The organism is Nocardioides montaniterrae (assembly GCF_054782655.1).
On the sequence record NZ_BAAGSB010000007.1, the window covers coordinates 53,861 to 110,664 of the forward strand.

General features: G+C 70.7%; 52 protein-coding genes and 2 pseudogenes (2 of these 54 running past the window's edge). 5 read left to right on the plus strand and 49 right to left on the minus strand.

From position 1 onward, the window contains the following. From rlmN to rpsB, 10 genes are all read right to left on the minus strand, one after another. A protein-coding gene (gene rlmN, locus ACYVJ3_RS11750) for a dual-specificity RNA methyltransferase RlmN (protein WP_460853183.1) crosses the window boundary here: on the minus strand, positions 1-312 show its beginning. Its footprint begins 831 nt before the window's first position; the window shows 312 of its 1,143 coding nt (coding positions 1-312); the start codon lies at positions 310-312; its stop codon lies beyond the left edge, outside the window. Between the two features lie 33 nt (positions 313-345). Continuing rightward, entirely contained in the window at positions 346-699 is a 354-nt protein-coding gene (locus ACYVJ3_RS11755) for a hypothetical protein (protein WP_460853184.1), read from the minus strand. Further along, positions 699-1,580 (minus strand): phosphatidate cytidylyltransferase, encoded by an 882-nt coding sequence (locus tag ACYVJ3_RS11760; RefSeq protein ID WP_460853185.1) that lies wholly within the window; start codon positions 1,578-1,580, stop codon positions 699-701. Before ACYVJ3_RS11760 ends, ACYVJ3_RS11755 begins: the two co-directional genes overlap by 1 nt. Positions 1,581-1,608: 28 nt before the next feature. Further along, complete coding sequence (frr, locus tag ACYVJ3_RS11765) at positions 1,609-2,163, minus strand: ribosome recycling factor (RefSeq protein WP_460853254.1); 555 nt, start codon at positions 2,161-2,163, stop codon at positions 1,609-1,611. Positions 2,164-2,223: 60 nt separating this feature from the next. Beyond that, positions 2,224-2,937 carry a UMP kinase gene (gene pyrH, locus ACYVJ3_RS11770; RefSeq protein WP_460853186.1) on the minus strand — a complete coding sequence of 238 codons (714 nt, stop codon included), beginning with the start codon at positions 2,935-2,937 and terminating at the stop codon, positions 2,224-2,226. Positions 2,938-2,971: 34 nt separating this feature from the next. Further along, complete coding sequence (locus ACYVJ3_RS11775) at positions 2,972-3,250, minus strand: hypothetical protein (RefSeq protein ID WP_460853187.1); 279 nt, start codon at positions 3,248-3,250, stop codon at positions 2,972-2,974. Next, entirely contained in the window at positions 3,247-4,527 is a 1,281-nt protein-coding gene (locus ACYVJ3_RS11780) for a TFIIB-type zinc ribbon-containing protein (protein WP_460853189.1), read from the minus strand. The genes ACYVJ3_RS11775 and ACYVJ3_RS11780 overlap by 4 nt, the downstream gene beginning before the upstream one ends. Before the next feature lies 1 nt (position 4,528). After that, positions 4,529-5,728: an SHOCT domain-containing protein gene (locus ACYVJ3_RS11785; RefSeq protein ID WP_460853190.1), complete on the minus strand. Its 1,200-nt coding sequence runs from the start codon at positions 5,726-5,728 to the stop codon at positions 4,529-4,531. Positions 5,729-5,923: 195 nt separating this feature from the next. After that, positions 5,924-6,733: a translation elongation factor Ts gene (tsf, locus tag ACYVJ3_RS11790; protein WP_460853191.1), complete on the minus strand. Its 810-nt coding sequence runs from the start codon at positions 6,731-6,733 to the stop codon at positions 5,924-5,926. A 97-nt stretch (positions 6,734-6,830) separates the two neighbouring features. Next, entirely contained in the window at positions 6,831-7,742 is a 912-nt protein-coding gene (gene rpsB, locus ACYVJ3_RS11795) for a 30S ribosomal protein S2 (RefSeq protein WP_460853192.1), read from the minus strand. Positions 7,743-8,048: 306 nt separating this feature from the next. On the opposite strand from rpsB, the gene ACYVJ3_RS11800 reads away from it, so the two are divergent. Then, positions 8,049-8,591 (plus strand): peptidoglycan DD-metalloendopeptidase family protein, encoded by a 543-nt coding sequence (locus tag ACYVJ3_RS11800; RefSeq protein WP_460853193.1) that lies wholly within the window; start codon positions 8,049-8,051, stop codon positions 8,589-8,591. Positions 8,592-8,595: 4 nt separating this feature from the next. On the opposite strand, the gene ACYVJ3_RS11805 is transcribed toward ACYVJ3_RS11800, so the two are convergent. The 18 genes and pseudogenes from ACYVJ3_RS11805 to rpsP form a co-directional block, all read right to left on the minus strand. Then, the gene (locus ACYVJ3_RS11805) at positions 8,596-9,540 is read right to left on the minus strand and encodes a tyrosine recombinase XerC (protein ID WP_460853194.1); all 945 of its coding nucleotides are present in this window, start codon (positions 9,538-9,540) and stop codon (positions 8,596-8,598) included. Between the two features lie 15 nt (positions 9,541-9,555). Next, a complete protein-coding gene (dprA, locus tag ACYVJ3_RS11810; protein WP_460853195.1) occupies positions 9,556-10,692 on the minus strand; it encodes a DNA-processing protein DprA in 1,137 nt (378 codons plus the stop codon). Next, positions 10,689-10,892 carry a magnesium chelatase subunit ChlI family protein gene (locus ACYVJ3_RS11815; protein WP_460853196.1) on the minus strand — a complete coding sequence of 68 codons (204 nt, stop codon included), beginning with the start codon at positions 10,890-10,892 and terminating at the stop codon, positions 10,689-10,691. The genes dprA and ACYVJ3_RS11815 overlap by 4 nt, the downstream gene beginning before the upstream one ends. Positions 10,893-10,996: 104 nt before the next feature. After that, a pseudogene (locus ACYVJ3_RS11820) lies at positions 10,997-12,298 on the minus strand (YifB family Mg chelatase-like AAA ATPase); the annotation flags it as partial. Further along, positions 12,298-12,693 (minus strand): YraN family protein, encoded by a 396-nt coding sequence (locus ACYVJ3_RS11825; RefSeq protein ID WP_460853197.1) that lies wholly within the window; start codon positions 12,691-12,693, stop codon positions 12,298-12,300. The gene ACYVJ3_RS11825 and the pseudogene ACYVJ3_RS11820, both read right to left, overlap by 1 nt. 138 nt (positions 12,694-12,831) lie before the next feature. Further along, positions 12,832-14,685, minus strand: coding sequence for a hypothetical protein (locus ACYVJ3_RS11830; protein WP_460853198.1), 1,854 nt, complete (start codon positions 14,683-14,685; stop codon positions 12,832-12,834). Continuing rightward, positions 14,682-15,152, minus strand: coding sequence for a TadE/TadG family type IV pilus assembly protein (locus ACYVJ3_RS11835; protein WP_460853199.1), 471 nt, complete (start codon positions 15,150-15,152; stop codon positions 14,682-14,684). The genes ACYVJ3_RS11830 and ACYVJ3_RS11835 overlap by 4 nt, the downstream gene beginning before the upstream one ends. 104 nt (positions 15,153-15,256) lie before the next feature. Further along, entirely contained in the window at positions 15,257-16,960 is a 1,704-nt protein-coding gene (locus ACYVJ3_RS11840; RefSeq protein ID WP_460853200.1) for a pilus assembly protein TadG-related protein, read from the minus strand. A gap of 146 nt (positions 16,961-17,106) precedes the next feature. Next, entirely contained in the window at positions 17,107-17,415 is a 309-nt protein-coding gene (locus tag ACYVJ3_RS11845; RefSeq protein ID WP_460853201.1) for a DUF2469 domain-containing protein, read from the minus strand. Next, positions 17,412-18,107: a ribonuclease HII gene (locus ACYVJ3_RS11850; RefSeq protein WP_460853202.1), complete on the minus strand. Its 696-nt coding sequence runs from the start codon at positions 18,105-18,107 to the stop codon at positions 17,412-17,414. Before ACYVJ3_RS11850 ends, ACYVJ3_RS11845 begins: the two co-directional genes overlap by 4 nt. Before the next feature lie 7 nt (positions 18,108-18,114). Then, positions 18,115-18,963 (minus strand): signal peptidase I, encoded by an 849-nt coding sequence (gene lepB / locus ACYVJ3_RS11855; protein ID WP_460853203.1) that lies wholly within the window; start codon positions 18,961-18,963, stop codon positions 18,115-18,117. An 80-nt stretch (positions 18,964-19,043) separates the two neighbouring features. After that, positions 19,044-19,406 (minus strand): 50S ribosomal protein L19, encoded by a 363-nt coding sequence (gene rplS, locus ACYVJ3_RS11860; protein ID WP_460853204.1) that lies wholly within the window; start codon positions 19,404-19,406, stop codon positions 19,044-19,046. A 161-nt stretch (positions 19,407-19,567) separates the two neighbouring features. Next, positions 19,568-20,473: a hypothetical protein gene (locus tag ACYVJ3_RS11865; RefSeq protein WP_460853205.1), complete on the minus strand. Its 906-nt coding sequence runs from the start codon at positions 20,471-20,473 to the stop codon at positions 19,568-19,570. 20 nt (positions 20,474-20,493) lie between these two features. Beyond that, a complete protein-coding gene (locus ACYVJ3_RS11870) occupies positions 20,494-20,934 on the minus strand; it encodes a GNAT family N-acetyltransferase (protein WP_460853255.1) in 441 nt (146 codons plus the stop codon). 36 nt (positions 20,935-20,970) lie between these two features. Continuing rightward, positions 20,971-21,645, minus strand: a pseudogene (gene trmD / locus ACYVJ3_RS11875) (tRNA (guanosine(37)-N1)-methyltransferase TrmD); the annotation flags it as partial. Next, positions 21,642-22,202, minus strand: a complete 561-nt coding sequence (gene rimM, locus ACYVJ3_RS11880) for a ribosome maturation factor RimM (RefSeq protein ID WP_460853206.1) — start codon at positions 22,200-22,202, stop codon at positions 21,642-21,644. The gene rimM and the pseudogene trmD, both read right to left, overlap by 4 nt. A gap of 70 nt (positions 22,203-22,272) precedes the next feature. Continuing rightward, positions 22,273-22,512 carry an RNA-binding protein gene (locus ACYVJ3_RS11885; RefSeq protein WP_460853207.1) on the minus strand — a complete coding sequence of 80 codons (240 nt, stop codon included), beginning with the start codon at positions 22,510-22,512 and terminating at the stop codon, positions 22,273-22,275. Positions 22,513-22,517: 5 nt separating this feature from the next. Further along, positions 22,518-22,982 carry a 30S ribosomal protein S16 gene (gene rpsP / locus ACYVJ3_RS11890; RefSeq protein WP_460853208.1) on the minus strand — a complete coding sequence of 155 codons (465 nt, stop codon included), beginning with the start codon at positions 22,980-22,982 and terminating at the stop codon, positions 22,518-22,520. A 186-nt stretch (positions 22,983-23,168) separates the two neighbouring features. Between rpsP and ACYVJ3_RS11895 the strand changes: the two genes are divergently transcribed. Next, positions 23,169-24,281: an FUSC family protein gene (locus ACYVJ3_RS11895; protein WP_460853210.1), complete on the plus strand. Its 1,113-nt coding sequence runs from the start codon at positions 23,169-23,171 to the stop codon at positions 24,279-24,281. Between the two features lie 71 nt (positions 24,282-24,352). Here the strand turns inward: ACYVJ3_RS11895 and ACYVJ3_RS11900 are convergent, their stop codons facing one another. From ACYVJ3_RS11900 to ftsY, 8 genes are all read right to left on the minus strand, one after another. Then, positions 24,353-25,441: an amidohydrolase family protein gene (locus ACYVJ3_RS11900; protein WP_460853211.1), complete on the minus strand. Its 1,089-nt coding sequence runs from the start codon at positions 25,439-25,441 to the stop codon at positions 24,353-24,355. A gap of 102 nt (positions 25,442-25,543) precedes the next feature. Further along, on the minus strand, positions 25,544-25,912 hold the full coding sequence (locus tag ACYVJ3_RS11905; protein WP_460853212.1) for an NYN domain-containing protein: 369 nt from the start codon (positions 25,910-25,912) through the stop codon (positions 25,544-25,546). A 5-nt stretch (positions 25,913-25,917) separates the two neighbouring features. Continuing rightward, complete coding sequence (ffh, locus tag ACYVJ3_RS11910) at positions 25,918-27,495, minus strand: signal recognition particle protein (RefSeq protein ID WP_460853213.1); 1,578 nt, start codon at positions 27,493-27,495, stop codon at positions 25,918-25,920. A 67-nt stretch (positions 27,496-27,562) separates the two neighbouring features. After that, on the minus strand, positions 27,563-29,794 hold the full coding sequence (locus ACYVJ3_RS11915; protein WP_460853214.1) for a [protein-PII] uridylyltransferase: 2,232 nt from the start codon (positions 29,792-29,794) through the stop codon (positions 27,563-27,565). Between the two features lie 7 nt (positions 29,795-29,801). Then, positions 29,802-31,088 (minus strand): ammonium transporter, encoded by a 1,287-nt coding sequence (locus tag ACYVJ3_RS11920; RefSeq protein ID WP_460853215.1) that lies wholly within the window; start codon positions 31,086-31,088, stop codon positions 29,802-29,804. A gap of 90 nt (positions 31,089-31,178) precedes the next feature. Next, complete coding sequence (locus tag ACYVJ3_RS11925) at positions 31,179-31,517, minus strand: P-II family nitrogen regulator (protein WP_460853216.1); 339 nt, start codon at positions 31,515-31,517, stop codon at positions 31,179-31,181. Then, positions 31,514-32,809 (minus strand): ammonium transporter, encoded by a 1,296-nt coding sequence (locus ACYVJ3_RS11930; protein WP_460853217.1) that lies wholly within the window; start codon positions 32,807-32,809, stop codon positions 31,514-31,516. The genes ACYVJ3_RS11925 and ACYVJ3_RS11930 overlap by 4 nt, the downstream gene beginning before the upstream one ends. Before the next feature lie 184 nt (positions 32,810-32,993). Next, on the minus strand, positions 32,994-34,130 hold the full coding sequence (gene ftsY, locus ACYVJ3_RS11935; RefSeq protein ID WP_460853218.1) for a signal recognition particle-docking protein FtsY: 1,137 nt from the start codon (positions 34,128-34,130) through the stop codon (positions 32,994-32,996). A 48-nt stretch (positions 34,131-34,178) separates the two neighbouring features. Here ftsY and ACYVJ3_RS11940 point away from each other — a divergent pair, with 48 nt between their 5' ends. After that, the gene (locus tag ACYVJ3_RS11940; protein WP_460853219.1) at positions 34,179-35,105 is read left to right on the plus strand and encodes an NAD-dependent epimerase/dehydratase family protein; all 927 of its coding nucleotides are present in this window, start codon (positions 34,179-34,181) and stop codon (positions 35,103-35,105) included. A gap of 22 nt (positions 35,106-35,127) precedes the next feature. On the opposite strand, the gene ACYVJ3_RS11945 is transcribed toward ACYVJ3_RS11940, so the two are convergent. From ACYVJ3_RS11945 to ACYVJ3_RS11975, 7 genes are read right to left on the minus strand one after another with little or no spacing between them, the layout of a single operon-like run. Continuing rightward, positions 35,128-35,847 (minus strand): hypothetical protein, encoded by a 720-nt coding sequence (locus tag ACYVJ3_RS11945; RefSeq protein WP_460853220.1) that lies wholly within the window; start codon positions 35,845-35,847, stop codon positions 35,128-35,130. Further along, on the minus strand, positions 35,840-37,834 hold the full coding sequence (locus ACYVJ3_RS11950; RefSeq protein ID WP_460853221.1) for a glycosyltransferase family 4 protein: 1,995 nt from the start codon (positions 37,832-37,834) through the stop codon (positions 35,840-35,842). The genes ACYVJ3_RS11945 and ACYVJ3_RS11950 overlap by 8 nt, the downstream gene beginning before the upstream one ends. Further along, positions 37,831-38,601: a glycosyltransferase gene (locus tag ACYVJ3_RS11955; RefSeq protein WP_460853222.1), complete on the minus strand. Its 771-nt coding sequence runs from the start codon at positions 38,599-38,601 to the stop codon at positions 37,831-37,833. Before ACYVJ3_RS11955 ends, ACYVJ3_RS11950 begins: the two co-directional genes overlap by 4 nt. Then, a complete protein-coding gene (locus ACYVJ3_RS11960) occupies positions 38,598-39,908 on the minus strand; it encodes a hypothetical protein (RefSeq protein WP_460853223.1) in 1,311 nt (436 codons plus the stop codon). Before ACYVJ3_RS11960 ends, ACYVJ3_RS11955 begins: the two co-directional genes overlap by 4 nt. Continuing rightward, on the minus strand, positions 39,908-42,031 hold the full coding sequence (locus ACYVJ3_RS11965; RefSeq protein WP_460853224.1) for an acyltransferase family protein: 2,124 nt from the start codon (positions 42,029-42,031) through the stop codon (positions 39,908-39,910). The genes ACYVJ3_RS11960 and ACYVJ3_RS11965 overlap by 1 nt, the downstream gene beginning before the upstream one ends. After that, on the minus strand, positions 42,028-42,747 hold the full coding sequence (locus ACYVJ3_RS11970; RefSeq protein WP_460853227.1) for a glycosyltransferase family A protein: 720 nt from the start codon (positions 42,745-42,747) through the stop codon (positions 42,028-42,030). Before ACYVJ3_RS11970 ends, ACYVJ3_RS11965 begins: the two co-directional genes overlap by 4 nt. Next, positions 42,744-43,817: a hypothetical protein gene (locus ACYVJ3_RS11975; RefSeq protein ID WP_460853228.1), complete on the minus strand. Its 1,074-nt coding sequence runs from the start codon at positions 43,815-43,817 to the stop codon at positions 42,744-42,746. The genes ACYVJ3_RS11970 and ACYVJ3_RS11975 overlap by 4 nt, the downstream gene beginning before the upstream one ends. Before the next feature lie 162 nt (positions 43,818-43,979). Between ACYVJ3_RS11975 and ACYVJ3_RS11980 the strand changes: the two genes are divergently transcribed. After that, the gene (locus ACYVJ3_RS11980) at positions 43,980-46,076 is read left to right on the plus strand and encodes a phosphoadenylyl-sulfate reductase (protein WP_460853229.1); all 2,097 of its coding nucleotides are present in this window, start codon (positions 43,980-43,982) and stop codon (positions 46,074-46,076) included. Between the two features lie 108 nt (positions 46,077-46,184). Here ACYVJ3_RS11980 and ACYVJ3_RS11985 read toward each other — a convergent pair whose 3' ends face one another. The 6 genes from ACYVJ3_RS11985 to ACYVJ3_RS12010 are packed head-to-tail and all read right to left on the minus strand — an operon-like array spanning position 46,185 to position 55,993. Further along, positions 46,185-48,812 (minus strand): glycosyltransferase, encoded by a 2,628-nt coding sequence (locus tag ACYVJ3_RS11985; RefSeq protein WP_460853230.1) that lies wholly within the window; start codon positions 48,810-48,812, stop codon positions 46,185-46,187. Continuing rightward, positions 48,809-49,804, minus strand: coding sequence for a hypothetical protein (locus tag ACYVJ3_RS11990; RefSeq protein WP_460853231.1), 996 nt, complete (start codon positions 49,802-49,804; stop codon positions 48,809-48,811). The genes ACYVJ3_RS11985 and ACYVJ3_RS11990 overlap by 4 nt, the downstream gene beginning before the upstream one ends. After that, positions 49,797-50,549: a glycosyltransferase family 2 protein gene (locus ACYVJ3_RS11995; RefSeq protein ID WP_460853232.1), complete on the minus strand. Its 753-nt coding sequence runs from the start codon at positions 50,547-50,549 to the stop codon at positions 49,797-49,799. Before ACYVJ3_RS11995 ends, ACYVJ3_RS11990 begins: the two co-directional genes overlap by 8 nt. After that, positions 50,546-52,363: a glycosyltransferase family 4 protein gene (locus ACYVJ3_RS12000; RefSeq protein ID WP_460853233.1), complete on the minus strand. Its 1,818-nt coding sequence runs from the start codon at positions 52,361-52,363 to the stop codon at positions 50,546-50,548. The genes ACYVJ3_RS11995 and ACYVJ3_RS12000 overlap by 4 nt, the downstream gene beginning before the upstream one ends. A gap of 8 nt (positions 52,364-52,371) precedes the next feature. Beyond that, entirely contained in the window at positions 52,372-53,295 is a 924-nt protein-coding gene (locus ACYVJ3_RS12005; RefSeq protein WP_460853234.1) for an NAD-dependent epimerase/dehydratase family protein, read from the minus strand. Positions 53,296-53,305: 10 nt separating this feature from the next. Continuing rightward, positions 53,306-55,993 (minus strand): glycosyltransferase, encoded by a 2,688-nt coding sequence (locus tag ACYVJ3_RS12010; RefSeq protein ID WP_460853235.1) that lies wholly within the window; start codon positions 55,991-55,993, stop codon positions 53,306-53,308. 34 nt (positions 55,994-56,027) lie between these two features. Here ACYVJ3_RS12010 and ACYVJ3_RS12015 point away from each other — a divergent pair, with 34 nt between their 5' ends. Next, on the plus strand, positions 56,028-56,804 hold the 5' portion of the coding sequence (locus ACYVJ3_RS12015; RefSeq protein ID WP_460853236.1) for a hypothetical protein. It continues 276 nt past the right edge of the window; the window shows 777 of its 1,053 coding nt (coding positions 1-777); the start codon lies at positions 56,028-56,030; its stop codon lies off the right edge, out of view.

The window sequence follows — 56,804 nt, forward strand, 5'->3', positions numbered from 1 at the left end:
GATCGTGGTCCCGCGATCGGCGGTCTGCTGCTTGATCGGGTCCATCAGGTCCGGCAGGAGCGCGCTGACCAGCTCGGCCCGCTGCCCGGCAGGGAGGTCGGTCATCTCCGCCGGGTCGTGCACGAGCCGGCCGAAGTAGTGGTTCGACATCTGCTTGGCGCGGAAGCCCGGCAGGCCCATCTCGGTGAGCAGGTCCTTGCGGCCCGCCTCGTCGAGATCGGCGAGGTGGCGCGGCGGCTTGCCGCGACCCCGCGGCGCCTCGAAGACGAGGGGCAGGGTCTGGAACTGCTGGGGCTGCGGCGCATCACTCATGACGCGCCGATTCTCCCATGGCGACGCCTGTGGCTACTTATCCTTGTTGATGAGGAACCACAGCACGGCGATCGCCACACCCGCGACGACGACGAGGGTCGCGAGGCAGGCGAAGAGCATGTACCTGGCGAACTTCCGGGTGTGCTGCGGTACCAGCAGCCCGATCGGGACGACCAGCATCAGCAGCACGAACGGGAACAGGTCCTCGGCCTTCTTGTAGCCGAACAGGGCCTTGAGCAGAGCGCCGTACACACCCGGAACCACCAGGATGAAGAGCATCCCGCTGAAGAAGCCCGCGAGCGGGACGAACACCGGGTGGTCGCGGTGGAACCAGTCCGGGCGTCGGCTCTTCTCGACCGTCTCCTGTGCCGCCATCTCGCCCGCCATCAGTTGAACACTGCGTAGTGGAGGACGAGCCAGATCGGCGCGATGGTTGCCAGCAGCGAGTCGAGCCGGTCCATCAGGCCGCCGTGGCCCGGGATGATCTGGCTCATGTCCTTGATGCCGAGGTCGCGCTTGATCACGGACTCGCACAGGTCGCCCAGGGTGGCCATGGAGACCGCGATCGCGCCGAGTGCGATGCCTGCCCACCACGGTCCGTCGAGGTAGTAGGTGACCAGCGCCCAGCCCATCGCGATGCACGAGATCGCCGATCCCGCGAAGCCCTCCCAGGACTTCTTGGGCGAGATGACCGGAGCCATCGGGTGCTTGCCGAACAGGACGCCGGCGATGTAGCCACCGATGTCGGAGGCGATGGTGACCAGCACGAAGGTGACCACGCCGGCCACGCCGTCGTTCTCGAACCCGCCCCCACCACGACCGCCCTCGGCCAGCAGCAGGGCCACGAAGGAGCCCAGGAAGGGCAGGTAGATGAGGGTGAACACGGAGGCGGTCGCGTTCTTGACGTAGCCGTCGACACCGCGGTTGAGGAGCCACAGCATGATCACCAGGGCGGTCACCGCGGTCGCGGTCACCAGCGGGCCGGCACCCCAGAAGTACGCCGCCAGGACCATCACGACGCCACCGACCATCAGCGGCTGCTCGGGCAGGTCGATGTCCTTGGCCATCAGGCCACGCCGCAGCTCCCAGACCGCCACCACGACGGCCACGGCGACGATCACCATGAACGCCGGCTTCCAGAAGTAGAGCGAGCAGCCGATGGCCGCCAGCAGGACCAACGCCGAGGTGACCGCGGCCTTGAGGTCGCGGCCGGCTCGGCCGTGATCCTTCTTCGGCGCAGGGGTGGCGTCGGGAGTGGTGGTGCTCATGTCGTCGTGGCGTCGGTGCCTGAGGTCCTCAGACCTCGACCAGCTCGGCTTCCTTGGCCTTGAGCAGCACGTCGATGGCGTCGGTGTGGGCCTTGGTCTGGGCGTCGAGCTTCTTCTCGGCACCGGTGACGTCGTCCTTGCCGACCTCGCCGTCCTTCTCGAGCTTCTCCAGGTTCTGCTTGGCCTTCTGGCGCACCTGGCGGATGGCGATCTTGCCGCCCTCGGCCTTCTCCTTGGCCAGCTTGATGAACTCCTTGCGACGCTCCGCGGTCAGCTCCGGGAAGACACAGCGCAGCGTCTTGCCGTCGCTGGACGGGTTGACGCCCAGGTCGGAGTCGCGGATGGCCTTCTCGACGTTGTTGATCGCACCGACGTCGAAGGGCTGCACGATGATGATGCGCGCCTCGGGCGCGGTGAACGAGGCGAGCTGCTGGATCGGGGTCGGCGAGCCGTAGTAGTCGACCAGGATCTTGCTGAACATCGACGGGTGCGCGCGGCCGGCGCGGATCGCGGCGAACTCCTCGCGGGTCGCGTCGACGGACTTGGCCATCTTGCCGTCGGCCTCGTTGAGGATGTCGTTGATCACCGGTGTCTCCTTCGATATCTGTCTGGTCGCTGTGCAGGTGGCCGAGTCCGTCAGGACTCAGCCTGCGCTGACCAGCGTGCCGATCTTCTCACCATTGACGACCCGCAGGATGTTGCCGGCCGGCTCCATCCCGAAGACGACCATCGGCAGCTTGTTCTCGCCGCAGAGCGCGAAGGCGGTCTGGTCCATGATCCGCAGGCCCTGCTCGATGGCCTCCTGGTAGGTGACCTCGTCGTACTTGGTGGCGGTGGGGTCGAGGTTGGGGTCGGCGGAGTAGACGCCGTCGACGCCGCTCTTGGCCACCAGCACGACGTCGCACTTGCTCTCCAGGGCGCGCTGGACGGCGACGGTGTCGGTGGAGAAGTAGGGCATGCCCATGCCGGCGGCGAAGATGACGACGCGGCCCTTCTCCATGTGCCGGATCGCGCGACGCGGGATGTACGGCTCGGCGACCTGGCCCATCGTGATGGCGCTCTGGACGCGGGTGTCGATGCCGAGCTTCTCGAGGAAGTCCTGGAGGGCCAGGCAGTTCATCACGATGCCGAGCATGCCCATGTAGTCGGCGCGGGCACGGTCCATGCCCCGCTGCTGGAGCTCGGCGCCGCGGAAGAAGTTCCCACCACCGGTGACGATCGCGATCTGGGCGCCGGACTCGGCGACCGCCGCGATCTCCTTGGCGATGGACTGCACGACGTCCGGGTCGACGCCGAGCTTGCCGCCGCCGAAGACCTCACCGGACAGCTTGAGCAGAACCCGCTTGTAACCCGTCACGCAGGCGACCCTACCGGCCGAGGTCGTACGTCGCTCAACTGATCCTCTGTACCCGCTGGCGGTACTTGTCGTCGTTGCCGCCGTCGATGTCGGAGTCGGTCGTCCGGGAGATGTGGTCGACCTTCTCCTCCCCTCCCTGGACGGGCTGGGCGTCGATCAGGGTGTCCCGCTCGAACTCGTGGGTCTTGTCGGTGTTGCGGTAGTAGCGGTAGATGCTCCAGTAGGTTCCCGCGGCACCCGCGGGACCTGCTGCGAGCAGCGCGTAGAGGCCGCCGTGCTGGTCGCTGGAGAGCGCGATCAGGTCGAGGATCATCGCGCACCTGCCACCAGGAACGCACCGACCGCACCCTCGAGGAAGGTGCCGACCGTCATCGCGGCCAGGATCAGCTTGGGCTGCGAGATCGGGATGCTGCCCATGGTCTCCCCCGTGCGTGCGTTGACCGCGATGTAGTGCAGCATGCCGTTGCTCTCCTGCTGGTAGGAGTAGAGCCAGACCGGGAGGTACATCGAGAGCCACCGCGAGCCGCCGACGTCGATCTTCTCCTGCTCCCACCGCACGCCCCGGTCGAACCGGTTGAGCGACCCGTGGACCTGCGAGCGGCCGATCGAGAGCATCTGGTCCTCGAGCTCGGGCTCCATCGAGGACACGTCGCGGTCACGCTTCTCGCTGGTGAACCCGACCAGGTAGCTGGCGTTCCACTGAACGGCGTTCTTGGTGTCGAACGGGAGGATCGAGTTGACGATGTTGTTGGTGTTCCGCTTGCCGAACGTCGCCCGCTCCGCCGAACCCTCGATGGTGAGGTCGTCGACGGTGAAGCTCACCTGGCGCGCCACCTGGTAGACGTCGGCGGCGTAGTAGGTGGTCGTCGTCTTGTTGTCGCCGCTGCCGTGCGTCTCGGTCCAACGGCGGGTCTCCACCTCACCCTTGCCCCAGTAGTCGGCCTCGGCGCGTGCGTCGACGACGAGGTACGGCAGGTAGACGCCCAGCACGTTCTCGGGGACGAACTCCTTTCTGAACCGACGGTGGGCGAACAGCCGGCGCTTGCCCGCGAAGCCGCGGATCAGCTCGACCGCCTCGTCCTTGGTCAGCTTGAAGGGCAGCACCGCATCCGGGACCGCGCCGTTGGCGATCTGCTGGTTGACGTTGAGCGTGTGGCGACACCAGTGGCAGCGGGCGTTCATCGAGTGGGCCGTGTCGACGATGACCTCAGCGCCACAGCCGTCGCACTTGAAGGTGACCTGGTCGGCGACGTCGGCCGCGATGTCCTTCGCGCCACTCGCGATCACCGTGCCCTGGAGCTGGTCGATGCCCTCACCGAGGCCGAACTCCTCCTCGACGCGCTGCTCCTGCCACTCGTTGCGGCAGAACAGGCAGACCAGCTTGCCGGTCGCGGCGTGCAGGCGTACGTCGGTCGACCCGCACTTGGGACACCGGTTGACGCCGTCCTTGAGCGAGGCGTTGACCGTCTCGATGCTGGGCTGGGGCTCAGGTGCGGCCTTCGCCGCGGCGAGCTCCTCGTCCAGCGAGAGCGGCGGACCGTCGAAGGTCGGCTCCTTCGGCTCCGCCGGCTCCTGGGGTTGGTGGGTCATCTCAGAGACCGAGCGCCTTCGCCTTTGCCGCGTCGTAGTCGGCCTGCGTGATCAGGCCGGCGTCGAGCATCTCCTTGGCGCGCTTGAGGGTGGCCATCGCGTCGTCGCCGGCGGCCGGCGCGGACGCTGCCGGAGCCGGGGCCGCGGGAGCAGGCGCCGCCGCGGCGGGCGCCGGGGTGGCCGGCTGCTGGAGCCCGCCGACGCCGATCCCGCCGGCAGCCATTCCCATGCCGATCATCCCGCCGGGGCCGGCGTTCTGGCCGGCCGCCTCCATGCCTGCGGCCACGGATGCCTGCAGGTTGGAGTTGCCGCGCGATCCCGACAGCGCATCGGCCCGCTGGACGTTCTTGAGCAGCTCGCGGGTGGTGGCGTCGTACTCGATGGACACGATCGCGGTCTTGACGATCTCCAGGCCGCGTCCGGTCTTCCACTGGTACGCCGACTCGACCGCCGCCGAGAGCGACTGCGCGAAGCCCAGCGAGTCGCTCTGCAGCTTGGTGATGCGACTGCCCTTGGCCGGGTCGTTGCAGTACATCGAGAAGGCGGGTGCGAGGGAGCTGACGACCTCGTTGAACAGCTGCTCGCCCTGGGGGTTGTCGATGTCGGTGAAGTCGAAGACCTGGCCGCCACCGATCACGCCCGCGGGCACGAAGCTGCGGATGAACGTCAGCGGGTCGGTGATCTTGAGCGTGTAGGTACCGCGGGTGACCGCGCCGACCTGGGTGTTGAGGAACGCGTCGTCCCAGTAGATCTCCGACTGCGTGCCGAACTTGTTGTTCGGGAGCTCCTTGAGCGAGACGAAGACGGCCGTCTGCTGGGTGCCGGGCCGGCCGCCGAACTTGAAGCGCTCCCAGCTCTGCTTGACCACGCTGTCGACCAGGCCACCGCCGGTGAAGACCGACTGCGAGGCGGGCTCGTCGGAGTTCCAGGTGTAGGCGCCCGGCTCGGCGGCGAACCCGGTGTAGGCGCCGTCCTCGAGCAGGACCAGGCCGTAGCCCTGGGGCACGATGAACTTCGAGCCGTTGGTGATGACACCGCTCGAGCCGCGGGTGTTGCTGCCCCGGCCGGCGTTCTGGCCCTGGAGCACCGCCGGGAAGATCGCGGCGGTCGGGCTGACATCAGCCGGTACGCCGTAGAAGTCGACCCACTGGTCGCCGAGCGTGCCGCCGATCGCTCCCGCCGCAGCCTGGATGAGTCCCATGTGCCGATCCCCTCGAGTCCGTTGTCGCGCGCCCGGTCGATCGGGCGCCCGTGTCCGATTCGTCTCCACCGCTCGAACGCCTGAAACCTATCGCGTGGCCGTCTGCCAGGAAGCGGAAAAATGGCGAGGTCCCCGTTCCCACAGGGGAACGGGGACCTCGCCGGTGATCTGGCAGATCGGGTCGTCAGACCTCGATCAGGCGCCGACCTCGAAGCGGGCGAACCGCTTGACGGAGGTGTTGGCGGCGTCGAGGACCTGCTTGACCGACTTCTTCGCCTCGAAGACCGACTCCTGGTCGAGCAGGACGATCTCCTTGTAGAAGGCGTTGATGCGACCCTCGACGATCTTCGCGACGGCAGCCTCGGGCTTGCCCTCCTCGAGCGTCTTCTTGGTCAGCACGTCCTTCTCGGCCGCGACGACGTCCGCGGGGACCTGGTCGCTGGTCAGGAACTGGGCCTTCAGCGCGGCAGCCTGCTGGGCGGCCTGCTTGGCCGCAGCCTCGTCACCCTCGAACTCGACGAGCACGCCGAGCGTCGGGGGCAGGTCGGAGGCCTTCTTGTGGAGGTAGACCGTGGTGTTGCCGTCGAAGTACGCGACGTCGCCCAGCTCGATCTTCTCGCCGATGGTGCGGGCGAGCTCGTCGACGGTCTCGCCGACCGTGGAATCACCGAGCGCGACCGCGCGCAGCTCCTCGATGGTCGTCGCCTTGGCGCCGTTCGCCGCGTCGGCGATGGCCTGGGCGGCGTTGACGAAGGCCTCGTTCTTGGCGACGAAGTCCGTCTCGGCCTTGAGGCTGATCAGGGCATTGCCGGAGGCGGCGACCAGACCCGCGGAGGCCTCGCGCTCGGCGGCGCGGGCGGCGGCCTTGGCGGCACCCTTGACCCGCAGCAGCTCGACAGCCTTGTCGAAGTCGCCGTCGGTCTCGTCCAGCGCCTTCTTGCACTCCATCATGCCGGCCTGGGTCGTCTCGCGGAGCTTCTTGACGTCAGCAGCGGTGAAAGCCATTTTCTTGTTCCCTCGCAGGTTGGTTTTTACGTCGGTGGTGAGAGAAGAGGAGCGGGCTGCCGTCGTACGACGACAGCCCGCATCACATCTCGGTTGATCAGGCCTCGGCCGGAGCGTCGGTCGTCTCAGCGGCAGCCTCGGCGGGCGCCTCGGTCGTCTCAGCAGCAGCGTCGGCGGCGGCCTCGGCCGGGGCCTCGGTCGTCTCGGCAGCGGCCTCGGCGGGAGCCTCGGTCGTCTCGGCCGGGGTCTCGAGGAGCTCGCGCTCCCACTCGGCCAGGGGCTCCTCGGCACCGTTCTCGGCGCCATCGGTCTTGACGCCCGAGCGAGCCATCAGGCCCTCGGCGACGGCGTCGGCGACGACGCGGGTCAGCAGACCGACCGCGCGGATGGCGTCGTCGTTGCCCGGGATCGGGAAGTCGACGTCGTCCGGGTCGCAGTTGGAGTCGAGGATCGCGACGATCGGGATGCGCAGCTTGCGCGCCTCCTCGACGGCGAGGTGCTCCTTGTTGGTGTCGACGATCCAGACGGCGGACGGGGTCCGGGTCATCTCGCGGATGCCGCCGAGCGTCTTCTCCAGCTTGACGTGCTCCCGGCGCATCTGCAGGAGCTCCTTCTTGGTACGACCCGAGCCGGCGACGGTGTCGAAGTCGACGTCGTCAAGCTCCTTGAGGCGGTTGATCCGCTGGCTCATGGTCGTGAAGTTGGTGAGCATGCCGCCGAGCCAACGCTGGTTGACGTAGGGCATGCCGACGCGCGTGGCCTGCTCGGCGATCGACTCCTGCGCCTGCTTCTTGGTGCCGATGAACATGATCGTGCCGCCCTTGGCCACGGTCTCCTTGACGAAGGCGTAGCTGCGGTCGATGTAGGCCAGCGACTGCTGCAGGTCGATGATGTAGATGCCGTTGCGCTCGGTCATGATGAAGCGCTTCATCTTCGGGTTCCAGCGACGGGTCTGGTGCCCGAAGTGGACGCCGCTCTCGAGGAGCTGGCGCATGGTCACAACAGCCATGATTGGCTCTCCTGTGGTGTTGTCAGTTGTTTCCTGACGCCTGCGTGCGGCCGAACCCTCGTGTCTGGCACTCGGGACCGACGGCCGTCACCCACGGGCGGTCGGGATTCGGAGAGAATCCCGTCGTGGTCTGCGGACGTGCGAATTAGCGACTCGGCGAGTCGGTTACGCCCAGAGTAGTCGCACGCGTCCCACGCGTGCCAATCCCGACCACTCCTCATCCACAGGCCTCGTCGGGGGTGCGGTTCCTCCACAGGTCACCGCAGGCGAGTCGCTCGTCAGCGTCGCGACGGGGACCGTGGATCCATGCCGGTCCGTCACCTCGCGCTCGCCCTCCTGCTCCCTGCTCTGCTCGTGCCACGTCCCGGCGATCCGGCTCCCGGGAGCCCCCTGCTGGCGCGTGTCTCCCCCGCGGTCGGCGGCCAGTGGCCGCTCCACCCGGAGCCGACGGTCGTGCACGGGTTCGACCCGCCCTCGTCGGTGTACGGCGCGGGCCACCGGGGCGTCGACCTGGCAGGCCACGTCGGCCAGCAGGTGCACGCCGCGCTCGGTGGGCGCGTCACGTTCGCCGGGATGCTCGCCGGACGGGGCGTGGTGGTCGTCGACCACGGCGCGACCCGTACGACGTACGAGCCGGTCGTCGCGACGGCACGGGTCGGACAGGTCGTCGGTGCCGGTGCGGTCATCGGCCGGCTGACCGCGGTCCAGTCACACTGCTTCCCGGCCGCCTGCCTGCACTGGGGACTGATCCGCAACGCCGACGACGTCTACCTCGATCCACTGACGCTGGTCGCGCAGGCGCCGGTGCGGCTGCTGCCGCTGTGGCGAGACCTGCCGTGGGCGGGCTGACGCCTCAGGCCCGCGGATGCGCCTGCTGGTAGGCCCGCCGCAGCCTGTCGGTGGTGACGTGGGTGTAGCGCTGCGTGGTCGCGAGCGAGGCATGACCCAGCAGCTCCTGGACCGAACGAAGGTCTGCGCCACCCTCGAGGAGGTGGGTCGCGGCCGTGTGCCGCAGGCCGTGGGGGCCCAGGTCCGGAGCTCCCGGTACCTCGGCGATCCGGCCGTGCACCATCGTGCGCACAGCGCGCTGGTCGATTCGGCCGCCGCGGGCACCGACGAAGAGGGCGCCGCCCGAGCCCGCCCGCACCAGCTGCGGTCGGCCCCGCACGAGCCACGCGTCGATCGAGCGCCGGGCGGGGAGCCCGAAGGGCACGGTCCGCTCCTTGCTGCCCTTGCCGAAGACCCGCACGACGTTGCGGTCACGGTCGAGGTCGTCGACGTCCAGCCCGACCAGCTCACCCACGCGCATTCCGGTCGCGTACAGAAGCTCGAGCATTGCGACGTCGCGCAGGCCGACGGCGCTGCCGTCGTCGGCTGCCTGGGCGGCCGCGGCGATCAGGTCGCGGGCCTCGTCGGCCCGCAGGACGCTCGGCAACGTACGCCGCGCCTTCGGCGACCCGAGTGACGAACCGACGTCGCTGGACGTTCGGCCCGTACGGGCCAGCCAGGCCGTGAACACCCGAGCCGCTGTGGCCCGTCGCGCGATGGTCGTGCGGGCCAGGCCCATGGTCTGCTGCTTGGCCAGCCAGCTGCGCAAGGTGCGCAGGTCGAGATCCGCGACGGCATCGATGCTGGAGCGGTGGCCGTGCTCCAGGAGCGCGGCGATGTCGGCGAGGTAGGCGACCACCGTCTTGGGAGCAAGATCCCGCTCGGCGACCAGGTGACGTTCGTAGTCCGCGAGCACGCGCACGAGCGGCTCCGGCAACGCGTCGAAGGCCTCATCGGCCACAGTGGTCACCCACGCATCGTAGGACTATCGATCAGCCTCGGCGGCCAGGCGCCACCCGGCGGTGTCGCGCTCGATCAGGCCCTCCTGCTCGAGGGTCGTCAGCATCCCCTCGACCTCGAGGACCTCCAGCGCCGCGACCCTTGCGATCGAGGTCGCCGGGGCCGCGCGGTGTGCGGGAACGGCGTCGAGCACCTGCCGCTCCACGAGCGAACGCTGGTCGCGGGGGCCCTCGGGGCCCCGCGGAGCGACCGTCATGTTCTCGCCCATCCGGCTGACCAGCTCGAGCACGTCCTCCGCGGAGGTCACCAGGTTGGTGCCTCCCGAGCGGAGCTGGTGGTGCACCCCGACGGACTGACCGCTGGTGACCGGCCCCGGGACACCCATCGCCTCGCGTCCCATCTTCTGGGCCCAGTTGAGCGTGTTCAGCGCACCGCTACGAGCCGCCGCCTCGACGACGACCGTCCCGCGGGACAGCGCGGCGATCAACCGGTTGCGGGCCAGGAATCGGATGCGCTGTGGAGCACTGCCGAGCGGCGCCTCCGAGATGACCGCTCCGTGGGTCCGCAGGTGGGCGAGCAGTCGGGAGTGGCGGGGTGGGTAGTCCCGGTCGACGCCGCAGGCCAGGACCGCGACGGTGGGCCCGTCCCCCGCGACCGCACCCCGGTGTGCGGCGTAGTCGATGCCGATGGCCGCGCCGGAGATGATGGTGAACCCTCGGGCGGCCAGCCCTGCCGAGATGTCGATCGCGACCTGGTCGCCGTAGGTCGTGGAGTTCCTCGCCCCGACCACGGCGACCGAGGCGTCGAGGGTGTCGAGGGTCAGCGGCCCTGCGACCCAGAGGCCGATCGGCACTCCCCCGCGCGCGTCCAGGATCGAGACGCCCCGGAGATCGGCGAGGCCTGGCGGCCACTCCGGGTCGCCAGGGATGACGAAGCGCACGCCCCGCTCCTCGGCGCGCTCGAGCTCGCGGGTGCCGTCGACCCCGTGGGCACGCGCCTGGGCCGAGGCGATCTTCGCCTCCTCGCCGACGCGGGTCCGGATCCACTCCAGGACGGTCGGCGCCCCCTCACGCACCACTGCCTCGGTGAAGAAGAGATCGCCGGGCTCGGCGATCACGCTGAGCGCAGCACGGGCGACGCGGTCGTCGTCGACCCCGCTCATCCGACGGCCCCTTCCTGGTCGACCACCCGGACCACACGCGACGGCAACGGCTCACCCTGGCGGAGCTTCAGCGCGACCTCGACCTCCGGTTTCCCCGGATGGATGTCCTCACCGAGCCGCGCCGACGCCAGGTCTGCGACGGTCCAGGCCAGGCGCAGCACGCGCACGGCGCCGCGGGCGCTGAGCTTGCCGGAGTACATCGCCTGGTCGACGAGCTTGCGCCCGTTCGGGTGACCGACCAGTCGTCCTTGAGCCGTGGACTGGGGATCTGACCGTTGAACCGCCAGCTGCACCCGCGGAAGCGATCGGCTTGCCTCTGCCGAGCGACAGCCACCCGTGCGGCCACCATCGCGGAGGTCTCGGCGCTGAAGAACGGATCGCGGGTGGCCGGGCCCAACGCGCGCACGTTGCGGGTGATGTCGATGCGATCGCGGATCGGCCCGGACATCTTGCGCTGATGTGCTCGCAGCACGGCGCCGTCGCACTCGCAGCGTTGCCCCTTGACCTCGTGGTTGCCGCAGGGGCACGGGTTGGCAGCGACGACGAGCAGCGCACGCGCCGGCAGGGTGATCGACTCCTCCCGGCGGGCCACGGTGATCTCCCCACTCTCCAGGGGCTGACGCAGCGCATCGATCACGTCGGACCTGAACAATGCGAGCTCGTCGAGGAACACGACTCCTCCGTGGGCCTTCGACAGCTCGCCGGGCCTGACGTGACCGTTGCCGCCACCGATCAGGCTGGACTTGCTCGCGTCGTGATGAGGAGCGGAGTACGGCGGTCGGGTGATCATGCCGCGGGAGGCGTCCAACGATCCGGCGAGCGAGTGGATCGCTGTCAGCTCGAGCGACTCCTCCGGCGTCAGATCGGGCAGGATCGTCGGGAGCCTCTCGACCAGGCTGGTCTTGCCCACTCCCTTGGGGCCGAGCAGCAGCAACGGATGAGCACCCGCCGCCGCGACCTCGAGGGCGTACTTCTCGTCCTCCATGCCCATGAGGTCGGCGAGGTCGAGCTCGTCGAGCCGCTCGTCACCGCGCCAGGACAGCAGCTGGGCACCCGATGCCGCCGCGACGGGCGGCGCGGCGGGGACCGTCTCGCCGCGCAGCTCGGCAACGACCTGGGCGAGCGAGCGGAAGCCGAGGACGCTCATCCCCGGGACCATGGCCGCCTCCGCGGCCTGGGGCTCGGGGACGAAGACCCGTCGGATGCCCCGCTCGGCGGCCGCCAGCACCATCGGCAGGACGCCCATCGCCGGTCGCAGGCCGCCGGACAGGGTCAGCTCTCCGATGAACGCCGTGCCGAGCAGGCCGCGACCTTCGACCTGCTCACTGGCGGCGAGCAGGGCGACGGCCATCGCGAGATCCGCGTGGGTGCCCGACTTCTGGAGGTCGGCGGGCGAGAGCAGGATCGTGGCGCGCTTGGTGGCCGGCCAGGCGAGCTCGGAGTTGATGATCGCCATCCGCACGCGCTCAGGACCTTCCCGGACCGACGCGTCCGCACGACCGACCAGGGTGACGCCAGGCGCTCCGGAGGAGACGTCGACCTCGACGTCGACGAGATGGCCGAGCGCTCCCGCGAGCGTGACGGTGTGGGCCTTGGCGGTGGCCATCAGTAGAGGCCTCGGACGTGGTCGACCTGGGCGGCGCCGCGGCGTGAGCGGAGGACCGCGACGAGGTCGATCCGGATCCCGTCGGGCCGGATGCCGCGCTCGCGGGCCCACCGCTCCCCCAGACGCTTGAGACGGGCCAGCTTGGCGTCGGTGATCGCCTCGTGCGGCGTACCGCAGGCGATGCTGCTGCGGGTCTTGACCTCGCAGACCACGAGCGTCGCGCCGTCACGGCACACCAGGTCGATCTCACCGATCTCGCAGCGCCAGTTGCGCTCGAGCACCGCGAGGCCGGCGCCTCGCAGGTAGCGTGCCGCGACCTCCTCGCCGTACGCCCCCAGGGCCTGGCGCTGCGCGCCCGTCGTCCCACCTCGTGTCGTCATCGCCATGTCCGTCATGACCCACCTCCTGGCGACCACCTTCGTGCCAGGTGCCGACAACCGGATGCAGGCCGAGACGGCCCTGTGGAGAACGAGCGTCCTCCACAGGGTGAGGCCTCAGAAGTGGCCCATGACGGGACGGATGTGGCGCGTGGTTCAGCCGACGAGGCGCGGCTGGTTGCACGTCGGGGTCGGTACGGCGTAGACGTCCGCGCCGCCGACGCGCAGGCCGAGCATCTTCGACAACGGGGTGATGAGCGAGGACTGGACGGCGGTCAGGACCGGGTCGAGGGTGCTTGAGACCGTGGTGAGGATCGGGTTCATCAGGTCGCTGAAGGCGCTCGACGTCAGGCCGATCGGCTTGGTCTGCGGGAGCAGGAGCGCGAGGAGCTTGGTGGTCACCGTGGCCGTCGTGGTCACCGACGTGTCGCGCAGCGCCGACGAGGGGTTGAGCGTCGGGGACGACAGGACGTTGCCGTTCACCTTCGCCGGGTTGGTGTAGCCGTCCGGCAGGGGCACCGTGACGGTCTGGCTGTAGGAGCCGAAGGTGTTCGGGAAGTTGGCCGACAGCGTGACCGCGCTGTCGAGCGCGATGGTCGTGGTGCTCAGCAGGCTGCCCAGCCCGAGCAGGTTGAGGATGTCGGTGACCAGCGTGCCGGTCTGGCTGACACCGAAGCTGAAGTTGAGGTGCGCACCCATGCTCCCCGTCAGGCTGGTCGAGCCCAGGATCGCGGAGTTCACGAGCACCGACAGGCTGGTCGGCGAGCCGGTGGAACACCCTGCGATGCCGGCGAGCGTCGCGATCGCCTCCCCGAGGTTCACCTTCAGCGTCAGCGTCGTCGCATCGGTCGCGATCGAGCTGGTCACGCCGGCGAAGTTCACGTTCGACAGCGTGAGGGCGGGGATCGTCAGGGTCGTGGTGAGCTGCACCTGCGCGGTGTGCGCCTGCTGGCCGGTGCACCCCTCCTGGGGCGATTCGATGACGTTGAGGCTCGTGGACGACGTGACCGTCTTCCCCGCCATGAGCGGCAGGTTCAGGTTGACGCCCTGGAGCGACAGCGCATGTCCCTTGCCGGCCACGAGGGCCGAACCGGTCACGATGTCGAGCACGTTCAGGGAGGCGTTGAGGGCCGACTGGTCGCCGGAGCTCGCGGCGAGCAGGTCGCCCATCTTGATGACCGGACCGCTCGCGCCGATCGCCGTCTTGACCGCGTTGATGGCCGTGATCTGCGCCGACGTGTACCCGCCGTTCGAGCTCATCACCATGGCGGTCGCGGTGACGAGGTCGGCGATGTTGAGGGTGTTGTCGCTGAGCAGCTCGGTGACCGATCCGACGTGGAGCTGTCCGGTGTTCACCAGGTCGGCAAGGCTGACGTTCGCACCGGCCAGGGCCTTGTAGCTCACCAGGTCCAGGTTGAGGGACGAGCCCAGCGCGCCCCCGACGATCGCGTTGATGAGCGGGCTCGAGTCGCCGGTGTCGAGCGCGGCGACGAACGATCCGACCCGGAAGCAGGCTCCGGGGTTCGAGTAGCTGACGGCATTGCGGGACGCCTGCCCGGAGGCGATGCCCGTGAACGCTGCGAAGCCGAAGCCCACCTGCGTCGTCGCGGTCACCTTCACCGCGTTGGGGACGGTCGCGGCCGAGGCCGCGGCGAAGACGCCGGTCGTCAGGTTCTCGGTCCCCCAGGTGATGCCCATCGTCGGCTTGCTGGTCGCGTAGTCGATGACGCTCGTGTTGCGATCCCGGCTGGCATTGGCTGCGGTGATGTCCGCGCCACCGGCCGACAGCTGACTGACGGTCTTGGTGCCGTCCAGCAGGCGCGACATGTCCATCGCCACGACGTCGGCGAGCGTCTGCATGTCGGCTCGACCGACCCGCTGCACACCGAGGTCGAGCACGAAGGCGCTGGTGACGGGGATGAGCAGCGCCATCAGGATCGCGAACATGACGCCGACCGCTCCCCGCTCGTCGCGACGGCGACGCAGCGGGCCGACCAGGGGCCGGCTCAACTCACCCTCACCGTGGCCGAGTAGCTCAGCGTCTGGGGCAGCAACAGGCTGACGCCCGGGATCGACGGGATCGCCGGGTGGTCGCGGTAGAGGTAGCTCACGGTGACGGTCACGCACTGGGCGGTGCCACAGGTGGTGGGGCTTCCGATCGTGCAGGTCACGTAGTTCTGCCCGCAGGCCAGCGTGTTGTCACCGACCTTCATGCTCCCGAGTGCCGAGTTGATGGCCGAGGTGGCCGCCGACGAGCGGTTCGCCGAGACGAGCTGCACCGCTGCCGCACGAGCACCCTCGGCGGTCGCCTGGCTGAGCGTCTGCCGGAAGGAGAGCATCATGCCGAAGCTGAGGATCCCGAAGACGATGAGCAGCAGGAACGGGACCACCAGGGCGAACTCCACGGCGGACGCGCCTCGCTCCTCCGCGCCGCGACGGCCCCACACCAGCGCACGCTTCATCGTCCCTCGATCCATCTCAATGCCTCGTGGGCCGTTTTCCCCCGGCCACAGGCCGAGATTAGGGGCGCGTGGACGTACGACGGAACGGCTGCTCGGACGCGGGTCCTAGTCCCATCGGGCTATCCCGCCAGACGCGGCTGGGCGCACGTCGGCGTGGGTACGCCGAAGACGTCTGCACCGGCGAGCTGGATGCCGAGCAGCTTGGCCAGGGGCGTCACCGCCGCGTTGATGTTGGTGGTGACCTCGGCAAGCGAGGTCACGATCACGCTCGACGTCAGGGCGCTGACCAGCGGGCCCAGGCCCTGGGGGCCGAGATCGATCTTCCACGGCACGCCGAGCAGCGTCGCGGAGCTGTGGGCGAGGTCAATGCTCACCTTGGGCGGCGACAGCCCGACGTATCCGTTCGAGCCCGGACTGCTCTGCGGATCGGTGTAGTCGTGCGGCGGCACGTCGTAGGCGGTGTCGGTGCTTCCCGTCGACGCGGCCGTGGACACGCTCGTGGAGGCGGTCGCCTGGAGATCGACGGTGACCAGGCCGAGGCCGGCGACCGAGAGCGTTCCCTTCACCCGGAAGGGCAGGGTGATCGTCGCGGTCATCAAGCGGGTGTCGACGCGCACCCGGGTCTCCACCGCGCTCCCGCACGTCACACCGCTGAGCACGCCGTTGGCTCCGGCGAGCCCAGCATCGACGTGGATCGTCCCCTGTGTCGAGGTCGGGTCCGCGACGGTGCCGACCGAGAGGCCGGAGAAACCGGACACCTTGTTGGGGAGGTTGAAGCCGAAGTCCGTCGCGATCCTCACCTGCCCCGTGCTCGCCGTGGCGGTCCCCGGCGCCCCGCACCCCTCGCGGGGCGGCTCGATCACGCTGAGGCCGACGTCGCCGCTGGACGCGTGCGGCGTGGACCAGACCACCCCGGTGTCGAGGAGGTTGTTCTGGTTCGCGAGCTGGGTGTGCTCCCCGGCTGAGAGGGCCGCGGCGCCGACCAGGTCGATGACGTTGACGCTCGAGCCGAGGGCCGAACCGTTGCCGAGGCTCAGGATGTCGCCGAGGCCGACGGTCGCGGTCGAGGAGGTCTTCGCGGCGATCGCTCCCAGGATGACGCTGGCCGAGGAGCTGCCCTGGGCATCGAGCACCCTGGCCCCGGCCGAGAGCAGCTGCTGCACCGAGATGTCCCCACGGTCGACCAGCGCCTGGGGCGAGGCGGCGCCGAGCTGGGCGGCGAGCAGCCCGAGGTCGACGTACGACGTCAGCAGCCCCTGGTAGGAGACCGACCTGAGGTTCACCCCGAGTGCGTCGGGATCGCCGACCAGGGCCTCGAAGACACCGGCGACCGCGCTGTCCCCGCTGCGGAGCGCCCCGGCGAAGCTCCCCAGGCGGAAGCAGGCGTTCGAGCTCGCGACGGCCATCGCGCTGCGCGAGGCGGCGCCGCTGTCCTTGCCGGTGATGCCACCGAACGCGAACGCGACACGGGTGCCCACGCTCACCCGCACGGCGGTCGGAGAGCCGCTGGCCAGCGCGACGAAGGCCCCTGTCGAGGACGCCGTCCCGAGCTCGACCGTGGCGGTCGGACGGGTGCCGACCGTCGCGAGGTTGCGGGCGATGGAGGCCACTGCATCGCTGCTCACCACCGGTTGGAGCTGGGCGACGGTGCGACCGTCGAGGTCGCGGGCCAGGTCGAGCGCGACGACGTCGGCGAGGCTCTGCATGTCGGTACGGGCGACCCGTTGCATGCCGAGGTCGACCACCATGGCGGCGACCGCCAGCACTATCACGAGCACGAACGCGGCGAGCACCGCGACCGCGCCCCGCTCATCACGGCGCACGCGCCCACTCCCTAGCCTGGACGTCCCCCAACGGGACCACGCTAGGTCGGACGCAGGCCGGAAGCAGCAGCCCTCAACCGATCAGGCACAGAAGATTCCTGATTCGGGACAGGAGTCCCGGGTCGGCGAGCCGATCGGTCGGAATCTCAGGGCTTGGGCGGCTCGAACTCGGTGTTCGCGAGCTCCTCGACGTTGACGTCCTTGAACGTCAGCACCTTCACGTTCTTGGCGAAGCGCGCCGGGCGGTAGATGTCCCACACCCAGGCGTCGTTGATGGTGACCTCGAAGAACACGTCGCCGTTCTCCGAGCGTGCCTTCACGTCGACGGAGTTGCACAGGTAGAACCGGCGGTCGGTCTCGACGACGTACTTGAAGATCCCGATGACATCGCGGTACTCGCGGTAGAGGTTGAGCTCCTGCTCGGTCTCGTACTTCTCGAGGTCCTCAGCACTCATGCGGGCGACTCTAGTGGCTCGATGGGCACGAGCCCGGGAAGGGACCACGACGTGCGGTGGTGGGGTGTCGGGCCGTGCTCCGCGAGCGCGGCGATGTGCTCGGGTGCCGAGTAGCCCTTGTTCTCGGCCCAGCCGTACGCCGGGTGGTCGCCGGCCAGCTCGACCAGGATCGCGTCACGGGCCGTCTTGGCCAGGATGCTGGCGGCGGCGACAGCCGCACACTTGAGGTCGGCCTTGATGAGCGTGCGGACCGGAGCGATCGCCGCCAGCAACCCGGCGGGCGGGAACAGCTCGTCCTGCACCGGCGGGGTGAGGTAGTCGTGGTTGCCGTCGAGCAGGATCAGGTCCGGTGCCTGCTGGAGCGCACCGATCGCGCGGTGCCCTGCCAGGCGCATCGCGGCGATGATGCCGAGCGCGTCGATCTCGGCAGCGCTGGCGTGGCCGACGCCGTACGACGACGCCCACCGCATGATCTTGGGCGCCAGCCGCGTGCGCACCTCGGCCGAGAGCAGCTTGCTGTCACGCACGCCCTGCGGAGCCGTGCGGGTGGCGAGGTCGACGGTCACGATCGCGACGGTGACCGGACCGCACAGCGCACCGCGGCCGACCTCGTCGACGCCGGCCACGATGGTGTGACCGTCGCGGAGGAGCTGACGCTCGATCCGCAGCGAGGGGGCCTTCGACCTGCTCATCACGCGATCACTTCGGGTCGGGAACGTCCTTGAACGCCTCGGCGGTGCCGATCCACTTCCAGCGCGACTGCGGCCAGACCAGGGCGAACACCTTGCCGACGACGTCGTCCTCGGGGACCCAGGGACTGAGGGTGCAGGGGTCCTCGTCCGGCGTACAGATGTGGGCTCGGGAGTCCGCGGAGTCGGTGCGGTTGTCACCCATCACGAAGAGCTTGCCCGAAGGGACCGGGCCGACGGTCCAGTCGCACTCGTTGACGTACTTGCTGCCCGCGAGCGCGATCTTGCCGCCCAGGACGGCATCGCACGCGGCGTTCTGCGCGGACTTGCTCAAGAAGGTGTCCTCGTCGACGGCGTGACCGTTGATCTCGACCTGCCCCTTGGTGTTGCAGCAGTGGATCACGTCGCCGGGCGTGCCGATGACGCGCTTCACGAGGTGACCGCCGGTCGGGTAGAGACCGACCTTGGCGAGCAGGTTGGCGATCCCCTTGGGCGCCACGTCCTCGGAGGGGTCGAGCCAACCACCGGGGTCGGAGAACACGACGACGTCACCGCGCGACGGGTTGCCGCCGAACCAGTACGACGGCTTCTCCACCAGGATCCGGTCGCTGGTCGGCACGCCGTCGCCGCCCTGGAGGCCCGGCATCATCGAGGCCGACGGGATGTAGAAGGCCTGGACGAAGAAGGCCTTGATGACGATCGCCAGGCCGAGCGCGATGACCAGGAGCAGGATGCTCTCCTGCCAGATCGGCAGGTGCTTGCGCTGCTTCTTCGGCTTCGGCCGGCCGGCGGGCTCCTGCGCCGCCTCGGCCACCGACATCTCGTCCTGGGCAGGCTCCATGGCGTCGTCGGTCGTCACGCAGCGAAGTCTAGGTGTACGCCGAAAAGCGACGACGCCCCGACCCAGGAGGGTCGGGGCGTCGTACGGGAGGGCGACGATCAGACGTCGCGACGCTCCTTGATCTTGGCCTTCTTGCCCGTGAGGTTGCGCAGGTAGTAGAGCTTCGCGCGACGGACGTCACCGCGGGTGACGATCTCGATGGACTCGAAGATGGGCGAGTGCAGCGGGAACGTGCGCTCGACGCCGACACCGAAGGAGACCTTGCGGACCGTGAAGGTGCGGCCGATGCCCGAGCCGTGGACGCGGATGACGACGCCCTGGAAGATCTGGACGCGCGAGCGCGTGCCCTCGATGACCTTGACGTGGACCTTGACCGTGTCACCGGCGCGGAAGGCCGGGATGTCGGTGCGCTTCGACGCGTTGCCGAGCTCGGCGACGGCTGCCGGGGTGGGGATGCTCATGGTTTCTCCGTAGCAAGTGCACACAGGTCAGCTGCTGGGGTCGGTGTTGCGAGGAATTCGGATGGCGCCTCGGACGACGATTCCCCTGTGGCAGAAGCGTCCGTACGCCGACGAACAATCCTCGCACAGCGCGAGGGAGCGGGGAAAATCCTGGTCGGTGCTCAGGCGAGCACGTCGGCGAGCGCCTGGTCCGGCTCGCCGGACAGGTGGGTGATCGTGCCCTCGTGCAGGCGGCCCTCGTCGAGGTAGCCGCGCAGCTGGACCAAGGAGTACGGGCCGTGGTCGGCGCCCTGCACGGTCACGAACCACACCGCGTCCGTCTCGGCTGGCTCGGCCACCGAGGTGGGCTCGGCCTCGGCAGGCTCGACCTCCGGCGCGGCCTCGGCAGGCTCGACCTCCACCGGGGCGGGCTCGCCGCCCAGGGCGGGCTCGGCCCCCGGGGCGGGATCGGCCTGCGTGTCGGCCTGGAGGTCGGACGGGGCGGCGTACCGGAAGTCCTCGTGCGCGATCGCGGCCGAGACCGTCGCGCCGTGCGCGGACGCGACGGCAGCGGCCGAGGAGGAGCCCGGGCGGCGCCTGCCGGCACCGGTCGCGACGACCACGAGCCACACGAGAAGCACCACCACACCGAGCGGGACCAGGATGTCGGTCACGAAGTACCACCAGCGGCTGAAGCCGACACGGCCGACCCAGCGCCAGGTGATGCCGTCGACGTAGTAGTCGTAGATCGCCTGCCACGACTTGCCGAAGGACGTGTGGCTGACGGAGAGCGAGCACCCGGTGAGGGTGAGGCTGATCGCGACGACGAGCGCCCCGAGGTGAAGCGCGAGGCGACGTACGACCCCGAGCAGGCCGCACACCAGTGCCAGGCACCCGATCGCACAGGCCGCCTGGCCCAGCATGGTCGCGCGGTCGCCCATGTCGTTCCAGTCCGAGGGCCAGCCGACGGCGTTGAGCGACGACGGCAGGTTGTTCATCCGCACCTGGGCGACCACAGCGGCGGCGGCGAAGCCGCCGAACACCACGAGGAGAAGCGCGTTCACCAGCGCGATCGGCCGAAACTTCATGGGCGGAAACCTACAACCCACTAGCGCCTCTTGGTCAGCAGCACCGCGCCGGTGGGACCAGGAAGGTCGCGACGCAGGCGGAAGCCGGCCCTGCGGTAGAACCGCAGGTTGCGCTCGCTGCCCGCCCCCGTGAACAGGACGTACGACGTCGCCGCCGCCGGCGCGACCGCCTGGATGTGGTCGAGCAGCACGCGGCCCAGGCCGGCGCCTTGGAGGTCGGGGGCCACCATCAGCCGGCCGATGTCCCAGGCGTCGCCGGAGAGGCGCGCCCGCACCGCGCCGACGAGGCGACCGGCGCGGCGTACGACGTAGGTGTCCCACTCCCCCAGCCAGGCCCGTACGTCGGCGTACGACTCGTGCAGGGCCGGGATCTCCAGGGTGTCGTTGGCGAGCGCCTCCTGGACCCAGCACGCTCGCTGGAGCGTCAGGATCTCGGCGGCGTCGCCGGGCGTGGCGCGCACGATCGGGGTGCCGTCGTCGAGGACGGAGGGGGCGAGGAGGTCCGGACGGCGCTCCGCCGTACGCCGGACCGACTGCTCGTGCCGCCACGCCTCGATGGCCGCGTGGTTGCCGGACATCAGCACGTCGGGGACCTCGTGGCCGCGCCACGAGCGGGGCTTGGTGTAGACGGGGTACTCCAGCAACCCGCCCTCGGCGTGGGACTCCTCGACCAGCGACGCGGCGTTGCCCATGAACCCCGGCAGGAGACGCACGACCGCCTCGGTGATCGCCAGCGCGGCCACCTCGCCGCCGTTGAGGACGTAGTCGCCCAGGCTGATCTCGCGGACCTCCGCGATGCCGCGCGCGTGGTCGATCACGCGCTGGTCGATGCCCTCGTAGCGGCCGCACGCGAAGACCAGTCGCTCGCGGGTGGCGAGGTCGGCGGCCAACGCCTGGGTCATCGGCTCGCCGGACGGCGTCGTGAACACGATCATGGTCGAGGCGTCGACGCCCAACGACTCGAAGGCCAGGCCGAACGGCTCGGGCAGCATCACCATGCCTGCGCCGCCGCCGTAGGGGGTGTCGTCGGTCTTGTGGTGCTTGTCGGTCGCCCACTGCCGCAGGTCGTGGACGTGCAGCTCGAGCAGGCCCGCCTCGATGGCCTTGCCGGGCAGGGAGAGCTGCAGCGGCGCGAGGTAGTCGGGGAAGATCGTGAGGTAGTCGAGCCTCACTGCCCGGCATCCCCGTCGTCGTCCGGGAACGGCGTGACCAGGCCCGGGCGGTCGGCGATCACGACCCGCCCGGCGTCGAGGTCGACCTCGGGCACGAGGGCCGCCACGAACGGCACCAGCGCCGTACGCCGGTCGACCGTCCTGATCTGCAGCAGGTCCTGGGCGCCGTGCGTCAGGCCGCTGATCTCACCGAGGTGGGTCCCGTCGAGGTCGTACGCCGCCAGCCCGATCAGCTGGTGGTCGTAGAACTCCTCGGGATCCTCGGGGCGCTCGTCCTCGGCGATCGTCGCGCGCAGCACGACGCCGCGGGCGGTCTCGGCGACGTTGCGGTCGGTCAGCTCCGCGAAGGTCGCGAGCAGCACGCCCTGGTGCCAGCGGGTGCGCGTGACGGTGAGCGTGCGGTGCGGGAACGCCGAGCCCTTGGGGGCCTGCGCCATCAGCGTCGCGCCGTCGGCGTACCGCCGGTCCGGCTCGTCGGACCGGACGTCCACGGTGACCTCGCCACGGATGCCGTGCGGCTTGCCGATGCGGCCGACGACGACCTCCAGGGTGCTCATGGCGAGCATTGTTCCCGAAAAAGGCAGGAACCCCGCCACTGGGGCGGGGCTCCTGTCGTGTGCTGGTGAATCAGCGCTTGTCGGTGTCGACGAAGTCGATCCGGGCGCCGTTCTTGCCGGCGAGGGCCGAGATGACCGTGCGGAACGCCGAGGCCGTGCGGCCGCTGCGTCCGATCACCTTGCCGAGGTCGTCGGGGTGGACCCGGACCTCGAGCACCGAACCCCGGCGCAGCTGCTTGTCGCGCACGACGACGTCATCGGGGTGGTCGACCACTCCGCGGACGAGGTGCTCCAGCGCTTCGGCCAACACTGAGATCAGGCCTCGGTGCTCTCGGCGGCGGGAGCCTCAGCGGTCTCCTCGGCCGGAGCCTCGGCGGCGGGGGCCTCCTTGGGGGCCTCCTCCTTCTTCACCGTGACGGCGGCCTTGGGGGCGTTGCCGTCGCCGGCCTTGAGGGCCTCGTTGAAGATCTCGAGCTTGTCGCGCTTCGGCTCCTTGACCTTGAGGGTGCCCTCGGCGCCCTCGATGCCCTTGAACTTCTGCCAGTCACCGGTGACCTTGAGGAGGACCTCGACGGCCTCGGACGGCTGCGCGCCGACGCCGAGCCAGTACTGCGCGCGGTCGGAGGTGACCTGGATGAACGAGGGCTCCTCCTTCGGGCGGTACTGACCGATCTCCTCGATCACGGCGCCGTCGCGCTTCTTGCGCGAGTCGACGACGACGATGCGGTACTGCGGAACCCGGACCTTGCCCAGGCGCTTCAGGCGAATCTTGACGGCCACTTTTGTGGTGTCTCCTTGAGGATCGTTTAGTGGTTGAGGCGTCCGGCTCAGGTGGGGAACACCGGCCTCGCGTCTCGATGGGCGCCGCACCGTCCGGTAGAGAGGGTCCGGACGACACAGAACTCAGCGGCCGATTCTGCCAGACGTGGCGGATCCCACCGAATCCGAGGGCAGTAGATTTCACCCGTGACGTCGCAGCGGCCCACCGCCGTGTTCCTGGACCGCGCGATGGCGCGCGGTCGGACCTCGTTCCGCGCCCGCCTCCAGCGACTCCGGTCGGTCTGGTGGCAGGTGGGCCAGTGCGCGCTGGGAGCCGGTCTGGCCTGGTGGCTGGCGCACTCCGTCCTGGGGCACGCCCACCCGTTCTTCGCACCGGTCGCGGCGGTCGTGGGCCTGGGTACGTCGTACGGCCAGCGGCTGCGGCGCGTCGGCGAGGTGACGCTCGGCGTGGCTGTCGGCGTGCTCCTCGGCGACCTGTTCACCCAGTGGCTGGGCACCGGTCCGTGGCAGCTCACGCTGCTCGTCGCACTCGCCATGTCGACCGCGCTCCTGCTCGACGCGGGCGCCCTGTTCATCAGCCAGGCCGCGGTCCAGTCGATCATCGTGTCCACCCTGGCGACCACCAGCAGCGGCGCCTTCACGCGCTGGACCGACGCCCTCGTCGGGGGCGGCGTGGCACTGGTCGCGGCGTCCGTCGTACCCGCTGCCGCCCTGCGCCGTCCGCGACAGCAGGCGGCTCAGGTCGCCCGCAAGATCGCCCAGCTGCTCCGCATCGCGGCCGACTGCATCGAGGACCGCGACTTCGACCACGCCGTCGGCGCACTGCGCGACGCGCGGGCGACCGACCGCCTCGTCCACCAGCTCAAGACCGCGGCCGACGAGGGACTCTCGGTGACGATCTCGCCGTTCCGGCTGCACCACCGCGAGCACGTACGCCGCCTCGCCGAGATCGTCGACCCGCTGGACTACGCGCTCCGCAACACCCGGGTGCTGCTCCGGCGGGTGGCGGTCGCCGACTACCGCGGCGAGCCGCTGCCTGCGTCGTACGCCGAGGCGGCCCGGTCACTCGCCGAGGTGACCGACCTGCTGTCCACCGAGCTGGAGGCAGGGCAGGGCGTGGACACCTCGCTCGAGCGGCTCCGCGACTTCGCGTCGGCGACCTCCGACCTCCCCCGGACGCGCGAGCTGTCCGGCGAGGTCGTGCTAGCCCAGCTGCGATCGATCACCGCCGACCTGCTCAGCTGCGCGGGCCTCGACCCGATCGCCGCGACCGAGGCCATCCCGCCGCTGCGTGGTTGACGGTCCGGCCGCCCCGGTCGACGAACGCACCTCGTCCCCGCTGACCGAACCTTGAGTGAGTTCCACCGGATTCACTCAGCGTTCGGTGAGCGGCCGTAGACACGACCGCGCAGCACGACGGCCTTCGGCTCGAGGAGAGCGGTGAGGTCCGCGCGCGGGTCGCGGTCGTAGACCACGAAGTCGGCGGGGTCGCCCTCGCCGAGACCGGCGTTGAAGCCGAGCCACTCGCGACCGCGCCACGACGCCGCCGCGATCACGTCGGCGGCCGGGATCCCCATCTCGGCCATCGCCCGGATCTCCTCGTGCAGGTAGCCATGGCGCGCGCTCCCGCCGCCGTCGCTGCCGACGTAGAGCTGCACGCCCGCGTCGTAGGCGTCCATCAGCACCTGCTGACGGGTCTGGTGGAGACCCTCCATGCGGTCGGCGTACGCCGGGAACTTGGCTCGGCCGGCCGCGACGAACTCGGGGAACTTGCCGGTCTGGAGCACGGTCGGCACCAGCGCCACTCCCCCGGCAGCCATCTGCTCGAGGTGGTGCCGGGCCAGGCCGGTGCCGTGCTCGATGCAGTCGATGCCCGCGTCGAGCAGCGGGCCGACGGAGTCGGGGCCGAAGCAGTGCGCAGTGACCTTGGCGCCGTGCTCGTGGGCGGTGGCGATGGCCGCAGCGACCGCCTCGGCGGGGAACGACGGCCTCAGGTCACCGACCTCGCGGTCGATCCAGTCGCCGACCAGCTTGACCCAGCCGTCACCGCGGCCGGCCTGCACCGCGACGGCCTCGGCCAGACCGTCGGGCTCGACCTCGACACCGATGCGGAGGTAGCGGGCGGTGCGCGCGATGTGCTGACCGGCCCGGACCAGCCGGGGCAGGTCCTCGCGGTCCTGCACCCAGCGCGTGTCGGCCGGGGACCCGCAGTCACGGGTCAGCAGCACCCCGGTGTCGCGGTCGGCGATCGCCTGCTCCTCGATCCCCGCCTCGTCGGTCGGTCCTCCGTCGATGAGGCCGAGGTGGTTGTGGGCATCGACGAGGCCCGGCACGATCCAGCCGTCCACCACGTGCTCCGCGCCGGGCGACCGCTCGTAGGTGACCAGCCCGTCGACGACGTACAACTCGCGCGTCTCGCCCTCGGGCAGGACAGGTCCGTGGAATCGCAACGCCGTCATGGTCGCAACGTAGCGCGGACCTATTGGGGCGTATGCGACCCGCGTGTCGGAGGGAACACCTCACGGACAACGCCGGCCTCGCCGACCCCAATAGGTCCGCAATCAGAGGTGGTCGAGGAGCCAGGTGGGAGACAGCACGGTCGCGCCGACGCCGTGCACCCGCGCGTCGAGCGCCCGGTCGGCCGTCACGACGGTGACCCGGTCGCCGCGCTCGGCGTACGTCCTGGCCTCGGCGACGATCGTGGCGTCACCGTCCTTGGGCGCGTGGACGGTGCGCACGTGCGCGTCGCGCCCCGGACGTACGCCGCCCTTGGCCCCGCCCTCGAGCACCAGGACGACGACGTCGTGCGGCAGGTCCGCGACGAGCAGCGCCTCGTGCAGGCGTTGCGCCGCACCGGCCCGGTCCTTCCACCAGCCGTCGGGTCGGGCGCCCACCACGTTGGCGCCGTCGACGATGAGGACCGTGGCCATGGCCGCTACTTGAGGAAGTCCTCGAAGCCCTTGGGCAGCTTGAGGTTCGCGGCGGCGGCCTCGTAGTCGATGTCCTCACCGATGCCGAACGGGTTGCCGGCCGGACGCTCGCTGGCCTTCGACGCGGCGGCCGCGGCCTCCTGGGCCGCCTTGGCCGGGTTGCCGGAGCGGCGCTTGCCGCCCTTGCCCTGCTGCTTGGCCTTCTGCTTGGCGGTGACGCGCTTGCCGCCGCCGGCACCGGGCGCGCCGGGCATCCCCGGGAGACCGGGCATGCCGCCGCCACGGGCCATCTGCATCATCATCTTGCGGGCTTCGAAGAACCGGTCGACCAGGCCGTTGACGTCCGAGACGCTGCGGCCGGAGCCCTTGGCGATGCGGGCGCGGCGCGAGCCGTCGATGATCTTGGGGTTGGCGCGCTCGGCCGGGGTCATCGAGCGGATGACGGCCTCGACGCGGTCGATCTCGCGCTCGTCGAAGTTCTCGAGCTGGTCGCGGATCTGGCCCATGCCCGGGAGCATCCCGAGGATCTTCTGCATCGAGCCGAGCTTGCGCAGCTGCTGCATCTGGGAGAGGAAGTCGTCGAGCGTGAACTCGCCGCCCTGCCCGGTCAGCTTCTGCGCGGCCTTGAGAGCTTCCTCCTGGTCGAAGGCCTTCTCGGCCTGCTCGATCAGGGTCATCATGTCGCCCATGTCCAGGATGCGCGAGGCCATCCGGTCCGGGTGGAAGACGTCGAACTCGTCGAGCTTCTCGCCGGTCGAGGCGAACATGACCGGACGGCCCGTGACCTGCCGGATCGACAGGGCGGCACCGCCGCGGGCGTCGCCGTCGAGCTTGGTCAGGACGACGCCGTCGTACCCGACGCCGTCGAGGAAGGCCTGCGCGGTCGTCAGCGCGTCCTGGCCGATCATGGCGTCGACGACGAACAGCACCTCGTCGGGCGAGACCGCGTCGCGGATGGCCGCGGCCTGGCTCATCATCTCGGTGTCGACACCGAGACGACCGGCGGTGTCGACGATGACGACGTCGTACAGCTTGCGCTTGGCCTCCTCGATCGACTCGCGGGCGACGGCGACCGGGTCGCCGACGCCGTTGCCGGGCTCCGGCGCGAAGACGGGTACGCCGACCCGCTCACCGTTGACCTGGAGCTGCTTGACCGCGTTGGGGCGCTGGAGGTCGCAGGCGACCAGCAGCGGGGACTTGTCCTGCTCCTTGAGCCAGAGCGCGAGCTTGGCCGCGAGCGTGGTCTTTCCGGCACCCTGCAGACCGGCCAGCATGATGACCGTCGGGCCGCTCTTGGCGTAGCGCAGGCGGCGGGTCTCGCCGCCGAGGATGGTGACGAGCTCCTCGTTGACGATCTTGACGATCTGCTGCGCGGGGTTCAGCGCGCCGCTGACCTCCTCGCCGCGGGCGCGCTCCTTGACGGCCTCGACGAAGGACTTGACCACCGGCAGGGCGACGTCGGCCTCGAGCAGCGCGATGCGGATCTCGCGCGCGGTGGCGTCGATGTCGGCCTCGGAGAGGCGGCCCTTGCCCCGCAGGTTCTTGAAGGTCGCGGAGAGGCGGTCGGAGAGTGTGGCGAACAAGAGTGAGTCGTCCTCGATAGGTCGATGTACGTCGATGCTGCGGTGAGAGGCCTCAGTTTACGGGCGATCACGCAGACTCGGTCAGGCGCTCCCTGATCGCGTGCGCCGCGGCGGCCGCCCGGTCGTCCGGCAGCGCCCCCGCCGACTCCTCCTGGACGTAGAACACGTCCACCGCCTGCGGTCCGACGGTCGAGACGTGCGCGGAGCGCACCGAGATGCCGAGCTCGGCGAGCGTGGAGCAGACGAGGTAGACCACACCGAGCATGTCGGCGGTCCGCACCTCGATCACCGTGGCCTGGTTGCTGGCCTCGGGACGTACGACGACCGTCGGCGCCAACCGCGCGGCGCCACCGGGCTTGGGGGCGAGCCGGAGGGCAGGGTCGACCCGGCCCTCGACGATGGTGTCGAACTGGTCGTTGAGCGCGCCGGCGTCGAGGTGGTCGGCCGCGATGTCCCACACGGAGATGGCGTAGTCGCCCTGGTTCCACACCCGCGCGGCACGTACGCCGGCCCGCCTCAGCGCGAACACCGCGGCCACATCGGCCAGCAGGCCCACGCGGTCGGGCGTCACCCAGGTGACCCTGGCGCCGTCGGCGAGCGACTCGACCTGGATGGACAGGCCCCGCTGAACGGCGGCCGCGGGGATCTCGATCTGCTCCTCGTCGAAGGCCACCGGCATCCGGCCGAGCTCGAGCGCGGCGATGGCGCGGCGGGCGACGCCGCGCACCAGGCCGGCGCGCCAGGTGGTCCACGCCTGACCGGACGCGGCCTTGGCGTCGGCCTCGGTGAGGGCGGCGAGCAACAAGATGGCCTCGGGGCTGTCGAGGTGCTCGGTGACCTTCTCGATGGTCGCCGGGTCGTCCGGGTCGCGCGTGGTGGCGACCTCGGCGAGCAGCAGGTGCCAGCGCACCAGCTGACCGATCAGGTCGACCTCGGTCTCGGTGAAGCCCATGCGGGCGGCGATCTCACGTGCGATGGGCGCGCCGGCGAGGCTGTGCTCGACGACGCCGCCCTTGCCGATGTCGTGCAGCAGCGCGGCGACCAGCAGCACATCGGGACGCGACACGGTGCGGATCAGCGAGGACGCCTCGATGCAGGTCTCGACGACGTGCCGGTCGACAGTGAACCGGTGGATCACCGAGGCGTGCGGCAGCAGCCGGATCCGCTCCCACTCGGGAAGGATCACGTCGAGCGCACCGGTCTCGTCGAGGGTCTCCCAGACGGCCAGCAGGCCGCGTCCGGCGCCGAGCAGGCGGACGAACTCGTGGCGTGCCTCGGCTGGCCAGGGCGTCGGCAGCGGCGGCGTGTTCGCGGCCAGGCGCGCCGCGGTCGGCGGTGCGAGCACGGCGTCGCGGGTCGCGGCCTCGGCGGCGGCTCGGAGCAGCAGCATCGGGTCCTTGCTCGGCTCGGCGCCGGGAGCGAGGACGACCTCGCCGTTGGACAGCGCGACGCCGGGCGCGATCCGCTCGAGCGCCGGGCGTCGACCGGCTCCGGAGCGCGGGCGGGCGACCACGCCGTCGGCGCGTCGCCAGGCCAGCCGCGAGAGGTGGGTGATGCGGCGACCGAGCTCGCGCACGTACCGCTGGGCGGCCGCCTCGGTGTCCAGCTCCAACCCCTGGGCGATGCCGGACCAGTACTCCGGTGAGATGCGGTCGGTCCCCCGGCCGGCCAGCTCGTGCAGCAGGTCGCGCACGTCGAGCAGCTGACCGCGGCAGCGTTGCAGGTCGGCCGCCGGTACGTCGACCAGCCAGGTCGCCGTCAGGCTCTGCAGGACCGTCGCGTCACGGAGGCCACCCTCGGCCTCCTTGATGTCGGGCACCGAGAGGTGGGCCAGCTCGCCCACCTGGCGGTGCCGCTGGCGACAGAGGTCGCCGAGCTCGGGCAGCCGGCGCCGCGCGTCACGGCGCCAGGCGCCGAGCAGCATGGTGCGGACCCGCAGGGTCAGGTTCGGGTCACCGGCGATGTGGCGGATGTCCAGCGCGCCCGCAGCGACGCGGATGTCGTTCTCGGCCGCCTCGATCATCTCGGGCAGCGTCCGCACCGAGTGGTCGAGCTTGGCGCCGGAGTCCCACAGCGGGTACCAGATCGTCGAGCCGAGCTGCGCGAACAGCTCCTGGTCGGACTCCTCGTCGGCCACGAGCACCACGTCGAGGTCGGAGAAGGGCGCGAGCTCGCCGCGCCCGTAGCCGCCGACCGCCACCAGCGCGAACCCGACCTCGGGCCCCCCAGCCCGGGTGTACGCCGAGGAGCAGAGCTCGTCGGCGCGCAGGGTGCGCTCGTGGCGATCGGCGGCGGTCATCGGGCGATCAGCTCAGGTGTCCGGTGCTGCCGCTGAAGTGCGGGCGGGAGCCGGTCACGTGCAGGTCGTACGCCGCCTCCGCGTGGATCACGAGATCCACACCGGTGGCCTCGTGGTCGCCGTGGATGCGGAAGCCGATCGTGCGCTCCAGCAGCCAGACCAGCGCGGCGGTGACGAGGAAGGAGTAGGCCAGGGCAGCACCCGCGGCGACGGTCTGCTTGCCGAGCTGGTCGAGGCCGCCGCCGTAGAACAGGCCGTCGACGCCCGCGACGTCGCTCTGGGCGAGCAGGCCGATCAGGATCGTGCCGACCAGGCCGCCGACGAGGTGGACGCCGACGACGTCGAGCGAGTCGTCGTACCCGAAGTGGTACTTGAGGCCGACCGCGGCGGCGCAGACGGTGCCGGCGACCAGGCCGACCCCCATCGCTCCGATCGGGGTGACGTAGCCGCAGGCCGGGGTGATCGCGACCAGGCCGGCGACGGCGCCGGAGGCGGCACCGAAGGACGTCGCGTGGCCGTCGCGCCACCGCTCGATGCCGAGCCAGGCCAGCAGGCCGGTGCAGCCCGCGACGAGGGTGTTGACGAACACGATGGCGGCCTTGTCGTCGGCGGCGAGCGCCGAGCCGGAGTTGAAGCCGAACCAGCCGAACCAGAGCAGGCCGGCGCCGATCATGACCAGGGTCAGGTTGTGCGGCTTCATCGGATCACGCCCGAAGCCCAGCCGCTGGCCGAGGACGAGCGCCGCGGCGAGCCCGGCGGCACCGGAGTTGATCTCGACCGCCGTACCTCCGGCGAAGTCGAGGGCGTGCAGCTTGCTGGTCATCCAGCCGCTGCCGCTGGCGAAGATCCAGTGCGCGACCGGTGCGTAGACCGCGACGGTCCACAGGCCACAGAAGATGAGCCAGGTGCCGAACTTGGTGCGGTCGGCGATCGCGCCGGCGATCAGCGCGACGGTGACCACGGCGAACAGGCCCTGGAAGATGGCGAACAGGCTGCTCGGGAAGGCCTCCCCCGGCTTCGACTCGAGCAGGTGCTTGAACCCGAAGTACTGCGTCGGGTCGCCGAGCAGTCCCCCACCGATGTCCTTGCCGAACGCCAGCGAGTAGCCGACGACCACCCACACGACGGTCACCACGGCGAGTGCGCCGAAGACCATCATCATCATGTTCAGCACGCTCTTGGCGCGCACCATGCCGCCGTAGAAGAAGGCGAGTCCCGGGACCATGATCAGGACCAGGGCGGTGGCAGCGAGCAGCCAGGCGGTGTTGCCGGCGAAGACTCCGGGATCAGTCATGGGTGAACCATGTGCGCCCCCTGTTACAGCGATGTAACAGGGGGCGCACAGGGTTGTTATCAATGCGGCGAGGTTCTCGGACCGGTCAGGTCAGAGCGCGGCGCTGTCGGTGTCGCCGGTGCGGACCCGGACGACGGACTCGATCGGGCTGACCCACACCTTGCCGTCGCCGATGCGACCGGTCTGGGCGGTCTTGACGACCAGACCCACGATGTCCTCGGCGTCCTGGTCGTCGACCACGATCTCGATGCGGATCTTGGGGACCAGCGCGATGTCGTACTCGGCACCGCGGTAGACCTCGGTGTGACCCTTCTGACGGCCGTAGCCGCTGACCTCGGACACCGTCATTCCGGTGACACCGAACGTCTCGAGGGCCTCGCGCACGTCCTCCCACTTGTGGGGCTTGATGACTGCGGTCACGAGCTTCATGCCAGAACTCCAGATCCGTGAGAGATGTCGTACGCGGACTCGCCGTGCTGGTCGCCGTCGATGCCGTCGACCTCAGCCTCGGGCTTGATCCGCCAACCGATCGTGTACTTGATCGCGAAGGCGAGGATCGTCGTGATGACGCCGGTCCACACGAGCGTGAACGTTACCGCCTTCAGCTGGATCCAGAAGAGACTCATGCCGCCACCGTAGAAGAGGCCGTCGATGCCGGAGGGCGAGCTCTTCGCACCCAGCAGGCCGATGAGCAGCGCGCCGACGATACCGCCGACGAGGTGGACGCCGACGACGTCGAGCGAGTCGTCCAGCTTGAGCTTGAACTTCAGGCCGACCGCGACGGCGCACAGGGCACCCGCGACGCCACCGACGGCGATCGCACCGGTCATCGTGACCGCACCACAGGCCGGGGTGATCGCGACGAGACCGGCGACGATGCCGGACGCGGCGCCGAGGGCCGAGGCCTTGCCGTGCAGCAGGCGCTCGACGACGAGCCAGGCGAGCATGGCGGTCATGGTGGCAACCGTGGTGTTGAGGAACGTCGCACCGGTCTCGCCCATGAACTGGACCATGTCCTTCTCGCCACCGTCAGCGGCGACGAAGACGATCGAGCCGACGTTGAAGCCGTACCAGCCGAACCACAGCAGGCCGGCACCGATCATGGTGAGCGGGAGGCTGTGGGGCTTCATCGGCTCCTTCATGAAGCCGACGCGCTTGCCGATGACCGCCGCGAGGACCAGGCCGGCGATACCGGCGTTGATGTGGACGACCGTGCCACCGGCGTAGTCGAGCGCAGCGGCGTGGTGGTTCAGCCAGCCGCCACCCCAGACGTTGTGGGCGACCGGGAAGTAGCAGAGCGTGACCCAGAGGGTGATGAAGACGACCCAGGCCGACAGCTTGACGCGGTCGGCGATCGAGCCGGAGATCAGGGCGGCGGTGATGACCGCGAAGGTCAGCTGGAAGGCGACCCAGATGTAGGTCGAACCGGTGCCGTGCGAGGTGGTCACGGACCACGTCTCGTTGTTGAGCCCGAAGCCGGAGAAGACGGTGCCGATCAGCTTGTGGTTGCCGAAGCCGTTGACCGGGTCGAGACCGGACATCGACCAGCCCCAGAGCACGTACACGATGCCGACGACGCCCATCGAGATGAACGACATCATCATCATGTTCAGCACGCTCTTGGAGCGGCTCATGCCGCCGTAGAAGAGCGCGAGGGCGGGCGTGGTCATCATCAGGACCAGTGCGGTCGCGATCATGAAGAAGGCGTAATAACCGTCCACGGAACCTCCATTCCATTGCCAGTGACGCGATCACTCGGCGGATCGTCGTCAGCGGCAACGTTCGCCACCGCGGCACCCACAGTGGTGTGAGGAGATTTCGCGGCCTGCCGCGACATGTTTCGGGGACGTTACTTCTAACGCCGCAATGTCAACGCTGGATCACGCACGCACGCGGCGCACGGGCTCACCCCAGGAGTGCGTCGACGAACGCCGTGGCGTCGAAAGGTGCCAGGTCGTCGGGGCCCTCACCGAGGCCGACGAGCTTGACGGGTACGCCGAGCTGGCGCTGCACCGCGACGACGATGCCGCCCTTGGCGGAGCCGTCGAGCTTGGTCAGGGCGATGCCGGTGACGTCGACGACCTCGGCGAACACCTTGGCCTGCACCAAGCCGTTCTGACCGGTGGTGGCGTCGAGGACCAGCAGGACCTCGGTGACCGGGGCCTGCTTCTCGATGACGCGCTTGACCTTGCCGAGCTCGTCCATCAGGCCGGCCTTGTTCTGCAGCCGGCCCGCGGTGTCGACCACGACGGTATCGACGCCCTTGGCGACGCCCTCCTTGACCGCCTCGAAGGCGACCGAGGCGGGGTCGGTGCCCTCGGGGCCGCGGACGACCTCGACACCGACGCGCTCACCCCAGGTCGAGAGCTGCTCGGCGGCGGCGGCGCGGAAGGTGTCGGCCGCGCCCAGCACGGCGGTGCGGTTCTCGGCGACCAGGATCCGGGCCAGCTTGCCGCAGGTGGTGGTCTTGCCGGTGCCGTTGACGCCGACCATCAGCACCACGCCCGGGTTGTCCCCCTCGCCGCTGACGCGGAGCGCGCGGTCCATGTCGGGGCCGACCAGGTTGATCAGCTCCTCGCGCAGCACGTCGCGCGGGCTCGACGTACCGCCCTCGACGCGCAGGCGCGTGCGCAGCTTCTCGACCAGCTCCTGGGTCGGTCCGACGCCGAGGTCGGCACCGATGAGGAGGTCCTCGATGGCCTCCCAGGTGTCCTCGTCGAGCTGCTCCTTGCTGAGCAGGCCGAGCAGGCCCTTGCCGAGCGTGCCGGAGCCGGCCAGGCGGGCGCGCAGGCGCTGGAGCCGGCTGCCCACCTTCTCCGGTGCCTCGACCGTCGGAGCAGGCTCGACCGCCGGCGTCTCGGCAGGCTCGACCGCCGGAGAGGTCTCGTCCGACGGAGGCGTCTCGACCGGCGGGGTGATGACCGGCGGGACCTTGGTCGGCGCCTGCGCGCCGCGGCGACGCAGGCTGGTGCCCACGAATCCGGCGAGTGCCAGGACGCCGACGACGGCGATGCCGATGACGAGTTCGAGCCAGGGCTGCATGGACGTCATCCTTCCAGCCCGGATCGAGCGGCTGCCATGATGGGTCCCATGATCGGAGTCTTCGGAGCACGAGGCTTTCTCGGACAGGCCGTGACCCGCCAGCTCGCCGAGGCCGGCCACGAGGTGCTGGCCGCGGCACGCGAGTTCGACACCGACACGACGTTCGACGGGTTCAGCGGCGTACGCACCGCCGAGGTCGACTTCCGCGACCTCCACGCCGTACGCCGGCTCCTTCCCGGGATCGACACGGTCGTCCAGCTCATCGGTACGACCTCGCCCGCGACGAGCGGCAAGTGGGTGGCCGGCGAGTTCCAGGAGCACGTCATCCCGCAGGCCGCGTTCCTCGACGAGTGCGTCGACAACGGCGTACGCCGGGTGGTGTTCGCGTCGTCCGGCGGCACGGTCTACGGCCCCGGCGCGGGTGAGGACGGCCCGATCCACGAGGGACAGACGACCAACCCCATCTCGTCCCACGGCATCAGCAAGCTGATGATCGAGAAGGCCCTGGCCCTGCACGGCGAGGTCAACGGCCTCGAGCACGTAAGCCTGCGGATCGCCAACGCCTACGGCCCGGGCCAGCACCTCAAGCACGGCCAGGGTCTGATCCCGGCTCTGATCGAGCACCACAGCGTGGGCCGGCCGGTCACGATCTTCGGCGACGGCTCAGCGACCCGTGACTACGTCTACGTCAGCGACGTCACCGCCGCGTTCCAAGCGGCGGTCGAGCTGGACGGTGCGCCGCGCACGACGCTCAACGTCGGCACCGGCGTCGCGACGTCCGTGATGGACCTCGTCCGCGGCATCGAGGAGATCTCCGGCATCCGCTTCGACCTCGACTTCAAGCCGGCGCGTGAGACCGACGTGCGCAGCAACGTGCTGGACGTCAGCCGTGCCGCCGAGGTGCTCGACTGGAAGCCGGTCGTCGAGCTGCACGAGGGCCTGACCCAGACCCTGCGCTGGCACGGCATCGCCTGAGCGAGCCGGTCCGAGCGACCGATCAGGCGTCGGGCGCCCAGCCCGACTGCAGGTACGCCCCACCACCGTGGCCGTGGGACATCGTGTGCCCGTCGAGCTCGCCGTACCGGATGCGCCGGAAGCGGACCGTGTCGGGTGCCGTCCGGTGCACCCAGCCGTCGGCATGGGTGGCGCGGTGCAGGCGCCACTCGTCGAGCGCCGTCTCCGCCGGCGTACGCCGGACGCCCGCCGGGTGCGCGCGGTGCATCTCGACCGGGGCCAGCGCCATCGGGTCCCACGGGTTCGCCACGTCGACCATGCGCGGGTCGAAGGCCGGATCGGCCTGGTCGGCGCTGAAGAAGATCTCGGTGTGCAGGTCGAAGGCCCAGCTGACCTCGGGGTGTGCGACGACCCGCGAGCCGCCGGCGGCCAGCCGATGCGCCTCCACCAGCCAGTTGCCCGACCACAGGTCACCGGCCGCGAGGAACGAGAGGTAGGCGCCGTCAGCCAGCTCGACGGCACGAGCACGAGCCGCACCCGCGTCACCGGCGTCCAGCTCGACGAGCCGGATGCCCTGCCGGTCGGCATCGGCCAGCATCTGCCGTGTCACCGGGTCCGGCCGGTCCAGCACCGCCATCAGCTCGACCGTCAACCCGGCCCCCCGTGCGGCGTCGGCCGCCTCCAGCAGGCTGCGCACGGAGATGCCGACCAGCGGCCCGTCGTCCGAGGCCAGCAGGACCGCGGTGATGTCATGACTACTCATCAGGCCCCCCGACCTCGAGCGCGGTGGCGACGATCCGCTGGTACTCCGGCAGCGAGAAGTCGCGCGCGATCAGCTCGCGGACCGCGACCACCCGCTTGGTGGCCGACGCCGGGTCCGCCACCAGCTCCTCGATGGCGGCGACGTAGGCGCCGGCGTCGAGCAGGTCGGTCACCGGGTAGCCGGTGTCCTCGGTGATGACCTCCGGGACGCCGCCGACGGCGCTCGCGACGACCGGCAGGCCCGACTGCGCGCCGTCGAGCAGCAGGGTCGGGATTCCGTCCCACTGGGACGTGTAGAGCATGAAGTCGAGCTCGGCCAGCGGCAGCTCGGCGAAGTCGGTGTAGGTGCCCATCAGCCGGATGTTGGCCGGCAGGTCGTCGAAGTCGACGGCCGCGGTGCCCATGACCGCCTTGCCCCACGCCCAGATCTCCAGCTCGGGCATCCGCCGCGCGATCTCGACGACGAGGTCGAAGCGCTTCTGCCGGTCGAACCGGCCCGCCCAGAACGCGCGCAACGGCAGGCCCGCCGTACGACGCTGCTCGAAGACGCCCGCCACGTCGACCGCCGGCGCGTCGACCGGGGTCCGGGCGAGGACCAGCCGCTCGGCGGCGGCGGCCGGCATGGCGTAGCGGGTGATCATCTCGTCGCGGAGCTCGGCGCTGTCGAACAGCGTCCAGTCGAGGTGGGCGAACGCCTGCTGGAACTCGCGGATCGGGTAGCCGCCGCGATAGCCGAGCTCGTTGATCTCCCAGGTGAAGAGGTAGGCGCCCAGCTTCGCGATCGAGGCGAGGTTCGCACCGTGGCGGGTGAGCAGGCGCCAGCCGAGCCGACTGTTGATGTTGACGATGCGCCGCGGCGCGAGGCGGCGTACGAGATCGAGCAGGGCGTCCTCGCGCAGGCCGTCGCGCATCTGGGCGAGGTAGCTGGCGAGGTCGAAGACGGGTACGTCGTCCGGGAACCAGTCCGGGCGCTCGAACGCGGGCAGGTCGGTCGCGACGATGAGCGCGCGCTCGTGCCGGCCGACCTCCTGGACCGCGTGGGCGAAGATCCCGGACACCCGGGCCGCGCCACCCATCCGGCAGTGCGGGACGAGGATGACGGTGTCGATCGGACCGCCGACGAGGTGCCGGATCGCGAGCTCGGCCCGGTCGACCTCGACCGGGAGACGCAACCGCGAGTTGCGGTGCAGCGCGCTGGTCACCGGCCGCACCTCCCACTTGGGGAAGCCGACGAGCGGTTCGTCGATCGCGGCCTTGGCGAAGATCTCGCGCAGCACGGGCGAGGACGTGAGCCGGTCGTGCTGCCGCATCGCGGCCAGCACGCCCTCCTCGAGCCAGCTCGTGGCACGCAGGTCGTAGTCCTCGCTGTGGACCAGGAGCTCGGGCAGCATCAGCGGGTCGACGAAGGTGGGGTCGTCGGACCGCGCGCCGGAGTGCGGAGCGCCGTAGCGACTGGCGATGAACCGCGGCAGCCGGCAGCCCACGTCGAGGTAGTGCTCGAAGATCCACCCCTGCCGGTTGCGCGCGGGCTTGTTCTGCGCGACGTAGAACTCCGGGTCGAAGACGGGCGTCGGCACGATCTCCTCGCGCCAGCCGATGGAGAGCCAGTGCAGGAACGGGATCGCCTCGCCGATGTCCAGGCCCCGGCCGGCGGCCTGCTCGGCGTACCAGGCGGGGTGGAACAGCGCGCTGGGTCGCAGGCCGGTGCGGGCACCCCCGGCGATGTAGTGCTCGAGCACGGTCTCGACGCTGAGGTCCTCGCCCAGGACCGCGGCGGCATCGGCGTCGAGCTGCGCCAGCTGGGCGAGGTAGAACCGTGGGTGCACCGAGGTGCGCAGCCGCTTGAGGAACGGCGGGCGGGCCGCCAGCCGGCGCTCGCCGTCGGGCAGCAGCTCGGCCAGGCCGGGGTACGGCGAGACCGGTGGCTGCGCCGGAGCCGGTGGCGGCGGCGCGGGAGCACCACGCCCGAGGCGGCGGATCGACTTCACGAACCCGTTCCCTCCGGCAGGCGACCCAGGCCCGCGACGGCGTCGATCGCCATGGCGCCGATCTTGCGCACGATCGACTTGCGGTTGCTGCTCTCGACCACGAGCGAGAAGTCGCGCCGGCGCTTGAAGATGATGGTGTCGGGCACCACGACGTGCTCCCAGCCCGCGGCCATCGTCTCGATCGAGAAGTGCCAGTCCTGGAAGGACAGCCCGTTGGGGATGTCCCGGGAGACGTAGGGAAGGTCGAGGTGGGCCTGACGCGGGGTCAGGCAGAGCGAGTCGTGGTAGTTGCGGAAGTAGGTGTAGTACGGCGTGAACAGCCGCGAGCGCTGGTCGATGTTGACCAGCACCGAGTTGGCGCCGTCGAAGAGGACGTTGAGCTCGGGGTGGGCGATGAGCCGACGCCCCTCGCGCTCGGCGGCGTCGAGCGTCGCGACCCCGTCGGCCAGCCAGTTCTCGCTGAACACGTCGTCGGCGTCGAGGAACGCGATGAACCGGCCGCGGGTGCGCGGCAGGAGCGCGTTGCGGACGCGGCCGAGGTCGCCCTCGGCGTACTCCCAGCGCTCCCAGTGGTCGAAGCAGGACTGCGTGAAGTACGCCGTGGTGGCCGGCGTCGCCTTGTCGAGGGCGATGACCGCCTCGACGACGTAGCCGCGCGCCCGCGCCGCCTCGATGGCGATGTCCGCGGCCCGCATGGTCGGACCGGAGACCACGGTCTCGTTGTGGGCGGTCACGACGACGGTCAGGTCGACGTCCGGGGCGCTCATCGGGTGGTCTCCTCGAGCAGGCAGCTCACGGCAGCGGCCCGCGTCGTGTCGTCGTACGCCGCGTGCACGAGCGAGCGTGCGTCCTCGGGCGTCTGGTAGAGCTCGCCGACCTGGCCGGCGATCGCGGGATCCATCGCGAGGAACCCTGCCGCGGCGTCGACGTGGCGGTAGTAGAACCGCAGGGCGTCGCCCCGGGGACCGAGCACGTCGGTGGTCAGGCCCTCGAGGGTGAGGAAGACGCGCTCGGTGGCGCGCAGCGCCTTGCCGTACGGCGTCATCACGTCGAGCAGCATCTCCGAGCGGGCGCCGAGGATCGCGCGCGCACACAGCGAGCGCAGCACCTCGACCAGGACGCGTTCGGCCGGGTCGCGGTTGAGCGGAGCGACCGCGGTGGCGAGGTCGAGGAGTCGTACGCCGGCCGGCACGTCGGCGTCGGACGGGACGGGCTCGTCGGTGACGACCACGACGACCTCGGTGGCGGCGACCTGGTCGAGCATCGCGGTCAGGAGCTCGCGGCCGTCGGGCTGGTCGACCGCGCCGATCACGAGCACCAGCGTCGCCCGACGGAACTCCGCGGCGCGGTGGCAGTCGTGCAGCGCCGAGACCTGGTGGGCGACCGGGCCGATCGGCAGCGGCGTCATCTTCGGCCGGGTCGTCTCGACCCACGCGTCGGCGATCAGCGGCTCGACCTGGGCCGCCGCGGCCCACACCTCGCCGAGCCGGCCGTGGCGCAACCGTTGCTGGAGGTCGGTACGGCGGGCGCCGAGCTCGTCGGCGAGCTCCAGGGTCGTCATGCCGAGCACGTCGGCCATCCGCTCGATGCCGATGGCAGGGTCCGCGATCTCACCGGCGGCGCGTCCGCGCTGGAGCCAGGCGAGGTAGGGGCTGCGCTCCTCGGCCCGCTCGGGGTGACGCTTGAGGTAGGCGTCGGCGGAGAAGTTGATCTCGGGGTTCACGCGGGCCTTGGACCCCTGCCGCAGCAGGTTGCGCACCGGCTCGATGTCGGGGTTGTTCAGCAGGTGTGCCGCCTGGAGGAGGTAGTGCCCGACGTCCATCCGCTCGCGGATCCTGTCGTAGCCCGGCCGCTCGCCCGCCGGACGCTGCCGACCGACCGCGGCGGCCACCAGCGCGTCGAAGCGCGGGCCGAGATGGGTGCGCGGCTGCTCGCGCGCGGAAGCTTGCTCGGCGGTCCGTGCCGTCTCCTGCGTCGGCGCCGCCGACTCCTCGTCCCGACCTGCAGCGGCACCCGAGGCCGGTTCCGGCGAGCGTCGGAGCCAACGGCCCCGAGTCCTCTCCTCGCGCGCCATCAGCTGTTCCCCCTCTGTGTTCGCGTTCGTCCCGTCCGTTCGTGAACGCGGTCAGCGTAGTGGCCCGCGTCCGGTCCCGCTGTCAATTGGCGGTCGAGGTAGGGGGCCAGGCTGGCCGAGAACAGCGCCAGCACGTGGTTGGCGTCGCCGTAGGCGACGATGCCGCCGATCACCGAGTGGCAGACCTTCGCGTCGCAGAAGTAGCGGTGCAGGTCGACCGGCGTCACCGAGGGGTCGTGGTCACCCTCGGCAGCGAGCAGGAGCGGGTCGGGGGCGAGCGCCCAGGCGACCGGCGTCGTGCAGGGGTCGGCCGCCAGCCCGCTCTTCCCGACACAGGTCGGGATGTCGCCGTTGTTCATCTGGGGTACGTCGCCGATCACGGCGACGGACTTGCCCGCCTGGGTCCACCGGCGCCACACGGCCTGGTAGCCCGCGATCTCGAGCCGCTGCTGGTCGGCATCGGGAGCACCCTGGACGCGGTAGCGACGGCCGATCTCGGACATGAAGACGCCGTCGAGGTCCGGGTCGGCGGCGACGCGGCGTACGACCTGCTTGCTCCAGGTGTGGCAGCTGTCGGCCAGGGTCGGGTCCCAGACTGCCTCGATCGGCTCGGCGCTGATCGCGCAGGACGACTTGGCCATCATGGTGATGTTCCAGTGGTGCTCCTGGGCGAGCACCTGGAGCGCGCCGTACCAGTGACCCGCGTGCGAGTCACCGACCAGCGCGAAGCGCTTGGTGGCCTGGTCGGCGGGTACGCCGAACTGGCACTCCACGACCTCGGTGCCCGTCGGCGTCTGCTGGCAGTAGTGGCCCCAGCCGGGCAGCCGCTGGTTGACGACGGTGACGAGCGGCGCGTCGCGGAACTTCAGCCGGTGCGGGTGGGCGCACCGGTCGACCATCGCGGCGGCGCCGAAGCAGGGGTCCTTCGCCGCGGCGGCGCGCATCTCGTCCTGGACCGCCACGACCCGGTCGTCGACACGGCTGACGTAGAACTGCGCGAGCCCGACGACCACGGCCATCGCCAGCGCGGCGGGCACCAGCGTGCGCCACACCCGGCCGGCGACGAGCGGCCGCCAGGACCGGACCGGGTCCTCGACCAGCTTGAGCGAGACGTACGCCAGGCCGATCGACGCCGCCAGGATCAGCAGCTTGGCGAGCGGACCGTTGGGGTGGTCGGTGGCGTACGGCGTGAGCACGATCAGCGGCCAGTGCCAGAGGTAGAGGGAGTAGGAGATGCCGCCGATCCACACGCCGGCGCCGATCAGGGGCAGCACCACGCGGGGCGGCGTACGGACGAAGGCGTCGCCGGCGACGATGACCGCGGCCGCGCCGAGGACCGGGACCAGCGCCAGCCAGCCCGGGATCGCCCACGTCTCCTGGTAGACGACGACCGATCCGACCAGGGCGATCCAGCCCAGGGCCGCGACGCCGTGCCGGCCGCGGTGGCGCATCGTCGGGACGAACGCCATCAGCCCGCCGGTGCCGAGCTCCCACATCCGGGTGGGCGTGACGAAGTACGCCGCCTTCGGCGAGTGGGCCGTGTAGTAGATGGAGAACGCCAACGACGCGGCCACCACCACGGCGAAGATCGCGAGCACCGCGGCGTGCGGACGACCCCGACGCCGCCCGAGCCAGAAGGCACCGAACGTGAGCAGCGGCCAGACGAGGTAGAACTGCTCCTCCACCGACAACGACCAGTAGTGCGTGACCGGCGAGGGCGAGTTCGAGGACGTGAAGTAGTCGAGCGCGTCGTGCGCGAGCGACCAGTTCTGGACGTAGAGCGCGCACGCCGAGATCTGCTTCATCACCAGCGACCACATCGTGGCCGGTACGACGAGCACCGTGGCGATGGCGGAGAGCACGAGCACCAGCAGGCTGGCCGGCAGCAGCCGCCGGGCCCGGCGGGCCCAGAACCGGCCGAGCCGGACCTTGCCCTCGCGGTCGAGCTCGCGCAGCAGGTGGGAGCTGATCAGGTAGCCGGAGATGACGAAGAAGATGTCGACGCCGAGGTAGCCGCCGTGCAGTCGCTGGGGCACCAGGTGGTTGAGGACGACCGCCATCACGGCCAGCGCCCGGAGGAGCTGGATCTCGACGCGGAGTCCCGGGCGGGCCGCATCCGTCACGCGGGATCCTCCTCGTAGGAGTGGACCGCCGTCGGCCACGGGAGCGTCCAGGCCGCTTGGGCCAGGGTGAGCTGCGAGGTCGCACGGCGGCGCTTGAAGTGGATGGTGTCCTCGACGACCCGGTGGACGCAGCCGGCCGCCACGGTGGCGAGGTTCCAGCTCCAGTCGACGTACGCGTAGCCCGTCGCCAGGTCGCGCAGCGGGTAGGGGTGGGCGAGGTGCAGCGAGGTCGGCGCCACCGCCAGCTGGTCCCAGGCGTTCGCGATCCGCAGGAAGGCGGCCGCGTCGAAGTCGGGGTCCGCCTGGTCGGGCAGGAAGTAGAGGTTGTGCTGGTGCTCGAAGAACCAGTTGAGCGCCGGGTGGGCGATGACGTTGCCGGGCTCGGTCTGGCACATCGCGTGGGCGGCGGTCAGCCAGTTCTCGCTCCACAGGTCGTCGCCGTCGAGGAACGCGACGTGCTCGCCCTCGACCAGTCGGATCGCCTCGTTGCGGACGATGCCGTGGTCGCCGTGGTCGAGGATCTCGACGCGCGCCCTCCCCCGCATCTGCTCGACGCTCGCCTCGGTCACCGGGTCGGGCCGGTCGAGCATGACGAGGAAGTCGACGCTCAGGCCGTGGTCCTGCGCGTGGTCGGCGGCGGCCAGCATGCTGCGCCACGAGATCGGGAACAGCTCGCCCTCGTTGTGGCCGGTGAGCACGGCGGTGATGTCGCTCATGCCTGGTCCCTCCGTCGCTGCAGCTCCACGATCTCCTCGAGGCTCAGCTCACGGCCCTCGACGACCGCGCTCACCGACATCTCGTTGCCGAGCGGACGGCCGTAGCGCGCGATCAGGCGGGTGCCGAGCACGTTGTCGACGGCGAGAACCTCCTGGGCGCGTACGCCGCGCACCAGCCCGAGCACGACCTGGAGGCGCTGGCGGGGGTCCAGGCGCGCGAGGGGCACGCGCAGGTCGGCCACCGCACGGCCCTCGGGCGCCCGCGCACCGGGACCGGTGAGCACGAACAGCGCGTCGGCGTCGTCGGGCGCGGCACCACCGTCGTCCGGGGCGAAGACGACCGTGTGGGCGTGCTGGACCGGCAGGGTCCGGCGTACGGCGTCAGCGGCGTCGACCGTGACCATGTTCCAGTGCAGGTGCGGCGGGAAGCTGCCCGGACGCATCGCCAGCGGCGTCTCGCCGATGCTCGGCTCCAGCGCGATCGCCTTGGCGACGAGGTCGGCCACGGGTCCCTCGGAGAGCCGCTCGACCTTGGCCCGCAGCGTCGCGACACCCTGCTCCAGCCACGAGGTGGTGCGCAGGTCGTAGCGGTCGGCGCGGTGCAGCATGCCGGTGGTCAGGACCGGGTCGTGGCGCTCGCGCGCCCGGTCGGGGACCTTCGCGCCGTAGCTCTGGAAGAACGGGGTGGGCTGCCGGTCGAGCCGGTAGCTGCCGTCGCGCACGAAGTCCTCGAACCCCCACACGCCCGCGGCGAGGTGCGGGTGGTGGGCGCGGTAGTGGGCCTCGTCGAAGAGGGTGGTGGGCACGACACGGCGAGGTACGCCGGCAGCCAGCCAGTGCTCGAACGGGTCACCGGTCACCTCGAGGCCGGCAGCGCGGGCGGCGGCCTGGTAGTGGGCCGGGTCGAAGAGCGCCGTGACGCGAGCGCCGGCCGCGCGGCCGGTCGTCTCGAAGTGGGCGAGGGCGTCGTCGACACCGATCGACGGGTCGAGACCGACCTGCGCGGCGTAGAAGCGCGGATGCACCAGGGCGGGCAGGAGGTCATCACGGCGTCGACGGAACAACCTCATCGAGCGCCGCTCCTCCTCGTTCCGGGGTCAGGTCCTCGGGACGCGCATCACCCCGGCCGACGGAGGCGGGTGCACGGTCCGACGGTGTCGCGATGCTAGCATCGAGCGACCTTCGAGCCGGTTCTCCCACCGGCCACCTGCACCCACACGAGAGGGCACCTCTTGGACTACAGCGATGCGCTGAGCAACACGCTTGCGCTCCTCCAAGAGATCGAACGCGACTGGAGTCCCGCGACCCTCGCGAACGCCTTCGGCCCCGAGGCCATGGTGATGACCGACCTCATCGCCCGCAACAACCTCGACATCGAGATCTTCAGCCTGGACACCGGCCGTCTCCCCGAGGAGACCCACGCCCTGGCCAACAACGTGCACCGGCGCTACGGCGGCGTGATCAACATGATCAGCCCCGACCCCGACGAGGTCTCGGCCTGGGTGCGCGAGCACGGCCAGAACGGCTTCTACGAGAGCGTCGAGAACCGCGAGGGCTGCTGCGGCGTACGCAAGGTGCGTCCGCTGACCAAGCAGCTCGCCGGCAAGCGCGCCTGGATCGCCGGGCTGCGCCGCGAGCAGAGCGAGACGCGTCGCAACCTGGAGGTCTCCTCCTTCGACGAGGGCCACGGGCTGCAGAAGTTCCTGCCGATGCTCGACTGGACCCGCGAGCAGGTCTGGGCCTACATCAAGGACAACCGCGTCCCGGTCAACGCGCTGCACTCCAAGGGCTACACCTCCATCGGCTGCGCGCCGTGCACCCGCGCGATCTCCGCCGGCGAGGACGAGCGTGCGGGCCGCTGGTGGTGGGAGGTCGACACCGTCAAGGAGTGCGGCATCCACATCAACCCGCTGACGGGGAAGTTCGAGCGCATCTCCGCCTCCACCCCCGACTCCGGCACGTCCGGCGAGGCGGCCGCCACGGTCCCCGCCGAAGCCGCACCGGTGACCCACAATGAGACCCAACCGGACACTGGTGCCGCCCCCGCGGCCGCAGCAGCTTCCAACCAGGCACAGCCCGAAGCTGCGCCGGCAATCGAAGAAACGAACGAAGGGAAGGCAATGCGCGCACTGATCCTCGGAGGAGACGGCTTCTGCGGATGGCCGGTCGCCCTCCACCTGTCTGCGCAGGGCTACGAGGTCGCGATCGTCGACAACCTGTCGCGTCGCAACATCGACAACGAGCTCGAGGTCTCCAGCCTCACCCCGATCCGCCCGATGGGCGAGCGCCTCGCGGCCTGGAAGGAGGTGTCCGGCAAGGACATCGCCTTCCACAACATCGACGTGGCGAACAACTACCACCGCCTGCTGAGCCTCATCGAGGACTTCCAGCCGGACGCGATCGTGCACTTCGCCGAGCAGCGCGCCGCTCCTTACTCGATGAAGTCGAGCTACCACAAGCGCTACACGGTCTCGAACAACCTCAACGCGACCAACAACGTGCTCGCCGCGGTCGTCGAGTCCGGCCAGGACATCCACGTCGTCCACCTGGGCACCATGGGCGTCTACGGCTACGGCACCGCCGGCATGCAGATCCCCGAGGGCTACCTCACCGTCCAGGTCGACACCGGCGCCAACGGCGTGGTCGAGCAGGAGATCCTCTACCCGGCCAACCCGGGCTCGATCTACCACATGACCAAGACGCAGGACCAGCTCCTCCTGGCCTACTACGCCAAGAACGACCAGCTGCGTGCGACCGACCTCCACCAGGGCATCGTCTGGGGCACCCAGACGAAGGAGACCAAGCTCGACGAGCGCCTGATCAACCGCTTCGACTACGACGGTGACTACGGCACGGTCCTCAACCGCTTCCTGATGCAGGCCGCGATCAACTACCCGCTGACCGTCCACGGCACCGGTGGCCAGACCCGCGCGTTCATCCACGTGCAGGACACCGTCAAGTGCATCCAGCTGGCGATCGAGAACCCGCCGGCCAAGGGCGACCGCGTCTCGGTCCTCAACCAGATGACCGAGACCCACCGGGTCCGCGACCTGGCGAAGATGATCTCGGACCGCACCGGCGTCGAGATCCAGATGCTCCCGAACCCGCGCAACGAGGCGGACGAGAACGAGCTGCACGTCGCCAACGACCGCTTCCTGCACCTCGGCCTCGACCCCATCACCCTCTCGCAGGGTCTGATGGAGGAGGTCACCGAGATCACCAAGAAGTACGCCGACCGCTGCGACCTCCGCAAGATCCCCGCCCTCTCGGCGTGGAACAAGGAGCACGCGCACGAGGCTCCCCCGGTTCCGGAGTCGGCCAAGGTCTGACCCCCACCGCACGTCGCAAGGCCCCGGTCCCCTCGAGGGGACCGGGGCCTTCGCACGTCACGACCTACGTTGCGCCCTCGCCCGGCTCGAGGGCCGGCTCAGGGAGACCTACCGCCGCGACGTTCCGTCGCTGCGCATCCGCCGACCGATCCGGCGGGCCAGGCTCGGCGCGGGATCGGCGACCACGTCGGCCACCGTGATGCGTGGGCCGGGCAAGGTCGTCGTCGCACCGGCCAGGCGCACCGTCACGAGGTCGTCGGGCCGGCCGTAGCCCGAGCGGACCAGGTGTGCGAGCCGGAACGAGAACCCGCGCCGGCCGTCGGTCTCCCGCTCGACCCTGCTGGCGACCAGCTCCCCGCCGATGAGCAGCGAGATCGGGCGGGCGGCGGCATCGGCGTACCACCCGGTCAGGCGGCCGTCGACGAGTCCGAGGACCTCTCCGGCGACGGTCGCGCCACGGTCCACGATCGCGAGCTCGCGCGCCAGCGGCGCGTCCGGCAGCTCGACCACGAGGCGGATGGGGCCGTCGGCCGGGAGCGCCAGCGGCGCCCGTCGTACGCCGGCGGCGACCCTCTCGCGCAGGTCGTTGCGCACGGGCCCGAAGTCGGCGACCGGGACCGAGGCGCGCAGCCGGCCGTCGAGCGAGCGGATCGCGACCGTGGCGCCCTGCGTGAGGAGCAGCTCGTGGGTGGCCGCCTCGAACCGGACGTAGAGGCCGGTCTCGGTGAGGTCGACGAGGGCGAGGTCGCTGGCCGCGCCGGTACGCCGCGGTGCCGGTGGCCGGTCGTGCCGCCCCGGCCGCTCGGCCCGGCCGGACAGCGCGGAACGCCAGGCGTCGGCGTCCCAGCCGGCACCGGCGGTCACGGGCCGGGAGAAGTAGAAGCCGCAGCTGACGCCGAGACGGCGCTCGGCCTCGCGCACGATGCGGCGGTAGAGGCCGTTGTAGAACTCGTCCTCCGCGGCCACCCACGGCTTGACCTTGCCGGAGAAGTGGATCAGCGAGGCGTCCGCGTCGGCGTACTTGGTGGGGATCAGGTCATCGGCCGCCGAGCGCTCCGAGGTCCAGAACTGGGTCATGTAGTTGTACGTCGTCGGCAGCCGGTGCTTGCGTCCCAGGAACGCCGCGTTGAGGGCGTCCTGGTCGTGCTGCAGGAGCATCCGGCCGTGCAGGGCGACGTGCGCGCGGGCCGTCAGCGCGGCCTCGCGGTAGTCGGGGTGGCCGACCTCGAGCAGCATCACGCCGGCGTTGAGGTAGTCGGCGAGGTCTCCGCCGGTCATCGTCTGCAGCTTGGCCCACTGCTCGGCGGGCACGCTCGTGGGGTCCTGGGCGGCACGCAGCGCGGCGCTGTCGCTGACGCCGGCGATGCAGGCGCCGCCGATGTCCATCGTGAACAGCTCGCTGATGTCACGCGTGGCCAGCACGTCGCCGTCGAGGTACAGCGTGCGCTGCTCGGGGAGGTGGTCGACGAGGTAGACCCGGGCGTACGTCGCCCGCGAGCGCTGGTGACCCTCACGCCCGAGGTCGCGGTCGAGCAGGCGGGTCACGTCGTGGAAGGCGACCTCCACGTCGCGGCCGCAGCGCTCCAGCGTGCGGAACCGCTGCTCGTGCTCGGGTCGCAGCCCGTCGCCGAGCACCACGAGCCGCACGCTCGAGGTCGCCGGCAGCCGGGCGAGCACCGAGCTCAAGGTGGCGTACGTCGGCGCGACGAAGTTCTCGTCGCACATCATCGCGACCTGGACGTCGGTGGTGCGCTCGGTCGTGGGCACCTGGGTGAGCGTCTCGGCGTCGTACGCCGGCACCGGCAGCGGTGCGCCGAGCCGGTCGGCCAGGCTCACCCGCACCGCCGTGCCGTCGTCGAGCAGGTGCTCGGCGACCGACGCGGGCAGGCTGAAGAACGCGTCGAAGAACGCCCGCTGGTCGGCCGGCGTACGCCGCACCTCGCGGGCGAACAGGCACAGCTGGGCGTAGCGGTGGTCGCCGATGCCGGTGGCGTTGGTGGTGCCGGCGACCCGAGCCGCCCAGCGGGCGTTCCAGGTCTCCGGGCTGCCGCTGTCGAAGTGCAGCACCCGGGCGTCGGCGTCGTCGGTCGCGGTCGCGCCCGCGGCGAGCGGGCCGGAGAGCGGGCCGTGCACGCCGAGGTCGCCGGGCAGCAGGGGCAGGCGGTAGACGGTCTTGCCGGCGTCGTGGCCCAGGACGCCGTTGCGGAAGTACTGGGCCCGCCAGCCGAGCGTGCGGACCCAGCCGCCTCGCTCGGGCGACGGGCGGATCGCCAGGTCGGCACCGAAGGCGGCGTCGGGCCCGGTCGTGTCGGCGCCCTCGCGCCACCACATCTCGCGGACGGGAAGCTTGAGAGCGGAGGCGCTCGGTGACTCCCCCACGATGTCCGCCCACGGGCGTGCCAGGTCGAGCACCTCGTCGGTGTCCACGAACGCGCACCAGGCGTGGCCGGCCTCGGCCGCGCGGGCCATCAGCCACCGCGCGGCGTCGACCTGGCGGCGCTCGACGTTGTGGTGGTGGGCCGGGTAGAGCCGCGCCCAGTCGTCGGCGCCGATCGGGTGCAGCTCGACCCGCGGGTCGGCGGGCAGCGCGGCCACCGCCTCGGGCGACATCCGGTCCAGCGCGACATAGATCCGCTCGGCACCGGCGCCGAGGTGCAGGTTGAGCCACTGCACCAGCTGGCGCGGGTCGCCGCGGAACATCGTCGCCACCGCGAGGCTGGCGAGCGGGCTGGTCACGCCGAGGCCGCCCTGCGCCGGGCGGCGTCGCAGATCGTCAGCACGCGGTCGACGTACGCCGCCATCGCCTCGGCCGTCGGTGGCTGCGGGGCGGGCCGGTCGGGCCTGCCGAAGCGGAACCCGGGCAGCGGGCCGGCGGCCCACTCGCGCTCGATCCGCTCGTTGATCGGCGCGCAGTGGGCGCGGATCGCCTCGCGCTGGGCGGTGTCGAGCAGCGCCAGGTCGCCCTCGGGGCTCGCGGCGTAGACCTCCTGCGCCGCGGTGTTGCGGATCGTGCGGTCGGTCAGCCCGATGCCGTTGAGCAGGCGCATCCCGATCGTGTCGATCGCGCGGGCGCTGTCGTAGCGCGGCACGTCGATCGGCGGCAGCTCCACCTCGACGCCGGCGATGGCGAGCAGCGCGGCCACCTGGGCGTCGGCACAGGGCAGGTCGTCGTACGACAGCACGTGGAAGGCGTCGGCCCCGGCCAGGTCGCGCCACGGCGAGAGCCGGCGGTGCAGGTCGAGCAGCCACGGGCCCTCGTCCTCCAGGAAGCCGCCGATCGAGCGCGACTCGGCGGAGTGGAACTGGTCGACACGCTGCTTGTAGTAGCTCTCGATCCAGTCGTCCTGGCGCCGCAGCGTGACCACGACGCGCACCCGGCCGAACGCCGCGAACGTGGAGAACATCTCCTCGGGATCACGCCGCGGGTGGGTGAAGTCCTCGGCCGAGACCAGCACCTTGGTCGCGTCGCGCGGGACCTCGCGCAGCACCTGCTCGAGGACCTCCTGGCGTCCCTTCCTGAACGTCAGCAACGCATGCCCGGACCGGGCACCCTCACGGGTGCGCACCTGCATCTGCGGGGTGCCGTTGATCGGGTAGACCAGGCCCTGCTGGAGCAGCTCGAGCCGATGCGCGCTGAGCACGCTCTGGACGTACGTCGAAGCGGTCTTGTGCAGCCCGATGTGCACGACCAGCTCCAGGTCCTTGGCCATCGCCAGTGCCTCAGCCATCGAAGCGTCCCTTCGCCAGGTCGCGGACCTTGTCGATCGCCATCTCCGGCAGCGACCGCACGATCGCGCGGCGCGCGCTGCTCTCGACGACCAGCGAGGTGTCGCGGCGGCGCTTGAAGATGGCGGTGTCCTTCACGATCACGTGCTTCCAGCCGCGCGCCATCGTCTCGATCGCGAACTGGAAGTCCTGGTAGGCCAGGCCGTTGGGGATGTCGCGCCGCGAGTAGGGCACGTCGAGGTGGGCCTGCCGCGGGGCGATGCAGAGCGAGTCGTAGTAGCCGCGCAGGTAGAGGTAGTACGGCGTGAACAGCGGCGAGTCCTGCTCGAGGTTGCGGGTCGAGGCGAGGTTGCGGTCGAAGAGCACCTCGAGCTCGGGGCTGGCGATCACGCCCCGGAAGCCCTCGGCGCCGGCGGTGACGACGTCCATGCCCTCGGAGAGCCAGTTCTCGCTGAAGATGTCGTCGGCGTCGAGGCAGGCGATGAAGTCGCCGTCGGCCCGCGCGATCACGGTGTTGCGGGTCGCGCCGAGGTCGCCCTCGTCGACGATCACGCGCTCCCAGTGGTCGTAGCGCGGCTGGTTGAAGTACGCCGTCGTGGCCGGCGTCGCGCGGTCGAGCGCGATGATCGTCTGGACGGTGTAGCCGCGGGCGCGCGCCGCCTCGACGGCGATGTCCGCGGAGCGCATCGTCGGCCCGGCGACCACCGTCTCGTTGTGCGCCTGCACGATCAGGGTCAGGTCGGTCATGCGCGCGCCTCCGGCCGCAGGAGCAGAGCAGCGGCCGCGTCGGCGTACGCCTGCTCGGTGCGCTCGGCCAGGACCCGCTCGCGCAGGGCCACCGCCTTGGCCCGGGCGGCGTCGGGGTCGGCCAGGATCGCGCGGAGCGCGGCGACGTACGCCGCGGGGTCCTCGCCCTCGACCGGCCAGGCGTCGGCCGCCGAGACGACCTCACCGACGCCGCCGACCAGGCTGGCGACAAGGGGTACGCCGGTCATGGCGACCTCGAGCACCATGCTCGGCACGCCGTCCCAGGCGGCCGTGTAGAGCCAGGCGTCGGCCTCGCCGAGGTCGAGGTCGGCGAACCGGTCGTAGGGGCCGGCGAGCTCGACGTTCTCGGGCAGCTCCCCCAGCGGGTCGCCCTTGAGCACCTTCTCGCCCCACAACCGGAAGTCGACGTCGGGCATCCGGCGCGCCACCTCGACGACGATGTCGGGGCGCTTCTGGCGGTCGAAGCGGCCGGCCCAGAACACCACCGGCCGCCGCTCGGTGGTCGAGCCTGCCGAGCCTGCCGAGACCAACGGGATGCTCGCGTCGGCGGGCGCGTGGAACACCTGGATCCGGGCGGCCTCCTCGTCGCTGACGCCGTAGCGGTCGATCAGCTCCCGACGCTGGTGCTCGCTGTCGGTGATGATGCCGGCGACGTAGTCGCAGGCCGGGTAGAACCAGCGCAGCCCGCGGCCCTCCCAGTGGCCGAGCGCCTGCTGCTCGTCGCAGAAGAACACCAGGTGCAGGTTCTCGGAGGCGGCCAGGGCGCGGCCGTAGGGCTTCATCGCCTGGTAGAGCAGGCGGGAGTTCAGGTTGAGCACCGCGTCGGCGTACAACGAACGGATCAGCGCGACCAGGGCGTGCAGCTGGGTGTCCTCGTTGATGCCCCGGAAGCGGGTGAGGAAGTCGACCTCGCGCACCCCGTCGGGGAACCTGTCGGCGGGCGTCTCCCCCGTGTCGTCGGTGTAGATCACGACGATGTCGCGGGGGTCGATCTTGCGTGCCAGCGCATGGGCGAGGTGGCCCTCGAGCCGGCGGCCGCCGCCCCACCGCGGCTTGCGGGTGACGATCACCAGGCGGGCCCGGCGGAAGCCGAGGTCCTCGTGGCAGGCGTGGATCGCCGCGGCAGCGCGGGCGACGCCCTCGTTGCGGAACGGCAGCTGCTGGGTGCCGGAGACGGCCCGCTCCCAGGCGACCGCGATCAGCGGCTCGACCTCGGCGGCACGCGCGAACACCTCGCCGAGGCGGCCGTGGCGCAGCCGCTCCTGCAGGTCCGAGCGCAGCTCGGAGATCGTCTCGACGACCTCACCCGGCTCGGAGCCGAGCAGCGGGGCGAGTGCGGTGACGCCGTCGGAGGGGTCGGCGATCTCGCCGGCCGCACGGCCGCGCCTGAGCCACTCGAGGTACGGCGAGCGCTCCGGCCCCTTCGCGTGCTGCGGGTGGCGGCGGAGGTACTTCTGCGGGTGGAAGTCGGCGGTCGGGCTGTACCTGGCCTTGGCTCCCTGCCGCAGGAAGTGCCGGATCGGGTCGGCGTCGGGCTCCTCCTGGAGCTCCTTGGCCTGGTACAGGTAGTGGTAGTGGTCGAAGCTCTCGCGCACCAGGTCGTAGTCGGCGTCGAGGCCGGCGTCGCGCTGGTTGCGGCGGGCGCGCTCGACGAGCGCATCGACCATCGGCCCGAAGTTCGTCTGCTCGGCGAGCACCTCGACCGGCGTACCGCTCACGGCGGACGCCGGCGGGGCGTCACCGGACAGACGCCGGCGCGCGCCGCGCAGGAGGTCCTTCGGGGTGCGTGCCACGTACGTCGTCAGCCGCGCGGCTGGGCCTGGAACCACTCCCAGGTCTCGCGCATGCCCTGCTCCAGCGGGGTCTTCGGGTCGAAGCCGAGCTCGGCCTTGGCCTTGTCGACCTGGCACCAGGTGTTGCGGATCTCGCCGGCGCGGAAGTCGCGGTAGTCGACCTCGGGGTCCTCACCGGTGACGGTGCGGATGATGTCGATCAGCTCGTTGATCGTGGTCGGCTTGCCGCTGCCGAGCTGGAAGGCACCGCTCTTGTCGCTGTTCATCGCGGCCTCGATCGCCTCGACCAGGTCGGCGGCGTAGAGGTAGTCGCGGGCCTGGGTGCCGTCGCCGTAGACCACCAGCGGCTTGCCCTCGAGCATCTGCTTGTAGAAGTGCGCGACGACCGAGCCCTTGTGCAGCGAGCGGGTGCCGTAGATGTTGGAGAAGCGCAGCGCGCAGCCGCTGACGCCGTAGGAGTCGGAGAACGCCGAGAGGTAGCCCTCGAGCATCAGCTTGGAGGCGCCGTACGGCGAGGAGGGCTGCGGCGCCATCGCCTCGTGCACCGGCGGGGTGACGTCACCGAGGATCGCGCCACCGGTGGAGGCGGCGACGATCCGGCCGACGCCGGCCGCGCGCGCCGCCTGCATCAGGTTGAACGTGCCGATGACATTGTTCTCGAAGTTGAAGGCCGGGTTCTCGATGCTGTCCATCACCCGGGTGTCGGCGGCGAGGTGGACGATGACGTCCTGGCCCTCGGTCGCCTTCGCGACGTCGTCGACGTTGCGCAGGTCGCCGGCGATGAAGTTGATCTTGTCGAGCGGCAGGTTCGTGCGGTCGCCGAGCGACTCGTTGTCGATGACCGACACCTGGTAGTCGCCACGGCCGAGGAGATGGTCGGTGAGGTGCATGCCGACGAAGCCCGCGCCGCCGGTGATCAAGACGTTCTTCATGCGCCTCACCCTATCGGCCGAGACCCCTGATCCGGTCGATGGCCATCTCCGGCAGGGCGCGCACGATCGACCGGCGGCCGGTGCTCTCGGTGACCAGCGAGACGTCGCGGCGCCGCTTGAAGATGATCGTGTCGCGGCACACGACGTGCTCCCAGCCGCTGCCCATGGTCTCGATGCTGAACTGGAAGTCCTGGAACGACAGCCCGTTGGGGATGTCGCGCGAGACGTAGGCGTGGTCGAGGTAGGTCTGCCGCGGCGCCATGCAGAGCGAGTCGTAGTAGTTGCGGAAGTAGAAGAAGTGCGGCGTGAACAGCGGCGAGGTCTGGTCGATGTTGACCAGCACCGAGCTGATGCCGTCGAAGAAGACGTTCAGCTCGGGGTGGACGACGACCCGCTCCCCCGCCTCGTCGGCCGCCTTGAGCCGCTCGACGCCCTCGGCCAGCCAGCTCTCGCTGAACATGTCGTCGGCGTCGAGCCAGGCGACGTAGCGGCCCTGCGTCGCCGGCAGGATCGCGTTGCGCACCCGCCCGAGGTCGCCCTCCTGGTAGGTCACCCGCTCCCAGTGGGCGAACCGGTCCTGGCCGAAGTACGCCGCGGTCGCGGCGGACGGCTTGTCCAGGCAGATGATCGGCTGGACCGTGTGGCCGCGCCGGCGGGCCTCGGCGATCGCGGCGTCGGCCGCCTGCATGCTCGGGCCGCAGACGACGGTCTCGTCGTGGGCGGTGACGACGACGGTCAGGTCGACCGTGGCGGTCTCGATACGCGCTTCCTCGTTCCTCGGAAGCGCTACTCGACCAACGACTTCGGATGTCGCTGCTCGACCAACGACTTCGGACGTCGCTGCTCGACCAACGGCATCTGCGGGCTCGGCGGACTTGAGCAGCAGGGCGGCGGCGGTCTCGGCGTACGCCTTCTCGCTGCGCTCCTGGACCAGCCGCTCGCGCAGCCGCAGCGCGCGCTTGCGGGCGGCCTCGGGATCGGCGAGGACCTCGCGGAGCGCGGCGGCGTACGCCGCGACGTCGTCGACGTCGTGCACGGGCCAGCCCTCGCCGTCGGGCAGCAGCTCCCCGACACCGCCGACGACGCTGGCCACGATCGGGATGCCCGTCATCGCGACCTCCAGCAGCAGCTGGGGTACGCCGTCCCAGGCGGAGGTGTAGAGCCACGCGTCGGCCTTGCCCAGGTCGAGGTCGTCGAAGGACGCGTAGCGGCCCTCGAGCGTCAGGTTGGCCGGCACGTCGGTGATCGGGTCGCCGTGCAGGACCTTCTCGCCCCACAGGTGGAAGTCGACGTCGGGCATCGAGCGGGCGATCTCGAGGACCAGGTCGATCCGCTTCTGGCGGTCCCAGCGGCCGGCCCAGTAGACCTTCGGGCGCCGTCCGGGCGTCGAGACCGGCGCGTCCGCGACCGGGATCTCCGGCTGGACCGGGGCCTGGAAGACGTGCAGCTTGGCGCGGTCGGCCTCGCTGAGGAGGTGGCGCTCGGTGAGCTCGTTCTTGAGGTACTCGCTGTCGGTGATGATGCCCGGCACGATCTCGTTGACGCGGTAGTAGTGCTTGAGGCTCCAGCCGGCCCAGTTGCCCTGGCTGAGCTGCTCGTTGCAGAACATCACCGGGAACACCCGCTCGGAGGCGGCCAGCGCCTTGCCGTAGGGACCGAGGGCGTCGTAGAGGACACGGGAGTTGATGTCGAGGATCGCGTCGGCCCGGAACGAGCGCAGCAGCTCGACCAGCGTCCGCGCCGCGTGGGCGGGTGACATGCCGCGCGTCGCCGCGGCGAAGTCGACCTCGCGCACGCCCGCGGGGAAGCGGCCTTCCGGCGTCGTGCCGCTCTCGTCGGTGTAGACGACCACGACCTCGGAGGGGTCGATCCGGTCGGCGAGCGCGTGCACGACGTGGCCCTCGATGCGGCGGCCCGATCCCCAGCGCGGCCGGTTGATCACGAACACGATCCGGGCGCGAGCGAAGCCGGTCTGCTCCTGGCAGGCGTGCAGCGCGACGGTCTGGCGGGTGATCTCCGGGGAGCTCAGCGGCTGGATGCGCGGGTGCACCGTGGAGGCCCACACCCCGCCCAGGAGCGGCTCCAGCTCGGTGGCCTTCGCGATCTGCTCGCCGAGGGCGCCGTACCGGATGCGCTCGGTCAGGTCCGTGCGCAGCTCCGCCAGCCGGTCGACCAGCTCGGCAGGGGTGAGGCCGAGGATCGGCGCCATGTCCTTGACGCCGTACGCCGGATCGGCGATCTCGCCCGCGGCACGGCCCTCACGGCGCCAGGCGGCGTACGGCGTGCGGTCGGGACCGCCGCGACGGCGCGGGTGCCGCGCCAGGTAGGACTGCATCCCGAAGTTCACGTCCGGCGAGTTCACCGACAGCTCGCCCTCGGCCATGAAGTGGGCGATCGGGTCGACCTGCGGGAGCGTCTGGAGGTCCTTGATCTGCAGCAGGTAGGTGAGGTGGTCGAAGCCCTCACGGACCACGTCGTACTCGGGGTCCAGGCCGATCGGCTGCTGGTTGCGCCGCGCGCGCTCGACGATCGCGTCCATCGCCGGACCGATGTTCGTCGGGCGTCCCGGCGCGATCTCGGCCGGCGTCGTGCGTCCGGTCGCGGCGCGGAACCGCTGACCGGCCCTGCGCCGCCGGGCGGCCGCCTCGCGTCGGAGCCGTCGCCGGATGCGTGCGCTGAGCGAGCTGGGACCTGCCACGCGCGCATTGTTCCACGTGGCCGACAATGACCTCATGGCGAACGAGGTGGTGCTCCACATCGGCTCCGGCAAGACCGGCACCTCCACGCTCCAGCGCTTCCTGGCCGACCATCGCGAGGAGCTGCTCGCGGGCGGCGTCCTCTACCCGAGGGCGTACGGCGGCGTGCGGCACACGCACCTCGGCATGGCCGCGCGCTCCGACGAGGCGCTGCGCACCACGCTCGTCTGGCGCCGCTCCGGGCACACGGAGCCCGCCGCCTACCGCGCCCAGCACGCAACCGCTCTCGACAACGAGCTCGCCGAGCACCGACCCGACCGCGTCCTGTTCAGCGACGAGGGCCTCTACGCGCTCGGGGCCGACGCGCTGGCCGCGCTCCGCGCGAACCTGGACACCTTCGCCGCGTCGCGCACCGTCGTGGTCTACCTCCGGCCGCAGGACGACCACCTCGTCAGCCGCTACCAGCAGTCGGTGAAGACCGGCTGCGTCGAGACGCTCGTGGAGTTCTCGCAGCGCGACCACGCCCACCTCTACGACTACGCCCGTCGGCTGGGGCTGTGGAGCGACGCGATGGCACCGGCCCGCCTCGTCGTACGCCGCTTCGAGCCGGCCCGCTTCGAGGGCGGGTCGCTCCTCTCCGACTTCGTGTCCGCCCTGGACCTGCCGGTCGAGGTGGGCGAGGAGACGAGCGCTCGGCGCAACGAGAGCCTGGACGCCGAGGCCGTCGAGCTGCTCCGCCTGCTCAACCTCGACGGCGTCGAGCACCACGGCGAGCGCGCGGACGCCATCGACAACCGGGCCCTCGTCGAGCGC

Excerpts from the sequence above, each read along its gene's own strand:
- ACYVJ3_RS11755 (WP_460853184.1), bottom strand. The coding sequence starts at position 699 with ATGGCGGGCGAGATGGCGGCACAGGAGACGGTCGAGAAGAGCCGACGC.
- ACYVJ3_RS11760 (WP_460853185.1), bottom strand. The coding sequence starts at position 1,580 with ATGAGCACCACCACTCCCGACGCCACCCCTGCGCCGAAGAAGGATCAC.
- ACYVJ3_RS11775 (WP_460853187.1), bottom strand. The coding sequence starts at position 3,250 with ATGATCCTCGACCTGATCGCGCTCTCCAGCGACCAGCACGGCGGCCTC.
- ACYVJ3_RS11780 (WP_460853189.1), bottom strand. The coding sequence starts at position 4,527 with ATGACCCACCAACCCCAGGAGCCGGCGGAGCCGAAGGAGCCGACCTTC.
- ACYVJ3_RS11785 (WP_460853190.1), bottom strand. The coding sequence starts at position 5,728 with ATGGGACTCATCCAGGCTGCGGCGGGAGCGATCGGCGGCACGCTCGGC.
- tsf (WP_460853191.1), bottom strand. The coding sequence starts at position 6,733 with ATGGCTTTCACCGCTGCTGACGTCAAGAAGCTCCGCGAGACGACCCAG.
- rpsB (WP_460853192.1), bottom strand. The coding sequence starts at position 7,742 with ATGGCTGTTGTGACCATGCGCCAGCTCCTCGAGAGCGGCGTCCACTTC.
- ACYVJ3_RS11800 (WP_460853193.1), top strand. The coding sequence starts at position 8,049 with ATGCCGGTCCGTCACCTCGCGCTCGCCCTCCTGCTCCCTGCTCTGCTC.
- dprA (WP_460853195.1), bottom strand. The coding sequence starts at position 10,692 with ATGAGCGGGGTCGACGACGACCGCGTCGCCCGTGCTGCGCTCAGCGTG.
- ACYVJ3_RS11815 (WP_460853196.1), bottom strand. The coding sequence starts at position 10,892 with ATGTACTCCGGCAAGCTCAGCGCCCGCGGCGCCGTGCGCGTGCTGCGC.
- ACYVJ3_RS11825 (WP_460853197.1), bottom strand. The coding sequence starts at position 12,693 with ATGACGGACATGGCGATGACGACACGAGGTGGGACGACGGGCGCGCAG.
- ACYVJ3_RS11835 (WP_460853199.1), bottom strand. The coding sequence starts at position 15,152 with ATGGATCGAGGGACGATGAAGCGTGCGCTGGTGTGGGGCCGTCGCGGC.
- ACYVJ3_RS11845 (WP_460853201.1), bottom strand. The coding sequence starts at position 17,415 with ATGAGTGCTGAGGACCTCGAGAAGTACGAGACCGAGCAGGAGCTCAAC.
- ACYVJ3_RS11850 (WP_460853202.1), bottom strand. The coding sequence starts at position 18,107 with ATGAGCAGGTCGAAGGCCCCCTCGCTGCGGATCGAGCGTCAGCTCCTC.
- rplS (WP_460853204.1), bottom strand. The coding sequence starts at position 19,406 with ATGAGCATCCCCACCCCGGCAGCCGTCGCCGAGCTCGGCAACGCGTCG.
- ACYVJ3_RS11865 (WP_460853205.1), bottom strand. The coding sequence starts at position 20,473 with ATGAAGTTTCGGCCGATCGCGCTGGTGAACGCGCTTCTCCTCGTGGTG.
- rimM (WP_460853206.1), bottom strand. The coding sequence starts at position 22,202 with ATGAGCACCCTGGAGGTCGTCGTCGGCCGCATCGGCAAGCCGCACGGC.
- ACYVJ3_RS11900 (WP_460853211.1), bottom strand. The coding sequence starts at position 25,441 with ATGACGGCGTTGCGATTCCACGGACCTGTCCTGCCCGAGGGCGAGACG.
- ACYVJ3_RS11905 (WP_460853212.1), bottom strand. The coding sequence starts at position 25,912 with ATGGCCACGGTCCTCATCGTCGACGGCGCCAACGTGGTGGGCGCCCGA.
- ACYVJ3_RS11915 (WP_460853214.1), bottom strand. The coding sequence starts at position 29,794 with ATGACCGCCGCCGATCGCCACGAGCGCACCCTGCGCGCCGACGAGCTC.
- ACYVJ3_RS11920 (WP_460853215.1), bottom strand. The coding sequence starts at position 31,088 with ATGACTGATCCCGGAGTCTTCGCCGGCAACACCGCCTGGCTGCTCGCT.
- ACYVJ3_RS11925 (WP_460853216.1), bottom strand. The coding sequence starts at position 31,517 with ATGAAGCTCGTGACCGCAGTCATCAAGCCCCACAAGTGGGAGGACGTG.
- ftsY (WP_460853218.1), bottom strand. The coding sequence starts at position 34,130 with ATGCAGCCCTGGCTCGAACTCGTCATCGGCATCGCCGTCGTCGGCGTC.
- ACYVJ3_RS11940 (WP_460853219.1), top strand. The coding sequence starts at position 34,179 with ATGATCGGAGTCTTCGGAGCACGAGGCTTTCTCGGACAGGCCGTGACC.
- ACYVJ3_RS11945 (WP_460853220.1), bottom strand. The coding sequence starts at position 35,847 with ATGAGTAGTCATGACATCACCGCGGTCCTGCTGGCCTCGGACGACGGG.
- ACYVJ3_RS11955 (WP_460853222.1), bottom strand. The coding sequence starts at position 38,601 with ATGAGCGCCCCGGACGTCGACCTGACCGTCGTCGTGACCGCCCACAAC.
- ACYVJ3_RS11960 (WP_460853223.1), bottom strand. The coding sequence starts at position 39,908 with ATGGCGCGCGAGGAGAGGACTCGGGGCCGTTGGCTCCGACGCTCGCCG.
- ACYVJ3_RS11970 (WP_460853227.1), bottom strand. The coding sequence starts at position 42,747 with ATGAGCGACATCACCGCCGTGCTCACCGGCCACAACGAGGGCGAGCTG.
- ACYVJ3_RS11975 (WP_460853228.1), bottom strand. The coding sequence starts at position 43,817 with ATGAGGTTGTTCCGTCGACGCCGTGATGACCTCCTGCCCGCCCTGGTG.
- ACYVJ3_RS11990 (WP_460853231.1), bottom strand. The coding sequence starts at position 49,804 with ATGGCTGAGGCACTGGCGATGGCCAAGGACCTGGAGCTGGTCGTGCAC.
- ACYVJ3_RS11995 (WP_460853232.1), bottom strand. The coding sequence starts at position 50,549 with ATGACCGACCTGACCCTGATCGTGCAGGCGCACAACGAGACGGTGGTC.
- ACYVJ3_RS12005 (WP_460853234.1), bottom strand. The coding sequence starts at position 53,295 with ATGAAGAACGTCTTGATCACCGGCGGCGCGGGCTTCGTCGGCATGCAC.